At 53.9% G+C, this 57,671-nt stretch carries 53 protein-coding genes (2 of these 53 only partly in view); 32 read left to right on the forward strand and 21 right to left on the reverse strand.

Features of this window, described 5'->3' with window-relative positions; genetic code table 11:
* Positions 1-1,042, forward strand: the 3' portion of a protein-coding gene (locus SNR34_RS05440) for a sugar ABC transporter ATP-binding protein (protein ID WP_486181363.1). 464 nt of this gene lie to the left of the window's left edge; only the last 1,042 of its 1,506 coding nucleotides appear in the window; its start codon lies off the left edge, out of view; it ends in the stop codon at positions 1,040-1,042.
* 15 nt (positions 1,043-1,057) lie between these two features.
* Positions 1,058-2,077: a galactose/methyl galactoside ABC transporter permease MglC gene (gene mglC / locus SNR34_RS05445; RefSeq protein ID WP_486181364.1), complete on the forward strand. Its 1,020-nt coding sequence runs from the start codon at positions 1,058-1,060 to the stop codon at positions 2,075-2,077.
* 177 nt (positions 2,078-2,254) lie between these two features.
* Here the strand turns inward: mglC and SNR34_RS05450 are convergent, their stop codons facing one another.
* On the reverse strand, positions 2,255-2,584 hold the full coding sequence (locus tag SNR34_RS05450) for a hypothetical protein (RefSeq protein ID WP_236420191.1): 330 nt from the start codon (positions 2,582-2,584) through the stop codon (positions 2,255-2,257).
* A gap of 199 nt (positions 2,585-2,783) precedes the next feature.
* Here SNR34_RS05450 and SNR34_RS05455 point away from each other — a divergent pair, with 199 nt between their 5' ends.
* Positions 2,784-4,358 (forward strand): ATP-binding protein, encoded by a 1,575-nt coding sequence (locus tag SNR34_RS05455; protein ID WP_486181365.1) that lies wholly within the window; start codon positions 2,784-2,786, stop codon positions 4,356-4,358.
* 85 nt (positions 4,359-4,443) lie between these two features.
* On the opposite strand, the gene SNR34_RS05460 is transcribed toward SNR34_RS05455, so the two are convergent.
* Genes SNR34_RS05460 through SNR34_RS05470 form a run of 3 tightly spaced genes read right to left on the reverse strand, consistent with a single transcriptional unit; the run spans position 4,444 to position 8,549 of the window.
* Positions 4,444-6,273, reverse strand: coding sequence for an ABC transporter ATP-binding protein (locus SNR34_RS05460; RefSeq protein WP_486181366.1), 1,830 nt, complete (start codon positions 6,271-6,273; stop codon positions 4,444-4,446).
* A complete protein-coding gene (locus tag SNR34_RS05465; protein WP_486181367.1) occupies positions 6,266-8,074 on the reverse strand; it encodes an ABC transporter ATP-binding protein in 1,809 nt (602 codons plus the stop codon). Before SNR34_RS05465 ends, SNR34_RS05460 begins: the two co-directional genes overlap by 8 nt.
* A 40-nt stretch (positions 8,075-8,114) precedes the next feature.
* Positions 8,115-8,549 carry a MarR family winged helix-turn-helix transcriptional regulator gene (locus tag SNR34_RS05470; RefSeq protein WP_486181368.1) on the reverse strand — a complete coding sequence of 145 codons (435 nt, stop codon included), beginning with the start codon at positions 8,547-8,549 and terminating at the stop codon, positions 8,115-8,117.
* Positions 8,550-8,829: 280 nt separating this feature from the next.
* Between SNR34_RS05470 and SNR34_RS05475 the strand changes: the two genes are divergently transcribed.
* From SNR34_RS05475 to SNR34_RS05490, 4 genes are all read left to right on the forward strand, one after another.
* On the forward strand, positions 8,830-9,759 hold the full coding sequence (locus SNR34_RS05475) for an NUDIX hydrolase (protein WP_486181369.1): 930 nt from the start codon (positions 8,830-8,832) through the stop codon (positions 9,757-9,759).
* 96 nt (positions 9,760-9,855) lie between these two features.
* Positions 9,856-10,347, forward strand: a complete 492-nt coding sequence (ybiA, locus tag SNR34_RS05480; RefSeq protein ID WP_236420185.1) for a riboflavin biosynthesis intermediates N-glycosidase — start codon at positions 9,856-9,858, stop codon at positions 10,345-10,347.
* 5 nt (positions 10,348-10,352) lie between these two features.
* Complete coding sequence (locus tag SNR34_RS05485; protein WP_236420184.1) at positions 10,353-11,249, forward strand: TIGR02452 family protein; 897 nt, start codon at positions 10,353-10,355, stop codon at positions 11,247-11,249.
* 36 nt (positions 11,250-11,285) lie between these two features.
* Complete coding sequence (locus SNR34_RS05490; protein WP_236420183.1) at positions 11,286-11,708, forward strand: macro domain-containing protein; 423 nt, start codon at positions 11,286-11,288, stop codon at positions 11,706-11,708.
* Positions 11,709-11,831: 123 nt separating this feature from the next.
* Here SNR34_RS05490 and SNR34_RS05495 read toward each other — a convergent pair whose 3' ends face one another.
* The 6 genes from SNR34_RS05495 to SNR34_RS05520 all read right to left on the reverse strand — a co-directional run bounded on the left by SNR34_RS05495 (position 11,832) and on the right by SNR34_RS05520 (position 18,339).
* On the reverse strand, positions 11,832-12,782 hold the full coding sequence (locus SNR34_RS05495; protein WP_486182404.1) for an iron-hydroxamate ABC transporter substrate-binding protein: 951 nt from the start codon (positions 12,780-12,782) through the stop codon (positions 11,832-11,834).
* Positions 12,783-12,823: 41 nt separating this feature from the next.
* Positions 12,824-13,861: a FecCD family ABC transporter permease gene (locus SNR34_RS05500; RefSeq protein ID WP_486181370.1), complete on the reverse strand. Its 1,038-nt coding sequence runs from the start codon at positions 13,859-13,861 to the stop codon at positions 12,824-12,826.
* On the reverse strand, positions 13,861-14,832 hold the full coding sequence (locus tag SNR34_RS05505; protein ID WP_486182405.1) for a FecCD family ABC transporter permease: 972 nt from the start codon (positions 14,830-14,832) through the stop codon (positions 13,861-13,863). The genes SNR34_RS05500 and SNR34_RS05505 overlap by 1 nt, the downstream gene beginning before the upstream one ends.
* A gap of 207 nt (positions 14,833-15,039) precedes the next feature.
* Positions 15,040-16,791 carry a helix-turn-helix domain-containing protein gene (locus SNR34_RS05510; protein WP_486181371.1) on the reverse strand — a complete coding sequence of 584 codons (1,752 nt, stop codon included), beginning with the start codon at positions 16,789-16,791 and terminating at the stop codon, positions 15,040-15,042.
* 37 nt (positions 16,792-16,828) lie between these two features.
* Complete coding sequence (locus tag SNR34_RS05515; RefSeq protein ID WP_236420180.1) at positions 16,829-17,578, reverse strand: ABC transporter permease; 750 nt, start codon at positions 17,576-17,578, stop codon at positions 16,829-16,831.
* A gap of 14 nt (positions 17,579-17,592) precedes the next feature.
* Positions 17,593-18,339, reverse strand: a complete 747-nt coding sequence (locus tag SNR34_RS05520) for an ABC transporter ATP-binding protein (protein ID WP_486181372.1) — start codon at positions 18,337-18,339, stop codon at positions 17,593-17,595.
* A 213-nt stretch (positions 18,340-18,552) separates the two neighbouring features.
* Here SNR34_RS05520 and SNR34_RS05525 point away from each other — a divergent pair, with 213 nt between their 5' ends.
* Positions 18,553-19,554, forward strand: a complete 1,002-nt coding sequence (locus SNR34_RS05525) for a Gfo/Idh/MocA family protein (protein WP_339276410.1) — start codon at positions 18,553-18,555, stop codon at positions 19,552-19,554.
* 310 nt (positions 19,555-19,864) lie between these two features.
* Here the strand turns inward: SNR34_RS05525 and SNR34_RS05530 are convergent, their stop codons facing one another.
* Both SNR34_RS05530 and SNR34_RS05535 read right to left on the reverse strand, forming a co-directional pair.
* A complete protein-coding gene (locus SNR34_RS05530) occupies positions 19,865-20,698 on the reverse strand; it encodes a 1,4-dihydroxy-6-naphtoate synthase (protein ID WP_236420177.1) in 834 nt (277 codons plus the stop codon).
* Positions 20,695-21,474 carry a futalosine hydrolase gene (locus tag SNR34_RS05535; RefSeq protein WP_486181373.1) on the reverse strand — a complete coding sequence of 260 codons (780 nt, stop codon included), beginning with the start codon at positions 21,472-21,474 and terminating at the stop codon, positions 20,695-20,697. The genes SNR34_RS05530 and SNR34_RS05535 overlap by 4 nt, the downstream gene beginning before the upstream one ends.
* A gap of 380 nt (positions 21,475-21,854) precedes the next feature.
* Between SNR34_RS05535 and SNR34_RS05540 the strand changes: the two genes are divergently transcribed.
* The 6 genes from SNR34_RS05540 (at position 21,855) to SNR34_RS05565 (ending at position 27,488) form a co-directional block, all read left to right on the forward strand.
* Positions 21,855-22,244: a GntR family transcriptional regulator gene (locus SNR34_RS05540; RefSeq protein ID WP_236420175.1), complete on the forward strand. Its 390-nt coding sequence runs from the start codon at positions 21,855-21,857 to the stop codon at positions 22,242-22,244.
* Entirely contained in the window at positions 22,237-23,139 is a 903-nt protein-coding gene (locus SNR34_RS05545) for an ABC transporter ATP-binding protein (RefSeq protein ID WP_486181374.1), read from the forward strand. The genes SNR34_RS05540 and SNR34_RS05545 overlap by 8 nt, the downstream gene beginning before the upstream one ends.
* A complete protein-coding gene (locus SNR34_RS05550) occupies positions 23,114-25,141 on the forward strand; it encodes a hypothetical protein (RefSeq protein WP_486181375.1) in 2,028 nt (675 codons plus the stop codon). The genes SNR34_RS05545 and SNR34_RS05550 overlap by 26 nt, the downstream gene beginning before the upstream one ends.
* A gap of 290 nt (positions 25,142-25,431) precedes the next feature.
* Positions 25,432-26,337 carry a hypothetical protein gene (locus tag SNR34_RS05555; RefSeq protein WP_486181376.1) on the forward strand — a complete coding sequence of 302 codons (906 nt, stop codon included), beginning with the start codon at positions 25,432-25,434 and terminating at the stop codon, positions 26,335-26,337.
* 106 nt (positions 26,338-26,443) lie between these two features.
* On the forward strand, positions 26,444-26,638 hold the full coding sequence (locus SNR34_RS05560; RefSeq protein ID WP_486181377.1) for a hypothetical protein: 195 nt from the start codon (positions 26,444-26,446) through the stop codon (positions 26,636-26,638).
* Positions 26,607-27,488 carry an alpha/beta hydrolase gene (locus tag SNR34_RS05565; RefSeq protein WP_486181378.1) on the forward strand — a complete coding sequence of 294 codons (882 nt, stop codon included), beginning with the start codon at positions 26,607-26,609 and terminating at the stop codon, positions 27,486-27,488. Before SNR34_RS05560 ends, SNR34_RS05565 begins: the two co-directional genes overlap by 32 nt.
* Positions 27,489-27,567: 79 nt before the next feature.
* On the opposite strand, the gene SNR34_RS05570 is transcribed toward SNR34_RS05565, so the two are convergent.
* Both SNR34_RS05570 and SNR34_RS05575 read right to left on the reverse strand, forming a co-directional pair.
* Entirely contained in the window at positions 27,568-28,758 is a 1,191-nt protein-coding gene (locus SNR34_RS05570) for a MalY/PatB family protein (RefSeq protein WP_486181379.1), read from the reverse strand.
* Between the two features lie 232 nt (positions 28,759-28,990).
* Positions 28,991-30,988, reverse strand: a complete 1,998-nt coding sequence (locus tag SNR34_RS05575) for a S9 family peptidase (RefSeq protein WP_486181380.1) — start codon at positions 30,986-30,988, stop codon at positions 28,991-28,993.
* A gap of 260 nt (positions 30,989-31,248) precedes the next feature.
* Here SNR34_RS05575 and SNR34_RS05580 point away from each other — a divergent pair, with 260 nt between their 5' ends.
* From SNR34_RS05580 to SNR34_RS05600, 5 genes are all read left to right on the forward strand, one after another.
* Entirely contained in the window at positions 31,249-32,118 is an 870-nt protein-coding gene (locus SNR34_RS05580) for an aldo/keto reductase (RefSeq protein WP_486181381.1), read from the forward strand.
* A gap of 175 nt (positions 32,119-32,293) precedes the next feature.
* Positions 32,294-32,698, forward strand: coding sequence for a GntR family transcriptional regulator (locus SNR34_RS05585; protein WP_236420166.1), 405 nt, complete (start codon positions 32,294-32,296; stop codon positions 32,696-32,698).
* The gene (locus SNR34_RS05590) at positions 32,682-33,380 is read left to right on the forward strand and encodes an ABC transporter ATP-binding protein (protein WP_236420165.1); all 699 of its coding nucleotides are present in this window, start codon (positions 32,682-32,684) and stop codon (positions 33,378-33,380) included. The genes SNR34_RS05585 and SNR34_RS05590 overlap by 17 nt, the downstream gene beginning before the upstream one ends.
* Positions 33,377-34,114, forward strand: a complete 738-nt coding sequence (locus SNR34_RS05595) for a hypothetical protein (protein WP_339276427.1) — start codon at positions 33,377-33,379, stop codon at positions 34,112-34,114. Before SNR34_RS05590 ends, SNR34_RS05595 begins: the two co-directional genes overlap by 4 nt.
* Before the next feature lie 92 nt (positions 34,115-34,206).
* Positions 34,207-34,707 carry an LURP-one-related/scramblase family protein gene (locus tag SNR34_RS05600; protein WP_486181382.1) on the forward strand — a complete coding sequence of 167 codons (501 nt, stop codon included), beginning with the start codon at positions 34,207-34,209 and terminating at the stop codon, positions 34,705-34,707.
* A 113-nt stretch (positions 34,708-34,820) separates the two neighbouring features.
* On the opposite strand, the gene SNR34_RS05605 is transcribed toward SNR34_RS05600, so the two are convergent.
* Both SNR34_RS05605 and SNR34_RS05610 read right to left on the reverse strand, forming a co-directional pair.
* On the reverse strand, positions 34,821-35,711 hold the full coding sequence (locus SNR34_RS05605; protein ID WP_486181383.1) for a WYL domain-containing protein: 891 nt from the start codon (positions 35,709-35,711) through the stop codon (positions 34,821-34,823).
* A complete protein-coding gene (locus tag SNR34_RS05610; protein WP_339276433.1) occupies positions 35,659-37,014 on the reverse strand; it encodes a helix-turn-helix transcriptional regulator in 1,356 nt (451 codons plus the stop codon). Before SNR34_RS05610 ends, SNR34_RS05605 begins: the two co-directional genes overlap by 53 nt.
* A 487-nt stretch (positions 37,015-37,501) precedes the next feature.
* Here SNR34_RS05610 and SNR34_RS05615 point away from each other — a divergent pair, with 487 nt between their 5' ends.
* The 8 genes from SNR34_RS05615 to SNR34_RS05650 all read left to right on the forward strand — a co-directional run bounded on the left by SNR34_RS05615 (position 37,502) and on the right by SNR34_RS05650 (position 46,955).
* Entirely contained in the window at positions 37,502-38,302 is an 801-nt protein-coding gene (locus SNR34_RS05615; RefSeq protein WP_486182406.1) for a nucleotidyltransferase domain-containing protein, read from the forward strand.
* A gap of 42 nt (positions 38,303-38,344) precedes the next feature.
* Entirely contained in the window at positions 38,345-39,766 is a 1,422-nt protein-coding gene (locus SNR34_RS05620) for a 3' terminal RNA ribose 2'-O-methyltransferase Hen1 (protein WP_486181384.1), read from the forward strand.
* Between the two features lie 83 nt (positions 39,767-39,849).
* Positions 39,850-42,462, forward strand: coding sequence for a polynucleotide kinase-phosphatase (locus SNR34_RS05625; RefSeq protein WP_486182407.1), 2,613 nt, complete (start codon positions 39,850-39,852; stop codon positions 42,460-42,462).
* A gap of 186 nt (positions 42,463-42,648) precedes the next feature.
* Positions 42,649-43,173 carry a GNAT family N-acetyltransferase gene (locus SNR34_RS05630; RefSeq protein WP_486181385.1) on the forward strand — a complete coding sequence of 175 codons (525 nt, stop codon included), beginning with the start codon at positions 42,649-42,651 and terminating at the stop codon, positions 43,171-43,173.
* Positions 43,174-43,411: 238 nt separating this feature from the next.
* Positions 43,412-43,663, forward strand: coding sequence for an RNA-binding protein (locus SNR34_RS05635; RefSeq protein WP_236420157.1), 252 nt, complete (start codon positions 43,412-43,414; stop codon positions 43,661-43,663).
* A 271-nt stretch (positions 43,664-43,934) separates the two neighbouring features.
* Positions 43,935-45,815: an S-layer homology domain-containing protein gene (locus tag SNR34_RS05640; RefSeq protein WP_486181386.1), complete on the forward strand. Its 1,881-nt coding sequence runs from the start codon at positions 43,935-43,937 to the stop codon at positions 45,813-45,815.
* 15 nt (positions 45,816-45,830) lie between these two features.
* Positions 45,831-46,346 carry a hypothetical protein gene (locus SNR34_RS05645; RefSeq protein WP_486181387.1) on the forward strand — a complete coding sequence of 172 codons (516 nt, stop codon included), beginning with the start codon at positions 45,831-45,833 and terminating at the stop codon, positions 46,344-46,346.
* Positions 46,347-46,424: 78 nt separating this feature from the next.
* Entirely contained in the window at positions 46,425-46,955 is a 531-nt protein-coding gene (locus SNR34_RS05650) for a hypothetical protein (protein ID WP_236420154.1), read from the forward strand.
* 140 nt (positions 46,956-47,095) lie between these two features.
* Here the strand turns inward: SNR34_RS05650 and SNR34_RS05655 are convergent, their stop codons facing one another.
* Entirely contained in the window at positions 47,096-48,016 is a 921-nt protein-coding gene (locus tag SNR34_RS05655; protein WP_236420153.1) for an AEC family transporter, read from the reverse strand.
* A 119-nt stretch (positions 48,017-48,135) separates the two neighbouring features.
* Between SNR34_RS05655 and SNR34_RS05660 the strand changes: the two genes are divergently transcribed.
* The 3 genes from SNR34_RS05660 (at position 48,136) to SNR34_RS05670 (ending at position 50,978) form a co-directional block, all read left to right on the forward strand.
* A complete protein-coding gene (locus tag SNR34_RS05660) occupies positions 48,136-48,642 on the forward strand; it encodes a mismatch-specific DNA-glycosylase (protein WP_236420152.1) in 507 nt (168 codons plus the stop codon).
* Between the two features lie 160 nt (positions 48,643-48,802).
* Positions 48,803-49,387, forward strand: a complete 585-nt coding sequence (locus SNR34_RS05665) for an RNA polymerase sigma factor (protein WP_486181388.1) — start codon at positions 48,803-48,805, stop codon at positions 49,385-49,387.
* The gene (locus SNR34_RS05670) at positions 49,368-50,978 is read left to right on the forward strand and encodes a hypothetical protein (RefSeq protein ID WP_486181389.1); all 1,611 of its coding nucleotides are present in this window, start codon (positions 49,368-49,370) and stop codon (positions 50,976-50,978) included. The genes SNR34_RS05665 and SNR34_RS05670 overlap by 20 nt, the downstream gene beginning before the upstream one ends.
* 438 nt (positions 50,979-51,416) lie before the next feature.
* On the opposite strand, the gene SNR34_RS05675 is transcribed toward SNR34_RS05670, so the two are convergent.
* On the reverse strand, positions 51,417-52,487 hold the full coding sequence (locus SNR34_RS05675; RefSeq protein ID WP_486181390.1) for a LacI family DNA-binding transcriptional regulator: 1,071 nt from the start codon (positions 52,485-52,487) through the stop codon (positions 51,417-51,419).
* A gap of 178 nt (positions 52,488-52,665) precedes the next feature.
* Between SNR34_RS05675 and SNR34_RS05680 the strand changes: the two genes are divergently transcribed.
* Positions 52,666-53,985 (forward strand): glycoside hydrolase family 125 protein, encoded by a 1,320-nt coding sequence (locus SNR34_RS05680; RefSeq protein WP_486181391.1) that lies wholly within the window; start codon positions 52,666-52,668, stop codon positions 53,983-53,985.
* 74 nt (positions 53,986-54,059) lie between these two features.
* On the opposite strand, the gene SNR34_RS05685 is transcribed toward SNR34_RS05680, so the two are convergent.
* Both SNR34_RS05685 and SNR34_RS05690 read right to left on the reverse strand, forming a co-directional pair.
* Positions 54,060-55,115: a Gfo/Idh/MocA family protein gene (locus SNR34_RS05685; protein WP_486181392.1), complete on the reverse strand. Its 1,056-nt coding sequence runs from the start codon at positions 55,113-55,115 to the stop codon at positions 54,060-54,062.
* Between the two features lie 39 nt (positions 55,116-55,154).
* Positions 55,155-56,042 (reverse strand): sugar phosphate isomerase/epimerase family protein, encoded by an 888-nt coding sequence (locus SNR34_RS05690; RefSeq protein ID WP_486181393.1) that lies wholly within the window; start codon positions 56,040-56,042, stop codon positions 55,155-55,157.
* A 127-nt stretch (positions 56,043-56,169) separates the two neighbouring features.
* Between SNR34_RS05690 and SNR34_RS05695 the strand changes: the two genes are divergently transcribed.
* Complete coding sequence (locus tag SNR34_RS05695) at positions 56,170-57,072, forward strand: helix-turn-helix transcriptional regulator (protein ID WP_236420145.1); 903 nt, start codon at positions 56,170-56,172, stop codon at positions 57,070-57,072.
* A gap of 286 nt (positions 57,073-57,358) precedes the next feature.
* Here the strand turns inward: SNR34_RS05695 and SNR34_RS05700 are convergent, their stop codons facing one another.
* Positions 57,359-57,671, reverse strand: partial view of a serine/threonine protein kinase gene (locus SNR34_RS05700; protein ID WP_486181394.1) — the end only. Its footprint extends 371 nt past the window's final position; 313 of the gene's 684 nt are visible here — the last part of the coding sequence; its start codon lies off the right edge, out of view; its stop codon occupies positions 57,359-57,361.

The raw sequence follows: 57,671 nt of genomic DNA on the forward strand, positions 1-57,671 counted from the left end.
GGCGGTGTCGTTCCATTCCAAAGTCATCGTCATGGACGAACCGACGTCCTCCCTCACCGGCAAGGAAGTGGAACAGCTGTTTGCGATCATCCGGGAGCTGCGCAGCCGCGGGGTGTCGATTATTTACATTTCGCACAAGATGGAAGAGATTCTGACGATCTCGGACGAAGTCACGATCATGCGGGACGGCTTCGTGGTGGGCACGTGGGAAGCGAAGGACTTGACCACGGATCTCATTATTACGCGCATGGTGGGCCGCGATCTCAGCGAGCGTTTCCCCGAGCGGAACAATATCCCCGGCGACGTCATCCTGAAGGCGGAGGGACTGACTTCCATTCATCCGCATTCATTTAAGGACGTGTCGTTCGAGCTGAGAAAAGGCGAAATTCTCGGGATCGGCGGCCTTGTCGGGGCGCAGCGCACCGAGCTGATGGAATCGCTGTTCGGCTTGCGCGGACTTGCTTCGGGCACGATCTCGATCCATGGGCGGAAGGTGAGGATCGGTTCCCCGGCGGCGGCGAAACGCCACAATATCGCGCTGCTGACGGAGGAACGGAGGGTTACGGGCATTTTCCCGGTGCTGTCGGTGTACGAAAATACGATCATTGCAAGCCTTGGCCGCTACCGGAATCGCTTTGGGCTTTTGGATGAGAAGAAGGGGCGCGAGGAAGCGTACGAGCAGACGCAAAAGTTCAAAACCAAAACGCCTTCGGTTAACACGCTGATTCGAAACCTGTCAGGCGGTAATCAGCAGAAGGTGCTGTTGGCCCGCTGGCTTCTGACCGACCCGGAAATTTTGCTGCTTGACGAGCCGACGCGGGGCATTGACGTCGGGGCGAAATTCGAAATTTACACGATCATTACCGAGCTTGCCAGACAGGGCAAAAGCATCATCATGATCAGCTCGGAGATGCCCGAACTGATCGGCATGTCGGATCGCATCATGGTCATGAGCGAAGGGCGCATGACCGGGATCATCGACGGTGCCGATGCCACGGAGCAGGAAATCATGAGACTGGCCGCGCAGCAGCGCATGGCTTAGTCGGGAGGGAAACCGATGAACACACCAATCGTGAACCAGGTCAAGCAATACGTGACGCAGCGGGCCATCTTTATCGTGCTGATCCTGCTGGTCGTCGGCATCGCCATTGCCGATCCGAATTTCCTTGCATTCTCGACATTGCGAGACATTTTGCAGCAGTCGTCCACTCGGGCCATCATCGCGCTGGGGGCGGCATTCATTCTGATTACGGGCGGCGTCGATCTTTCTGCAGGCCGGGTCGTCGGCCTGACTGCCGTGGTCTCGGCATCCATGCTGCAGGTGGATGAGTACGCCAACCGTTTCTTTCCCGACCTGCCGCATTTGTGGGTAGGAATACCGATCCTCGTGGGCATCGTGGCCGGTTTGGCCGTTGGCTTGGTCAACGGCATTATCGTGGCGAAGTTGAACGTGCCGCCGTTCATTGCTACGCTCGGCACGATGGTGGCGGTATATGGATTAAACTCGATTTACTTCGATACCGAACCGAACCAGTCGCAGCCGATCGGCGGGCTGCGTCCCGATTTTACCGTTATCGGTTCCGGGTATATCGATTTGGGCGGAGGGTACTCGATCCCGTACATCGTGTTGATCGCCATAGCGGTCGCCCTTGTCTGCTGGGTCGTGTTCAACAAAACACGTCTCGGCAAAAACATGTACGCCATCGGCGGCAACATTCAAGCCGCACATGTATCCGGCATTCACGTTGCACGCAACCTGGTGGCGCTGTATGCGATCGCGGGTGCGTTGTACGGACTCGGCGGGGTGCTTGAGGCCGCCCGCACCGGTGGTGCCACGAACAACTACGGCAACATGTATGAGCTGGATGCCATTGCCGCTTGCGTTGTCGGCGGCGTATCGACCGCCGGAGGGATCGGCACCGTGCCCGGCGTCATGGCAGGGGTCCTCATTTTCGGCGTCATCAACTATGGTCTGACCTTTATCGGCGTGAGTCCGTATTGGCAGCTTATTATCAAAGGTTTGATTATCGTCGCCGCCGTTGCGTTCGACATTCGCAAATACGTAGCGAAAAAATAGCTGGATGCACATTCATGCCTTCGTTATACCTAAATATTAGGTCCGGATGATCAAGATAGCCATGGATTGAAACACCTGCATATCAAAAAAGGCGAAATTCCATCCCGGAATTCCGCTTTTTTTGCCTGCTGCTCGGTATGATTTCCGTTTATGCGGCTGGCCTTCCATCCATAACTCTCAAAAGAACCAATCCAGGATGAGGATTAGGGGGCCGATCAGGCAAAAAGCCAGCATTAGCCCGGACAGATAATAGGAGAGACCTGTTCCGTAATGAGAACGGTGCTTGCGCGCAAGCCAGAAAGCCGGAACCCAGAATATCGCAGCTGCCAGGAAGGGATAATGCAGTCCCTGGTTGCCGTTACTGTACACAGGCACGCCCATAAAATGAAACAGGTGATGACTGAAGGAAATGTGATCATGGCCTGTAGGCAGATTGAACAACAGTCCCAGGAAAATGATCAGGAGCGAAAGCGAGCCGATACCCAGTTTTTTGTGTTGAAGCGTCATGAAATCACCTCAATACATATATTACCATAATGTGGTGCAACTTTGCCTGCAGCTTGAGGTTATGCATGATTACGAATTTGCCCATCTTCCAATAATCGACAACATTAGCTAATCATACTCGATATAATACATGTGAATGAGGTGTTAGGTAGAAGCATTTATGGTCAAAGGGGGCGAGGCGGGTTTGCTGAGCTATAAGATGAAAATGATAATTTTTCCGGTGGGATGTTTGCTTGTGATCCTGTCCTCTTCTTACCTGGGATACACCTCCAATCTCCGGCTTACCATTTTGGCCGGATTGATCTTTATGGCAAGCATCTGTGCAGAGCGGAAATATCCGGCATTGCGTTTGGTGCAATGGATTTTTCTGGGGACATTCCATTATTTCAGCGAACTGGACTGGTGCAGCCTGCTTTACTACATGCTTATTTTGTCGATGATCGAGAATAAACAGCGTGTCACTCACACGCTGCCGATTTCCATGCTGCTGATGTTCCAATATACCATAATTCGGCTCAGTTATACGCCGACAGGCTCTTACACGGCATTAGTTTCGTTGTTTGACATATTAACGGTAATCGTCGTTATTGTTTTGTACCATACGTTGACCAGAAGCGAGGCGGAAAAACGCCAATTGCGGGAACGAAACTTTTTTCTGGCCCAGCATGACCCGCTGACAGGTCTTTTGAACTATGAAGGATACATAACCGCATTGAATCGGACCGCTGCGGAACAACGTCCGTTTTTGCTGATTTTGCTCAGTATTCAGAATTTGAACGGCTTTCATCGAGATGGTGAGGATCATTGGAGCACTGTCATCAAAAATATCAGCGTTAGCATTACGCAAGCGTTCCCGGAAGCAGCGGGCATATCCCGATACTCCGGGGACCGGTTCGCGATCATTTTGCCTGAATTGCAGTGTGCCGAACATGTCAAAGAACGGTTAAGCCACCTGCTTGATGCGGATTTCGGTCCATTGCAGGTGGTCTACAGCATTGCCGAATACCCAGGCACCGCAGAGTCATTGCAGCAATTCATTACGATCGCGGAGGACGGGTTGCTTCAGCAGCAGCGCAACAAATGGATACAGAGCGAGGAAGAGCTTTTCCGCTCCGAAAGGCTGCGCGCGGTAGGCGAACTCGCGGCCGGCATGGCTCACGAAATTCGAAACCCGCTGACAGCGATTCGGGGGTTTCTTCAGTTGTCCCGCGGACAGGCCTATAACATTGCTCCGTGGTATGAAGTCATCATGAGCGAGGTTACGAGGGTGACGGATCTCACGGCCGAGTTTTTGCAGTTTTCCAAGCCTCAGGCCAAACATATGAAACCGGAACAGATCGCCCACTGCCTGGAGCGGGTGATGTCGCTGACCGAATCGGACGCTGCTTCGCGGGGGCATCGCATGTATTTGAATATGGTGAACGAGACCATCATCGTCAACATGGATCGGGACAAAATCGTTCAGGTGCTGATCAACCTGATCCGCAACGCATTTGAAGCGATGCATGACCCGGGCGAGGTGCATATCGAACTCTTGCATGCGCCGGAACAGGTGCTGATCTCGATTACGGATACGGGCAGCGGCATCCCGGAGCAGGCCCTGACGCAAATTTTCAATCCGTTCTATACTACCAAGGAAGAAGGGACCGGGTTGGGACTGGCCCTCTGCCAGAAGATCGCGCAGGATCACGCCGGAAAAATTACCGTGCGGAGCGAGGTCGGCATCGGATCTACGTTTACGCTCCATTTGCCGATTGTGGCCGGAGTCTCCTGAAAGGAAACCGAATAACGCCGCATCCGATTCCAAGAGAAATCGGTGCGGCGTTCGTCACGATCTTTTTATGGGCAGATGAAATCAGCTAATTTTGGCTGCGCTGGCTTTGATGAAGCTGATAATAGAATCCGTGCTGGCGCATGAGCTCATCATGCGTTCCACGCTCCGCGATTTGGCCGGCATCGATGACGAGAATCTGGTCCGCCTCGCGTATGGTGCTCAGTCGATGGGCGATCACAAAGCTGGTTCGTCCCTTCATCAGCGTGCGCATCGCCTCTTGAATCTGCAGCTCCGTGCGGGTATCGATGCTGCTGGTCGCCTCATCCAGTATCAGGATGGCCGGATCGGCCAGAATCGCCCTCGCAATCGTCAATAGCTGCCTCTGCCCCTGACTGAGATTTCCCCCGCCGGCCAAAATCGGCGTATCATAACCCTCAGCGAGCTTGCGGATGAATCCATGCGCATTGGCGAGTTTGGCGGCCTGGATAATCTGCTCATCGGTGGCATCAGGTTTGCCATAAGCGATGTTGTCCCGAATCGTGCCTGAGAACAGGTAAGCATCCTGGAGCACTATGCCGAGCTTTTGCCGCAGATGGTCCTTATCAAGCCCGGTGATGTCTTGGCCGTCAATCGTGATTTTTCCGCCTGTAATGTCATAGAATCGGGGCAGCAGATTGATAATGGTCGTTTTGCCTGCCCCCGTAGGCCCCACGAGGGCAATCATCTGGCCGGGTTCGGCCGTGAAGCTGACCTCTTTCAATATTTCCTTCCCGGGATCGTATCCAAACGATACGTGGTCGAATACCACCTTTCCATTAATGCGCTCCAGTTGTTGATCCTGTGCCTCTTCATACTCTCCCGGCGTATCCATGATTTGAAAAACGCGTTCTGCGCCCGCAATGGCCGCTTGAATCAGATTGTACTGGTTCGCGAGATCGTTGATCGGGCGTTCAACCTGTCTGGAATAAGCGAGGAAGCTGACGATCAGGCCGATCGACGTCAGATCGTGATAAGCCATCCAACCGCCTACGGCCGCCAAAATGGCGAAACCGATATTGTTCATGACATTCATGGTCGGACCGACAAGGCCGGATACGGTTTGTGCCTGCGTGCTTGCCGTACGGAGCTTATCATTCAATTCCTTGAAATGTTTGCGAGACTCCTCTTGTCGATTATAGGCCATGACGGCCTTTTGCCCGGCGATCGTTTCCTGGGAAAAACCGTTCAGCTCGCCAAGCAGCTTCTGCTGCGCCGTAAAATGTTTGCGCGTGCGGGAGGCGATCATTTTCGTGGCAAACATGATCAGCGGCACCGTCACCAGGCTAAGCAACGTAAGGCGAATATCCAGCGCCACCATAATGGACAATGATCCGACCAGCAAAATGGCGCTGGACATCAGTTGGGTCACGCTCTGGTTCAGCGTGGTCGAGACATTATCGATGTCATTGGTGGCCCGGCTCATCAGATCCCCGCTCTGGTTCCGGTCAAAAAAGCGAATGGGCAGCTGCTGCAGCCGGGAAAACAAAGCCTGACGCAAATCTTTGACCGTCAGCTGGGAGACCCCGATCATGACATAGGACTGGCCCCATAACATGAGCGATGACAGGACGTATACCGTCAGAAGCAGCAGGCAGTCTTTGAGCAGTCCGTCCGTCAATTTGGGCACGATGTGCTCATTTACGGTACGGCCAAGCAAGTAGGGACCTGCCAGATTCAGCAGGGTGCCCAGCGCCGTGAGCACAAGCGCGGCGATGACGCCTTTTCGCTGGCGGCCCATGTAGGACCAGATGCGAAGCAGGGTGTGCCCGGCATTTTTGGCGCGCACTTTGGGCAGCGGCATACGGCCTGGGGGACCGCCTCTTCCGATCGGCGGCATAACATGCTGCTGGTTCGGTGTATCTGCTGTTTTAGCCATACTGCACATCCTCCTTTCGCTGCTGGGAATCATGGATCGCCTGATAATGCGGCGAACATTCCAGCAATTGTTTATGGGTGCCGCTGGCCACGATCCGTCCTTCGTCCAGCACGTAAATGCAGTCGGCATCCATCACGGAGGAAATGCGCTGTGCGATCAGCAAGGTGGTCCGGTCCTTCATGAGCGATTTCAAGGCCCGCTGGATGCCGGCTTCCGTGCGCAGATCGACCGCGCTTGTGCTGTCATCCAGAATCAGCACGTCCGGCTGCATCAGCAATGCACGGGCGATCGAGATCCGCTGTTTCTGTCCTCCGGACAGGTTGACGCCGCGCTGGCCGAGCTCTGTGCCATAGCCGTCTTTCAGCTTGGCGATGAAATCGTCGGCTGCGGCGGCCTTGGCGGCGGTTCTCATTTCCGTCTCCGTCGCGTCCGGCCTGCCGAAGCAAATGTTGTCCCGGATGCTGCCGCTGAAGAGCACGGCCTCTTGAAGCACGATCGAGACTCGGCGGCGCAGTTCTTCCAGGTTCCAGTCGCGAACATCGGTGCCCCCCACGAGCACCTCGCCTTGCGTTGCATCGTAAAGGCGCGGGATCAGCTGCACCAGCGAAGTTTTGCCCGAGCCGGTGGAACCAAGCAAGGCGACCTTCTGTCCGGGTTCAACCGTAAACGTGATGCCGGACAAGGCATCTGCACCGTCGTAGCGGAAGTGAACGTCTCTGAATTCGATTCGGCCTACGTCCGGGTTATGCGTAGTTAAGGAATCACCCTTACCCTGAGGTGTTCTTGAGGCTGCGGCTTCTGCCGCAAGCGGATGCACCCTGGACGCTGCTGAAGAATCGGAGTTTGCCGATCGGATGTCAGGCTCGGTGTTCAGCACTTCGTTAATCCGCGCGGCAGATACTTTGGCGCGGGAGAAGCTCATCATCATCATGCCGATCGACGTCAGCGAAGAGAGCACAACGGTAACATAGTTGATAAATGCGATCAGATCTCCTGCAGCCAATCCGCCGCTGGTCACCTGGAAGCCCCCGAACCACAGCACGGCCACGACGGTGGCGTTCAGCATCAGGTTTAACACGGGAACGTTCAGGGTGACGATGCGCCATGCTTTGACGGCCGTGTTGGTATAGTCCTGATTGGACTCGTTGAACCGTTCCTTTTCCAGCTTGGCTCGCGCAAACGCCTTGACGACGCGAATGCCTGCCAAATTTTCCTGAAGCACGGCATTCACTTTGTCCAGCCTTTCCTGAACGCCGGCAAACAGCGGATAGGATGCTTTGATAAGAACGTACAGCAGGATGAACAGCACGGGCATGGTCACCAGCAGGATCAGGGCCAGCTTGACGCTGATCGTAAACGCCATGATCACGCTCCCGATAATAAGCATCGGCGAACGAATGAACATGCGCAGCAGCATCTGCACGAACGTCTGCATCTGGGTAATGTCGCTGGTCAGGCGAGTGATCAGCGAGCCTTGCTGGAATCCGTCCAGGTTGCGAAAGGAAAACGTCTGGATGTGGTCGAACAGCTCCTGGCGCAGGTCGCTGCCATATCCGACGGAGGCTCTGCTGGAGAACAGCGTACAGCCTGCACCGCCGACCCAACCGATTAATGCAAAGACAAGCATAAGCAGTCCCGTGCTTACGATGTGGGACAGGTTGCCTGCCAGCACGCCATGGTCCACGATGCTCGACATCAGCTTTGGTTGAAGCAGGTCCATGGCTACCTCGAGCACCATCAGCAGCGGTGCAAGAATGGCCGCCGTTTTATAGGGGGCCAAATATTTTTTGAGCGTCCACAAGTAGATAATCACCTCATAAAATTTGAATTTGATGAATGAATCAAAGCTCCTTGAGATTCTGCACCATGCGCTGCACCAGCGAAGACATCAGCTCCGTTTCCTCCGGCGTAAATCCTTTGCGCGCATGGCGCTCAAGTTCCTGAAAGGCTTCCCGCAAGTCACGAAGGGCCGCATGGCCGAGATCGGTGAGATACACCCGCAGACTGCGCAGATCGTTGGGGTCCGGTTCGCGGCGCACGTATCCGGCGGCTTCCATGCGTTTCAGCATGACGGTAACGGTGGCGGGGGCACGATGAAGCTGTTCGGCCAGGCTTTTCTGGGTTTGGCCGTCTTCCCGTTCCAGCTTGAAGAGCAGGGGCGGTTGGCCGGGGTACAATTCCGGGTGGTTCGTCAGCAGTTCGTGGACCTTGTATCGCTGCAATTTGACGAGTTCGGACATCTGTCCCATTAACCGATCGTTTCCGGCAGGTTTCATAGCAGCTCCCATCCTTTTAATTAGTCGACTAACTAAATAATAAGTTTGGTTTGACATATGGTCAAGTGAAAACGTAATCAAAAGCAAAAAATGCCAGAAACCTTGACCTGCATTCTAGGGAGAACACTGGTGTTTTGTACCATAGTTTTGGAATGTAAAGATATCGAGAATTGGAAAATTTGACAGCCGGAAGAGAGGTGTGTTAATTTGTTAATATCATTTTGTTAATAACAAATTGTATATAACAAAATACGATGTTCGTGGATTGGGGTTTTCGCTTATGGAGCATGAAGAGAAATTCGAAGGAAAAGAGCTGGACCGCGGCGATCATGAACGAATGAGCGAGGAACAGTTTCTGGCGTCGTACGATGCGGCCGATTATGAGCGTCCCTCGGTAACGGTGGATATGCTGGTGTTTACGGTGCGCAGCGAAGTTCAGGAAAATTACCGGAAGCTCGCCGAGCCTGCGCTCGAACTGCTGCTCATCCGCAGGGGAGGGCATCCTTTCCTGGGCCAATGGGCACTGCCGGGCGGATTCGTCTCCATGCAAGAGTCGCTGGAAGATGCCGCAAGACGGGAGCTGCGGACGGAGACCGGACTGGACGATATCTATCTGGAGCAGCTGTATACGTGGGGCGACGTGGATCGCGATCCGCGCACAAGGGTCATCAGTTGTTCGTATATGGCGCTGGTGGACAGCACGGAATTGGAGCTTGAGGCCGGGGACGATGCGAGCGAAGCCGATTGGTTTCGCCTGCAGGAGAGGCTGCTGGAGGAGAAGCGGCATATTCATGAGCGTGGACGCACGTTGGAGCGCAGGGTACAGCTGATGCTGACGAACGGCACGGAGGAGCTGACGGCGATCGTTGAAACGAAGGAAATGACGTCGGGAAGGGTACAGAGCAGCAGCATGAAAGTCGTGCAAACGGACGGCATTGCCTTTGATCACGCACAGATCATTCATTATGCGCTGGCTCGACTGCGCTCCAAGGTGGACTATACGGATATTGCGTTCAATTTGATGCCTGAAACGTTCACGCTGACGGCCTTGCAGAAAGTGTATGAAGTCATTGGCGGCAAAAAGTGGTTACCTGCGGCATTCCGGCGCAAAATCGCCGATTGGGTCGTCGAGACCGGCGACTATGCGGATCATGGCGGACATCGTCCTTCCCGTTTATACCGGTTGAACCCGGAACGGGAAAACATGTAGACCTGTTCTCAGGAACTCTCAGGAACGGTGATGAGCGCAGGACAACCGCACAGAGTATGAGATCAGCAAATCGTTCAAGCAAAGGGGGATAAGAGTATGAGCAAAGAGAGCAAAGAGAAATTTACGTTTTTTTGGCGAACGGCTTCCCCGTTCTCGCAGTGGCATCCCGCCCGTTTCACGGTAAACGGCACGAGCTACTCCAGCGCGGAGCAGTACATGATGCATCAGAAGGCACTGCTGTTCGGGGATCAGGCCATCGCGGACAACATTATGAAGGCAAATTCTCCTTCGGTCCAAAAAAGGCTGGGCAGGCAGGTGGCGGGCTTCGACCAGGCTGTATGGGAAGAACACTGCAGGCGCATCGTTTACGAAGGCAACTACGCCAAATTCACGCAGGACGAACAGCTGCTGAAGGCCCTGCTGGATACGAAGGGAACCACCCTTGTGGAAGCAAGCCCGGATGACCGCATCTGGGGCGTTGGGCTGGCGGAAGAAGATCCGCGAATTCGCAATCGAAGTACATGGCGAGGCAGCAATTGGCTGGGTGAAATTTTGACCCGGCTGCGAGAAGAACTTATAGGGAAGTGATCGAGATGAATACAAACCATAATGGTCTGAAAAGTACGGGACAGCGCGCGGGCCGTGCGCGCATCGCGCAAGAGACGTTAGCGATTCTGGAGGCAGGCGAATACGTGAATGGCTATGATCGCCGGGTGAGCATTGCCGCGGATCTGCAAGAGGCCATTCGAAATTCGGTGTTGTACCGACCGGAGGAATTGCCAAAGGTGAGCGAGCAAGTTCATGCGATGCAGGCGGCCAATTCCACCACTTCGGCAGGATTATCGCATATCGAAGTAACCGGGGAAACGACGCTGGCTGCGGCAGCTCGTCTGATCGTAGGCGAAGGACGACAGGACGCGGCCTGCCTGAACTTTGCTTCGGCCAAAAATCCGGGCGGCGGTTTCCTTGGCGGGAGTCAGGCCCAGGAGGAAAGTTTGGCAAGGGCTACGGGTCTGTATCCATGCATTGCCCAAATGCAGGAAATGTACGAGTTTAATCGTAAACTCCGAACCTGCCTGTACTCGGATCATATGATCTATTCCCCTGGCGTTCCGGTCATTCGGGATGATGAAGACCGTCTGCTCGACCAGTATTATGCTTCCGCGTTTATCACGGCACCTGCGGTCAATGCAGGCGTCGTGAAGGAACGGGGCGAGGCGGATGACGAACGGATTGAAGCCGTGATGAAACAGCGTATTGCCTATATTTTGGACGTCGCTGCAGGGCATGGACATCGCACGATGGTGCTTGGGGCATACGGATGCGGCGTTTTCCGAAACGACCCGTCCAAGGTGGCCGCTTATTTCCATGACGTGTTGATTGGTCAAGGATACGGGAATCTGTTTGACCGGATCGTATTTGCCGTGTATGACCGCAGTCGCGGTCAGCAAACCTTAAAGGCTTTTCAGGAACGTTTGGCCAAAGCCTGACGGATTCGGATTCATGCCCGGAGGAGGGGAACCGCAATGGAATTTCGCGAAATACAACAAGACCTGTTTGCCATGGATGACCGTTACGTTTTGGCCCACTGCATTTCGGCGGACGCACGGATGGGGGCAGGCATTGCCGTACAGTTTCGGCAGCGGTTCGGTCTGGAAAACTTGCAGGAACAGGCCAGGATCGAGCCATTGGAGATCGGGCGATGTTACCGCGTCGGCCGTACTTTGAACCTGGTCACAAAGGCTAAGTTTTCGTACAAGCCGACGTATGCTTCCTTTACCCAAGCCGTAGAGTCCATGAGGGATGTCTGTCTCGAAGAGGGGATCGAGAAATTGGCCATGCCGCAGATCGGCTGTGGGCTTGACCGATTGAAATGGGAGAAGGCCAGCGGCATCATTCGCGATGCTTTCGCCGATACAGATGTCGAGATCGTGGTGTGCAGTCTATGACTCGAGGCTCAAAACAACAAAACCTCTGCTCCGCGAGGGGAGGGAACGTGCTTTTTGCATACGCGTTGCACGTTTCCCGCCGCTTCCGGAGAGAGGTTTTTTGTGTTTTCATTGGCCCTGCTGTTATTTCGAGAACATTTCTTTGGCTTCATCCATCGCCATCTGGTTGCCGATGGCGGAGTAGTCGAGCCATGGCTGGGCGCCGATGGTGTATACATGTCCCGCTTTGACGGCTTTCAGGCCTTGCCAGATCGGATTGCTTTGCAGCTCGGCGAACATGTTTTTCGCTTCGTCATCCGAATTCACCACAACGAAGATGGCATCGGCATCATAGTCCGGCAGCACCTCGCGAGAGATGACCCGATAGGGCTTCGAGGCATCCATATCGGTAATCCCGTTGGCCGGGGTCAGTCCGAGATCGTCAAACAGGATCGGTCCCATTGGACGAGCTGTACTGAATACGCGCAATTCCTTGGCGGTCACGCGAATGGCCATGACTTTGCCGTCGCCGATTTTGTCATGGATGAGCGATTTCACTTCTTCCGTTTCCTTGGCGTAATGGTCGATGAACGCATCGGCTTCTTTTTCACGGTTCACCAGTTTGCCTATGGCTTTCAAATGGTCGCGCCATGTGCCATCATCGAGATTAAAGACGTGAACCGGCGCGATTTTTTCGAATTTGGCTTGATCGTCGCCGGAGAATTCCTCATCCAGGTAGATGACATCCGGTTTCAAAGCGAGCAGGGCTTCCATATCGGGGTCTTTGACCGGGCCCAGGGGCGTCGTGTTCTGCAAACGGTCGGCTACATGGGACAGGAAGGCTTTGGCCTCGCCGCCAATAACTGAACCGACAGGCGTAATGCCCAATGCGAGCAAGTCGTTGGTCAGGTGGATCGACATGGACGCGATGCGTTGTTCGCCGGTGGAATCGGAAGCAGGCTTGTCATCCGCTTGTCCGGATGGGGCGTTGGAAGAACTATTTTCGGCAGCGTTGGATGACGTGCCTGCATTGCCGCATGCCGCCAGCAGAAGCAGCAGGACGGCGCATATGGATAACATCAGGTTTTTCTTGATCATGGATATTCGAAATCTCCTTGGTTTCATTGGAATAGGAATTAACGCGTGCGGACGAGCAAATACAGGAAATAGGGTGCGCCCAGTGCAGCAACGACAATTCCGGCAGGAATCGCATTGGGCTGAAAAAGGGTTCTCCCCACCGTATCGGCTGCGACGAGAATGACCATGCCGATCAATCCGGCAGCCGGAATCAAGTGGCGATGCATCGGGCCGACAAGCCTCCGTGCCAGGTGCGGAGCCGCAAGCCCGATGAAGCCGATGCCTCCCGCCATCGACACGCTGACGGCCGACAAGGCGACCGTGCACAAGAGCAGCCATATGCGCTGGGATTTTACGGCCGTGCCGATTCCCGTGGCGGCGGCATCCCCAAGCCCTAGGGCGTCCAGTGTTTTGGAACGGCTCCAGACGTAAGGGATGCACAGCAAGATCCAGGGGAGCAGGGCGGCGACGTGGATCCAGTCCCGTCCCCAGACGCTTCCCGCCAGCCAGCGAGCCGCGAAGGAGTAGGTGTCCTCATCGAGGCGCAGGGACAAATACAACGTCAGCGCGTGAAATCCAGCCGCAACGGCGATTCCCACCAGAATGAGTTTGATGGGGGATACCCCGTTATGGCGATCATAGGCGAGCAGCATGATGATCAATGCCGAGAGCATGCCTCCCGCAAAGGTAAACAGCGGGATCAGCAATGCGACAGAGCTGTCCATCGAAAAAGAAAGACTGGCGAACGCCATCAGGCCCAGCGCTGCACCCGCGTGAATGCCCAGAATGCCCGGATCGGCCAGCGGATTGCGCGTGATGCCCTGCAATGCAGCACCCGCCACGCCAAGACCTGCTCCGGCGAGCACGGTAATCAGAATGCGGGGCAGGCGATAATCGAACAGTACGATATGGTCCGCCTCTGTGCCGCCGCCAAACAGGGTTTGCAGCACCGCTATGGGCGACAGGCGAATCGTGCCCGTGTTCAGGCTGACGATAATTACGGCAGCGGCGATGGCCAACAGGATCAGGCTGACCGTAATGGATCGCCGCGTCCGCGAAGCGGCGTTCTTTTGGTTTTGATTTTGGTTTCGGTCCACTATAAGGCCCTCCTTTCCTTACGGGCCAGATAGAGGAAAAACGGCACGCCGACAAAGGCGACCATGATGCCCACGGCAAGTTCCTCCGGCGGATTGACGATGCGTGATCCGAGATCGGCCAGCACCAGCAGAATGGCTCCGAGCAGCGAGGACATCGGAATGATGAGCCGGTAATCCACGCCAACCAGTTTGCGGGAAATATGCGGAATGACCAGCCCGACGAAACCGATGGAGCCCACGGCAGAGACGGACACGCCTGCCAGCACGACCACGGCGGCGAGCGCAAGCATCCGCGTCCAGCGCAGGCGGATGCCCAGGCTGACGGCAGCCTCTTCCCCGAGGGACATCAGCGATATGCGGCGGGCCAGCGGCATGGTAAGCAGCAGCGTGATCAGCAATACCGGAACGATGAGCTTGACATGCCGCCATTCCATGCCGCCAAAGCCGCCGGCATACCAAAATGCAAGGTCCTGGCTGAGGTCGAAATAGATGGCGATGCCTGCACTCAGGGAGCTGAGCATGGCCGCGACGATGGCCCCGGCCACCGTGAGCCTGATCGATGACAGCCCGCCCGGCGCAGCCGAGCCAAGGAGGAAAATAAACAGCGTGCTCAGGACCGCGCCGACAAAGGAAATGCCCATCAGCCAGGCATAAGGCAAGCCGGGCCACAGGGCAAAGCTGAGCGCCACCATAAACGATGCGCCGGCATTGATGCCGAGCACGCCCGTATCCGCAAGCGGATTGCGGGTGATGCCTTGCATGAGCGCACCGGCAACGGCGAAGGCAGCGCCGACGACAGCCGCGGCAATGACCCGGGGCAGGCGCAGCTCATGGATGATCTGATGGGGCGTCAGCGCCGGGTTATATTGAAATATGGCTGCCCACACCGTTTCCAGCGTCAGCGATTTGGCTCCAAGCGAGATCGACACGAACAGGATCATCAGAAGGACGGCGAGGGCAGACAAGAACATCAGTCCAACCGTTGCCGCATTTCTGGACGAGTTGGGCTTCCGATTTGACCAAGCAGGATGTTGGATGCGGGTCACTCCTTTGTTGCCAGCACAACGAAGCATTGCTGCTGTTATTGATTATCATTATCAATTAGAGATCATTATAAAATCTTAATTCATGCCCGTACATGACATAAATTAAGATGTTCGGGATGGACATTTTTCAGATTACATAATCGGTGCCTTGCCCGTCAACAGCTGAACGGCCTCATCCAGCTGGAGGTTGATGGAATAAGGAGCATATACCACCCACGAATTCCAGTCAATGACATGCACGCGCCCATGGCGTACGGCCGGGTGACGCTGCCAGCGCGGATCGGCTGCAAGCTGCTGCAGCACCGCTGCGCGGCCCTGCATGGAGGTGATGGCTACGATCAAGATGTCCGCTTCAAGGCCATCCCATTCGCCGGGGGTAAAGGGCAACCAGTTGAAGCCGACGCCCGTCGGTTTGCCTGCCAGTTCAGCCCGGATTCGATCGGGCGGCGTCAAATGCAGGCTGCGGTAGAACACATGGCCGAAATTGCGGTTGCTGTACATTCGCGGTCCTTTGTCCGTCAAGGTGCAGACGGCTACGGCAGCCTGTCCCCACGTCTCCCGGATGCGTTTGCGGGCGCGCTCCGCCTTGCGGTCATGACGTTCGAGCCATTCCTTTGCGGCATGTTCACGGTCCATGATGCCGGCTATCGTTTGCAGATGGCCGAACATGTCTGTTTTGTTCCAGGGAATGGTGATAATCGGTGCGATGTCCCCGATATGTTCCAGCGCTTTGGCCGCAGCATTGTCCTTGGTCAGAATCAGGTCGGGCTTGACGTCAAGGAAGGCCTGGCGTCCTTGTTCCCAAGGTTCGTGAGCATGGAACGGCAGGGTTAGCGATTTGGGCAAATGGGGCAGCTGCCCCTGGATTTGCGCCGCACAGGGAGTGATGCCGAGCGTTATCAAATGATCCGTATATGGATAAGACAGGGAGACGACGTTTCGATGCACTTGTTTGACATAGATGGTCGGTGCGAATCCCGAGTGGCTGCGGAAGCGGCGGCTGAAATAAAATTCGTCCCGGTATCCGACGCTGCGCGCAACGTCCCGAATGCGCAGGTCCGAGGTCAGCATGAGCTCTTTGGCACGATTCATCCGCAGATGGGTCAGGTATTCAATAGGGTTTTTATGCATCCGGCTTTTGAACAGCTGGGAGTAATACGATGGATGCATGCCTGCAATGTCGGCCAGTTTCTCCAATTTGATCTCGTGCATGTAATGATCTCGCATGTACTGCATCGTGGCATGGAGCCAAGCATCCGGTTGTTCCTGATCGTGAGCAGGGGCATCCGATTCTTCCTGGGCCCACAGCATGCATAACAGATCGGTGATCAGCCGTTGGCGTTTGAATTCACCCAGTTCGGCATTTTCCGCCAATTGGGAGGCGATGCGCTGTATGCTGTAAAAAGGACCCCGAATCCAGCCTTTTACCGGAAAATCGGACTCCCGCTCGTAAGTACGCCTTGCATCCGTCTTTTCGATTGCACGGAACAGATCGAAAGCAAGCACGAAAATCTCTAGTTCTTGGTCCGCATCGCCGATCAGCTTCAGAGGGGCTCCCGGGGGACAGAGGTAAGCCGATTTGCGGACGACCGATTTTTCCGCGCCATCCACGATCAGCTTGCCTGCAAATTTATGCAGATAAATGAAAACATGCCGTTCCGGGAAAGGATTGCTCCATTCGATGCCGGAGTCGTTCGCGATGCGTACCGCTTGGCGAAGTTCGATCAGGGCATTGGCCAGGAATGCATCCAGATCAGGTTGAACCAAGGCTTCCGGCGTACTCTTCAATTCGGTGTGCCGTCTGGATGCATGTGACGAATGGGAAACGGAAACGGCCAATCCGGAGGAATCAGCTCCTAAAGAATCAGGTTGGTTAGTAAACATGAGCGAATCCTCCTCTCGAAAAATGGATGAAAGCCGATTATAGGGAACGCAACCGCATATCGGAAGTGAACCATTGCCTGTATGTCAGCAAACTTAGAATAATGCTGGTAATCGCGGCGGAGCTGGTAAAGGCAAACACGATCAAAATCTGATACCGTACTGCTTCAACAGGGTCGGCGCCGGCAATGATCATGCCTGTCATCATGCCGGGAAGCTGAACGAGACCAACGGTTTTCATGCCGTCGATGGTTGGAATCATGCTTGCTTTGACCGCCCGCTTCAGCACGTCCTGGAAAGCACGTCTGGGGGCAGCTCCAAGAGCGAGCAGCGTTTCGATTTCGCCTTTGGACGTCTCGACTTCGCGTTTCATCTGGTTCAAGAACAGTCCTGCAACCACCATCGCATTGCCGATGGTCATGCCGCTGAGCGGAATGATGTATTGCGGCGTCGGCTCCACGATGTGCAGGCCAAGCAGCAGTCCCATCATAAGCATTTCCGTCACGGCGAGCGAAATGGCAATATGCAGGCCGACCCGTCGCAGTCCTTTGCCGCGTTTGGCAGCATTGAACGAGGCGACCATAATCATGAAAGCGACGATGGCCACGATGAGGATCGGATGATCGGTATTGAATATGAATTGCAGCACATAACCGACAAGCAGCAGTTGAACGGCCGAACGAACCGTGCCCACGGCAATGTCGCGTTCGAGCCCGAGCTTTTGCCATACGGAGACGAGCATGGTAATCATGATAAACACAACCGTGAAGCTTAATGCAAAGATGGACATAAGTGCACCACTCCTTAATCTGCCTTCAGGGCGGAATCGGATTGTGAAAGGTATTGCCGGGCAGGCTCCGTTTCCGGCGCGGCAAAGAATCGGGTCGTGGTCTGGCGCTCCAGCAGCGTGTGATTGCCCATGAACCAGACGGTGTCGCTGAAGGAGCGGGCTTGTTCCTGGTCATGGGTGATCCATACCAGCGAAGTTCCTTCCTGCTTGCTCCACCTTGTGAGCTGAGCTTCCACGAGCTTTGCGTTGACCAGGTCCAGAGACGCCGTAACCTCGTCCAGCAAAAGGATTTCGGGACGCAGCAGCAAGGAGCGGATCAGCGCGACGCGCTGCTTTTCCCCGCCCGACAGATCACCGGCCCGCTTGTGCAGATCAAGCCCGGCAAGCCCCATGCCGGCCAGCAGCTCGACGGCGAGTTCTTTTTCATACGGTTTGCGATGCAGCAGATGCACGGTTTTCAAATTATCCTCCACGCTGCCTGCAAGCATTACCGGTTGCTGCGCGACATACGTCATGCGCATGCGCCAGTTTCGGGGATCGGAAGCGCGATAGGAGATGCCATTATACAGCATGTCGCCTTCGCTGGGCACGTCAAGCAGGCCGAGGATGCGAAGCAGCGTGCTTTTCCCTTGACCGGAAGCGCCCAGTACAGCGATCCGTTCGCCTTGATCGATCACGGCCTCTACGCTGCTGAACAGAAGGCGCTGCTCTTCGGTGCCGATCACTTTGGCCAATTGATGGATGGATACTAATGTAGACAAGCCGCATACGTCCTTTCCAACATGATGTTAATCATCTTAGCAAAAATGATGAGCAATGAAAATCGCCGTCCGTGGCGGTCCTCGGAAAGCAACTGCAACAAAAGGTTGTTTTTGGTAAGATAAAGGGGAGTCGTCTTCGACTTGTGCCATAAGGGGTGGAATCATAATGTTGAACATCCGTATTTCGACGATCCATGACAAGGAGGATATATCATGACAGACACGGCCGGACGAAATCAAGTAAATTGGGGCATTATGGGTACAGGCTGGATTGCTTCCCAATTTGCGAAAGATCTTGCCCATGCGGGAAATGCGGCAAAATATGCCGTGGCTTCGCGCTCGGAGGAAAGTGCAGCCCGATTTGCGGGAGAGCATGGATTTGAACGCAGTTATGGTTCGTACAACGAAATGCTGCAGGACCCGGAACTGGATATCGTTTATGTCGCGACGCCGCATCCGTTTCATAAAGAAAACGTGCTCGCCTGCCTGGAAGCCGGAAAAGCGGTGTTGTGCGAGAAGCCGTTCACGATGAATGCCCGCCAACTGGAGCAGCTGGTTGAAACGGCGCGGGAGAACAAGCTTTTTCTTATGGAAGGCATGTGGACCCGTTTCCTGCCGCCCGTTGTACAGGCTAAACAATGGATTGCCGAAGGGAAGATCGGCGAGGTACGCCTCGTAAAGGCTGATTTTGGTTTCCGGATCGGCTGGGAACCGGAGAGCAGGCTGCTTAATCCGGATTTGGGCGGAGGCGCTTTGCTGGACGCCGGCGTGTATCCGGTTTCATTTGCGTCGATGATTTTTGGAGAGCAGCCACAGAATGTGTGGAGCACGGCCCATATCGGCGAAACCGGCGTGGACGAGCAGTTCTCGGTGTTGTTGTCCTACCCGGGCGGGCGCTCGGCTTCGCTGAATGGCGCGGTGCGGCTCAACCTGAGCAATGAAGCGGTCATTTACGGTACCGAGGGTTACATTCGTTTGCCATTCTTCCTTGCAGGCAAAGAGGCCTATTTGCACCAGAACGGTCAGGACGAACCGAAAACGTTTAAAGATGATCGGACTTGCATCGGTTATGCTTTCGAGGCTGAGGAAGCCGGTCGCTGCATCTTGGAAGGGCGCACGGAGAGCACGGTCATCCCGCTGGAAGAATCGCTGGAAATCATGAAGCTGATGGATACCATTCGCGGTCAATGGGGATTACGTTATAAATTTGAGTAAATGTCGGGTGCGAAGTGCACGCAGACGGTAGTCATGAGTTTTGAAATGAGTGCTGGGGTTGCTCCATTTTTGAAGTGGACGCAGTTCCAGCACTTGTTTTATAAATCAGAGCTCTAGCGAACCTCAGACACCTTATTGGAGACAAAATGAGCAATTCGGACCCGAATTCCGGTAAATAGGGTGTCTAAAGTTCGTTAGAAATAATGTTGGCGAAATGCGGTCAAATAAGATGCGTCAGGTTTGTTAGAATATACAACGTTTATAGGAAAGGGCTGGAGTGACCACTTATGTCATTCCAGCCCCATTTTGTTTAATTGCGCAGCAGATTTAGATCAAATTCGGGAACAAGCCCTTCCTTCATGGCCCGCCCAAGCAGGGCAGTGATCGCGCCGTAACCGTCCTCGCCCAGGTTGGCGCTGAACTCGTTCACGTACAGGGCGATATGCTGGGCAGCGACGTCGGGGTCCATCTCCTGGGCGTGCTCCATGACGTATGCCTTGGATGCCTCCGGATTGGCCCAGGCATATTCGACGGAAGCACGAGCCCATCCGGCCAAGGCTTGCACATCCATGCCGCGGCGCGCAATGATGGCGCCGAGCGGAATCGGCAGGCCTGTATCGCTCTCCCACCAGCTGCCGAGGTCTGTCATCAGTTTCAGCCCGTACGTTGGATACGTGAAGCGGGCTTCGTGGATGACGAGGCCGGCATCGATCTGGCCGTCGCGGACTGCAGGCATGATCTGGTCGAACGGCATGACGACGATTTCGCCGACGCCGCCGGGAACATTCTGTGCCGCCCATAGCCGGAACAACAAGTAGGCCGTTGATTTTTCGCTCGGAACGGCAACGCGGCGTCCGGACAAGTAGGCCGGATCGGTTGTTCCGTTTGCGGTCAGCACGAGCGGTCCGCAGCCTCGGCCAAGCGCGCCTCCGGCAGGCAGCAGTGCATACTCGTTCAGCACGTATGGCAGCGCGGCGTAGGAAATTTTCAATACGTCCGGGCCGCCTGGATTGGCAGCCAGACCGTTGGTGATGTCGATGTCGGCATAGCGGACGTCCAGCTCGGGCGCGCCCGGAATCAGGCCATGCACCCAGGCATGGAAAATGAATGTGTCATTGGGACAAGGGGAAAAAGCGATCTTCATGATGTAAGTACCTCCCTGAGAATGGAACTGGCGGTTTGGAGCGCATCCAGGGCATCCTTGATGCGCCATGCGTCGCGGTCGCGCGGGCCGACCGCGTTGGAAATGCCGCGCAGCTCGAGCACGGGGATGCCGAACCGCGCGGCCGCCGTAGCCACGCCGAAGCCCTCCATGCCTTCGGCGGCGGCATCCGGCACGCGGCGCAGCAGCTCCGCGGCCATTTCGGCCGTCCCGGTCGCCGTGGATACGGTGACCGCGGTGCCGCCGCTGGCCGCGTGCCCCGCACGCTCCAGCGCCTGGCGCAGCCGGGCGGCGAGCGCAGCGTCCGCCGCCACCATGGACGAGCCGAATCCGAGCTCGTCCACGCTGAGGAAGCCGTCTGGCGTCTGCGAGCCCAGATCGGCTGCAACGATGGCGTCGGCTACCACGAGGGAGCCGACGGCGGCCCGGCCGGGAAAGCCCCCGCCGATGCCCGCGCTAACCACCAGCGCATAGGGCGCCGGTGGGTTAGCGGTTCCGGTCGGGCTGCCCGGTCCGGGCACTGCTGCCGCGGCCGGCGAAGCATAGGCCAGCGCAGCGGCAGTGCCCGCTGCGGCGGAGGCGGGGCCGACCCCCGCAGCGATCACTTCGAAGCGCGCGGCGGCGGTATCGCCCAGACCGCCCAGCACGGCATCCTTTTCCGCGTCGACGGCGGTGACGATTAATACGCGGGGCACGGAAGCGCCCGGTGCTTGAGCGGTTTGTCCTATATGAGTCGAAGCTTCATTTGACGAATTCATCGATGGTTCTCCCTTTTAGACTGAAATAGTCGTATTTGGACAGTACACGTCATGCCGGAGTGCATGTCCTCTACTCCATATTAACGGAATCCAAAAGCGGAGAACAACCTTGAAGCGTATGAAATTCCATGGAATTCTGCCAATCGCCGCAAATTGCGAACCTGGTCAAAGTAAAATGTTATGTTACTTTATTCATATTCAATCTTAAAAATAACGCGATTCCGATGAGAAGTCAAAAGTTAAGGTTGACATACTGTATGGAGTGTACTAATAATAATAGTACAGTTAATACACTTGAATCGTATCCATCCAATCCGGCCCTGAATTCGGCAGCAGCATTGGGTGTAGGTGTATTACCTATTTCAGAGAGGAGGTGCGGGATGTTCGAATTGGATGTGCGCAGCCGTAAGGCGATCTATGAACAGCTGGTCGATAAATTCAAAGAAATGATCGTATACGGCGTTCTCAAACCCGATGAGCAGCTTCCTTCCGTGCGCAGTCTGTCGACCGAACTGACGGTGAATCCGAATACGGTCCAGAAGGCTTACCGGGAGCTGGAACGCGAAGGTTTCATATACTCATTGCAGGGAAAAGGGAGCTTCGTATCATCGTCCGTGGAACATCCGAATACAGCCATGAGGGATGAAATCAGAGCGTCTTTGGTAAAACTGATCGCCGAAGCCAGCTATGCGGGCTTGACCAAGGCGGATATTGCGCTTCTATTCCAGGAGGCCATGGCCCGGATTGAAAAGGGGGAGCCGAATGATTGAACTGAATCAGGTCATCAAGGCATTCGAGCATGAGAAGGCCGTTGATGGCGTAACGATGCAGGTACATAAAGGATCGATCTACGGATTGCTCGGTTCCAACGGCGCAGGCAAAACATCCCTGCTTAAAATTCTGGCAGGCATTTATCGCCAGGATCACGGTACGGTCCGGATCGACGGCAGGGAGATTTATGAGAATCTGGACCTGAAGGATCGCGTCATCTTTATGGCGGATGCTCCCTATTTCTTTCCCCAGTCTTCGATTATGCAGATGGCTTCCTTCTACCGCAGCGCATATCCGCGTTGGAACGAGGAGCGCTTCGAACAGCTCGGCCATGTATTCAAACTGGACAGGAAACGCAAGCTGCACCGCATGTCCAAAGGCATGCGCCGCCAGGCCGCTGTCTGGCTCGGACTCAGCTGCATGCCTGACGTTCTCCTCATGGACGAACCGATCGACGGACTTGATCCGGTCATGCGGCAGCAGATCAAAAACCTGTTGTTCCAGGAAGCTGCGGAGCGTCAGGTGACCATACTGATTTCATCCCACAATTTGCGCGAAATCGAGGACTTGTGCGACCACGTCGCCATCATGCACAAAGGGCGCATCATCGTGGAACGCGACCTGGACGACCTCAAGGCCGACACGCACAAAATACAGGTGGCTTTCCGTGATCCCGCACATGCCGGTGCGCTTGACGGGCAGCTGGATATTTTGCACGAAGAGAAACGCGGCAGCGTCTCGCTGTTTATCGTCAAGGGGAATCGCGACGAAGTGACGGCCAGCTTTCGGGCGTTCGAGCCGTATCTGCTGGATGTGCTGCCGCTGACGCTGGAGGAAATATTCATTTACGAAATGGAGGATGCGGGGTATGACATTCAACCGATTGTACTTTAACCGGGGCATCCTGATCCAAAATTTCAGGCAGCACGGCTGGATCGGCATTTTATATCTGTTTGCGCTGCTGTTTGCGGTGCCGCTTCATATTGCCACGGAATACAGGGAGGTGCCGCAGGAGATCGCAAGCCTTTTCCTGGTCAATGGCGAGGCGCAGCTGTTATTTGCGATCACTTTTCCGGTTGTTGCCGGACTGTTTATTTTCCGGTATCTGCAATCCGGTGGACCGGCGGATCTGTTCCACAGCCTGCCTTTGCGCCGCGAGCATCTGCTTACGGTCAATCTGTTCAGCGGGTTCATCCTGCTTCTGGTGCCGATCTGGTTGACCGCGGGCATAACAGGGTGGGTGTGGGCCGCGCAGGCGGAACCGGCGTTTATTTTTGGCGCTGCAGAGATATGGATGTGGGGCCTGAGCATGACGATTTATACCCTGTTCATGTTCATGTTGACCGTAGCGATCGGCATGTGCATCGGGCAAACGGTCCTGCAAGGCCTTACGGTATATGCCATTTTGTTGCTGCCCGTCGTCGTTTGGGGCGTTTTCGAACTTCATTTGCAGCATTATCTGCTTGGTTTTCCGAGCGAAGCCATCGGACGTTACGCCGAAAAAATATCGCTTGTGACACGGGTGGCTTCGATCAGCAGCGTTCCCCCGTACACGATTGAACTGACGATATACGGAATTCTGACCGTTATATTCATTTTGCTCAGCTACGTGTTATATGCACGCAGGAAAGTTGAATCGGCTACGCAAGCTGTGACGTTCCGGATCGTGAAGCCGGTATTCCGTTTTGGGTTCATGTTCACGCTGGTGCTGATCGGTGGAGCTTACTTTGAAGTGATCTCTCCTGAGGGCTCATCCGGTTGGGGTATCATGGGATACGTTCTAGGCGGTATTGTCGGTTATATTGGAGCCGAAATGATCATTCGCAAAACCTGGTTGATTTGGGACACAAGGCTTCTGCCCCAATTTGCCGTTTACGGCATCGTGGCAGGACTGATTCTGTACGTGCCGGTCGCCGACTGGAACGGTTATGCTTCCAGAGTGCCTGAGCCTGAAAAGGTTCAGAGTGTCAAGCTTGGCGGGGATTATTACGTTTATGTAGACGGCGTGTATCTGAAAAGCGATGACAGCCACTTATACTCCGATAATCCGGAATATATTGGCGCCGTCCTGGCACTTCATGAAAAAATCGTTACGTCGGATCTTCCGCTGCCGGCCAACTCGTCGAGCATGGATCGTCTCCGTGATGAAACGGTGATGATCAATTACCAATTGGATAACGGCAAAACCATGCAACGCAAATACCAGATTCCCGAAGAGGAATTCAGGCAGGAATTGAAGGCGATCAAAGAGACCGACGAGTATAAACGCGTCGCGTATTCTACCGATTTGCTGGATGGGGACGTGCTAAGCATCGGTTTGAGTTCCAACGTCAGCGGAAACCGCAAGGCCTATATCAGTAATCCCGGACAGATCCGCGAATTCAAGGCCTTGTTGAAGCAGGATGTCCTGAATCAGACTTATGACGATCAGTTAACGCCATGGAGTCCGAAATTCAACGTCGAGATTTATGCACTGTCTGACGCTGCATCCATAAACCAGCAGGTACCCATGACGTATTATGAAATTAAGCCGAGTTACAAACAAACCATCGAATGGCTGAAGCAGCATGGGCAGTACGAACAACTTGAGGTATCCCCTGATGAAATTTCGTCCGCGCAATTTGTGAAAGAGGAGATCAACAGTCCGGGCAAGTTCAAATGGGTGTATGCAGAGGAAAACTTTATGAATGGAAGTCCCGATGGCAGCAAGCAGGTCGCGACCAATAACAAAAAGATCATCGGCGACTTGCTGGAGCGCCAGCGTTCGGCATTTTATACCGATCAGGACGTCGTCTACCACATCAAGCTGAACGTCGATCGGGGCGAGAGCATCTACATGATGCTCAAACAGGAAGATTTGACCAAGGAAATGAAAGAAATCTTGGCTGAGCAGTAACCCATGAAGGCTCCGGGAAGGGTTCTCCCGGTCATGGGCTGCTCCAACCAGGCTTGACTGCAAGAGTGGTATGGAATATATTAGAAAAAGATGATCGTGATTCGCCGCCAAACAAATATGAAGGCGAATCACGGCAATGAACGGCTTATGGGGAAGCACCCGTATGACACAGGTACTGATCACACACCTGTCATGCGGGTGTTTTTTTGTTGTTTAATACTGCCGATTCATTGCAGCTGGAGCAATTCATGCTCCCATTTCAATACTTCTATCGGGGAGGACGAGAGCTAATGGAAACGTTGAACGGAAATGCACGTACGGCTGTATCGAATCATCGCTCAATCAAGGGCAAGGAGGCGGGTAAACCGCGTGTTCGCCGCATGATTACCGTCTGCGCGGCATGGTTTGTGCTGTTTGGCCTGACGATGTTCGTTTGGCCGCCCACCGGTGCCGAGGCTTCGGGGCTTGAGCTGAGCCCGACCTATCAGAAAGCGTGGGACAAAGTGCTTGGGCAAGCGGATGCAAAGACGAGCTCCGCCTTGAAAGAAGCATACGGGCATGCGGGAATGTGGGTAGCCCGGAAACAGGCATGGGAGCAGAAAATCAAGGTGCTCCATGCCGCCAATGCAGCCGAGGCGGATCGGTTGCGTTTGGCAATCCGACAGACGGATGCAGCCAAACTGGAAGCACTTATCAGCGAGGTGAAGCAAGCAGAAGCGCGTTACGCCCCGATGTTCAAGCTGTATGAAACGCTTAACAAACAGCTTAAGGCAGCCCGTGCGGCAAAGAACAAGGAGTGGACCGCTGCCATCCGGACACAGGTGGAGAGCATGAAACCGGTCGTGCAGCTGGCAAGACAGGACATTCGTGGGAAGAAACAAAAACTGGCTGATGCACGCAAACAAAAAAATGCAAAAATGAAACAGCTGCGAAGCGGGCTTGCGAGCGCCGACACCGTCAAAAAACAGATTCAAACGGCCAAACGGCAGGCAAGCTCTTCCAAGGAACGGTACTCCAGCACCCTGCAGAGGTTGAAGCAGACGATGAAGACAGGACAGGCTGCCCGAACATTAACCGATGCCAAATCATTGGCCACCGCCGCTGAGAATTGGTCGGGCTCGCAACAGCGGATTCATGAACTGGAGCTGAAGGTGACGGCCGTTTACCAGAAGGTAAAACAGCAGTTAAGTTCTTGAACGATACGCTGCAGAAGGCGAAGCGAAGAAGAACAGATGTGACCGCGGAAACCTAAGGGGCTGCCTGCGCGTAAACAACTTTGAATGTTAAGGAACGCTTCAAGGAATGAATTGGGGTGAAGCTTTTGCAGTCAAAGTTGAAATCGAGTCCACGGGATCGGCCTATGTTTGCAAGGAAAATGCTTTGGCTTCCGGCATTGGTTTTGGCATTGTTCGCCTTGGGACTCTGGGCTATGGGACACATCACACCGAAGGTAAATGTTTTGTTGATGAAGTCTGTTATGCGCCTTGCCTCGCCTGACCATGGATTGGATGAACGCTTCATGAAAGGAGCGGGTGTTTCACGCTTGCAAGATGTCGTTTATGGGCAAGAGCATGACAATAGCACGCTCGACGTGTATTATCCAACCGAGGCGAAGAAGCGGCTGCCCATCGTTGTATGGATCCATGGCGGCGGCTGGGTTATGGGGGATAAAGGACAGATTGCCCATTATGCAGCGGAACTGGCGAAGCGGGGTCACGTCGTCGTCAGCATGAATTACGCACTGGCGCCCCAAAAAAAATATCCCTCGCCTGTCATGCAGGCCAATCAGGCGCTTGCTTACGTGAAGGAGCATGCAGCCGAGTTTCGCGGCGATGCATCCAAACTGTTCTTGGCCGGCAATTCTGCGGGTGCGCAGATCGCCAGCCAGATGGCAGCCGTGATCACGAACCCGTCCTTGGCCAGGTTGATGGATATTCATCCCGCCGTTGATGCGGAACAATTAAGAGGGGTGCTTCTGTACTGCGGTCCGTACAATCTGAGCACGGTCGGCAAAACCGGATTCCCGTTCATGCGCACGTTCCTGTGGTCGTATACGGGTATGAAGGATTACGAGGAATATCCGCGCTTGAACGAGATGTCTGCGGTATTGCAGGTTACGAAGGATTTTCCGCCTGCATTTATTACATCGGGGAATAAGGACCCTTTGACGGTTCAGTCGGTCGAGCTTGCCCAAGTGTTGAAACGGCTGGAAGTGGAGACCGAAACGCTCTTTTTTTCGGCTTCAACGGCCAAGCTGGGCCATGACTATCAATTTGCGCTGGACACGGCCAGCGGCAAACAGGCATTGCACGCCGCAGCGCGGTTTATCGAGAAACATAGCCAATGAATGCGCGATGCCTTCGTATAACGTGGGAAACCCGCCATTTTCCGGTATGGAGATGGCGGGTTTCCCATTCTGAGTCCACTTACTTCGAGGATTCCAGTCGACGTATAAGTGCATGAAGCCTGCGCATCGCTTCTTCCACCGTGGAACGCGGACAGGCCACGTTCATCCGCATGAATCCGTCCCCCTCGGAACCGAAGGCAGTCCCGCTATTAAAGGCAAGTCCTGCCTCATTCAACAACAGGTCAACAAGCTGCTCCTGGGGAATGCCCAAGGCACGAAAATCGAGCCACAGCAGGTAGGTTGCTTCCGGGAGATGAACCCCCACCTGCGGCAAATGCTCGGAGACATATTGCTGCACAAACTCCATGTTTCCTTGGACATACATGAGGCAGTCGTCCAGCCAGTCTTCGGCACCGTTATATGCCGCTTCCGTGGCGACGGCGCCAAAGGTGCTGATGCTTGATAGCCCCATCGTTTGCACGCCTTGGCTGAATATCTCGCGAAGCTTGGCATTCGGAATAATGATGTTGGAGGTGCTAAGCCCCGGAATGTTGAACGTTTTGCTTGGGGCTGTGCAAATGATGCTTCGCTCGGCGATCTCGGCCGAAACCAGCGAAAGCGGAGTATGCGTTCCGCGTTGGTGCACAAGGTCGGCATGGATTTCGTCCGAAACGATGAGCACGTTGTATTGCAGGCATAGCTCGGACAGTTTTTCCAATTCCTCCCGTGTCCAAACCCGTCCAACCGGGTTATGCGGGCTGCACAGAATTAGCATTTTGACACGTCCGGTTTGCAGGCAGGATTCCAGTTGCTCCAGATCCATGGAATAATGGCCGTTTTCCAGTTTTAACGGGTTGGTCATCAGTTCCCGGTCCTGGCCGCGCACTACCTGGTAAAATGGCGCGTATACCGGGGTTTGGATAACGACGGCATCTCCCGGTTTGGTGAAACGCTGCACCGCAATGCTCAAGGCCGGCACAATTCCCGGCGTAAACACGATCCACTCGTCCTGAATGTGCCAGCCGTGACGTCGCTGCATCCAGCCCCGAACAGCCTCGTGATATTCACGGGTCCGCACAGTGTAACCATAGACACCGTGCTGCACGCGGCGTTGGAGTGCCTGTACGACAGATGGCGGCGCAGCGAAATCCATGTCTGCGACCCACATCGGCAGCGCGTCCGCGACGCCGAATATTTCCTCCAGCGCATCCCATTTTTCCGAACCGGAGGCAAGCCGATTAATCGGTTCGTCAAATGTATTCTTTTTCAATGGAAAATCCCCCTTCAGATCCGTTCTTGCGACACTAATCGACAGACTATTATCTGATAAATTCATCGATTGCGCAACCGTCTCCCATAGGTTTAGGTCATTCCTGTATCTGCAAAATCGAGGGGATTTATTCGCTTGTGCGGCATTACAGGGCGCCAAAAAAACAACCACCGCAAGGCATCCTCCGAAATATAGGAGATCAGCCGTGGTGGTTGTTCATCTTGCCGATATTTTATAAATGCTCGTTAAACCAGCCGACGATGTGTTCCAGCCGCCGCACTCTCAGGTACGGATTGCCGCCGCGGGACAGTTCGTGATTCGCGCCGGGAAAGCGGACCAAACGCGTCTTTTGCCCGCGTCGCTTCAAGGCGATGAATAACTGCTCTGCCTGTTCGATCGGGCAGCGGAGGTCTTGCTCTCCGTGCAAAATCAGCAGCGGCGTTTGGATCTGTCCCACATAAGCAAGAGGGGAGTGCTTCCACAGCTTTTCCGTATCTTCCCAAGCGTTGCCGCCAATCTGGTCTTCCGTGAAATAGTATCCGATATCGCTGACTCCGTAGAAGGAGAGCCAATTGGAGATGGAGCGCTGCGTAACTGCGGCCTTGAAGCGGTTCGTATGCCCAACGATCCAGTTGGTCATGAAGCCGCCGTAACTGCCTCCCGTTACGCCCAATCGGGATTCGTCGATGTACGGGTATGCGGATAAAGCGTAGTCCAAAGCTTCCATCAAGTCGCGATAATCCCCGCCTCCGTAATCCCCGCGGCATGCGTTAACGGACTGCTGCCCATAGCCCAAACCGCCACGAGGGTTAAGGTAGACGACGGCATAACCTTGCGCGGCGAGCATTTGGAATTCATGCATAAACGTGAAGCCGTACATCATGTGCGGACCCCCGTGGATCTCCAAAATGGTTGGCACTTTGACGTCCTTGGTCGTATGTGCGGGTTTCATGATCCATCCCTGCAAACGCAGTCCGTCCGAAGCATCGAACCAAAACGTTTCAGGAGTGCAGACACCGATTTCTTTCCCCAATTGCGGGTTGCTGCAAGTCAGTTGCACAGGCTCCTGTTCCGATGCTTTGCTGTGTTCGTACAGATAAATATCACCCGGATTCAGGACATCGGCTTGAGCGGCAATGATCGATCCGTCAGGCAATTCCGCGAACTGATAAATTTCCTTTTCCGCAGGCAGCAGGTATTCCCCCTGACGTCCATCCAGCGGGAATCGGGCAACGCGTACGCTGCCATGAACGGTGGCCAGGCACAAAATCGTTGAGCCATCCCGTGTATATACCGGTCCGGTCGTGGTAAGTGTTGATCGCATGTCGCCAACGATGGCATGACCGAGCTGAACATCCCAATCCTTGCTCACACAGCGAAGTTCCCCACCTGAAGCAGGAAGGACATATAACTTGGTGAGCGTGGCATTGCCATAAGAACGGTCGCTGGCAAACAGCGCGATGGACCCTGAATCCGGCGCAAAGGCCAAACGGCTGAATTGATAGCCCTCCGGCGTCAGTTGCTGGACATCCGAACCGTCCGGACGGGCAAGGTAAACATGGTTAGTCATTGAAAAGTCGTTGTTGTCCTCGCCCGCCTTTGGCATTTGGGTGATCCAGGCGATGCTGGACCCGTCGGGTGACCATGCATAGTCAGCCACATCGAAATGGCCGGAAGTGACCTGCCGGGATTCGCCTCCGTCTACAGGTATAACAAAGAGGTGAGCTCGCTGCCCATTCCACAACCCGCTGGCATCGGATTTCATCCGGATTCGATCCACTACGAGTTCCCGCAGCGGTTTGTCCGGTTCATCCGCATCCTCTCCGGCTCCCGTATCCGGTTTTACGGATGATTTCACGAGCAAGGAGGAACCGTCGGGCGACCAGCACAGGGAGCTGACACCCTGTTCAAGGTGCGTGACCCGAATCGCCTCTCCGCCATCGGCAGCAATCAGCCACGCTTGGGTTTTGCCTTCATGTTCCCGCAGAAAGGCCAGCCGTGTTCCATCCGGCGACCAGGCAGGCGAGTGATCACGCGTACCTGAGGTGAATGGCCTCTCCTTGAGCCCATCCAGTTCCAAAAGCATCAAGCGGGATACATAGCCATCCTGCTGCTCATTGACCCTGCGGCTAACGTAGACAAGTCGAGTGCCATCGGGAGAGGGGATTGGGTCATGGACCCATGTAATCTGATATAGATCCTCCGGCGTAATGCCACGCTGTTCGCTCAATGTGTCTCCTCCTGCCATTGTTTTATTTTCCTGACCTTTCCATTTATCATAAATCAATGCGCCGACCTGGACAACACTTTAAAATCAAGTAAAGTTTGCGGAAAAGGAATTGCTCACGGGGTGCCGAATCCTAGAAGATATGGCTTGAATGCGGTTGATTTCGATGAAATCCCGCCATGGCGCTGGAAAAGCGTAAAGGGTCATCATTCAATCCAATCGTCCAATATCGCTCTGAACAGGCGGGAAAAGGAGGAAGACACATGACCAGAAACAAAGCAGAAGCACGAACGGTGCGGCTTCCCGATGGAACGGAATTGCCAGCCATCGGGCAAGGCACTTGGTATATGGGCGAAAGCAGCCATCAACGTGATGATGAGGTGAGAGCGCTGCAGAGCGGACTGGCGCTGGGCATGACGCTGATCGATACGGCGGAGATGTATGCCGACGGTAGAGCGGAAGAAGTGACGGGCGAGGCTATAAAGGGCCGTCGGGACGAAGCATTTATCGTTTCGAAAGTGTATCCCCATCATGCCGGTCGCAAGCACATGCAGACCGCCTGCGAGAACAGCCTGAAACGGTTGAACACGGATCGGATCGACTTGTATTTGCTGCATTGGCGCGGTCATATACCGCTGGAAGAGACGGTGCAGGAATTGGAGCGGCTGAAGAAGTCCGGCAAAATTTTGCGTTGGGGCGTCTCCAATCTGGATACGGAAGACATGGAAGAATTATGGGGCATACACGGCGGAGAACAGTGCGCTGCCAATCAGGTGCTGTACCATGCCGCTTCGCGCGGGATCGAGCATGATTTGCTGCCGTGGCAGCGGGAGCGCCTCATCCCCGTAATGGCTTACTGTCCTCTTGCCCAAGGGGGACGATTGCGCCGGGATCTGTTGGAGCACCCGGTCATTCGGGATATCGCCTCGGCCCGATCGGTGCGACCGGCCCAGATTGCGCTATCCTGGGTTATACGAGACGGTGACGTGCTAGCTATTCCGAAAGCGGTGCAGCCGGACCATGTGGCAGACAATGCCGCCGCGATGGACATCGTCCTGACGGCTGAAGAATTGGAACGGATCAACGAGGCTTTCCCCGCACCGGGGCGCAAAGTCCCGCTGGATATGGTCTAGTTCTTTTTTTGAACATCAATGGAACAGGAAATGATTGAAGGGCAGATGTATGCATCTGCTCTTTTTTCATGGGTGCGAACTGCTTTTTATTGAAAATTAGAAAATGGGCTTTACAGTAATAGAATACCAGTGTACTATGTAACTAACACACCGTTACAGAAAGGAGAGACACGATATGGCTATGGAATTTGACAATAACTTGCCGATTTATTTGCAGATTATGCAGCATATCAAAAAACAAATCGTGACCGGAAAACTCAAGGCCGGCGACAAGATTCCTTCGGTTCGCGAGCTTGCGGCGGAATTGCAGATTAATCCCAATACCGTGCAGCGCACGTTCCAGGAGCTTGAGCGGGAAGAAGTGGTGGAAACCAGGCGCGGACTGGGCAGATACGTGACTAGCGAGGAGGCGAAAATCATGACGATCAAAAAAGAGATGGCCGGCGAACTGTTGGAGCGGTTCCTGACCGGCATGCAGGAGCTTGGCATCGAAGATCGGGATATTGTGGCCATTGTGGCGGACGCCGTTGCCGAAGGGCAGCAGGGAAAGGGAGGAACTGGACATGAGCAGCATTCTTGAACTAAGCAATGTCAGCAAAAACTATGGCAGCAAAAGGGCGCTTCGCGATGTTTCGCTGCGCATTGAACCCGGCAAGATCGTCGGTTTGTTGGGCAGCAATGGCAGCGGCAAAAGTACGCTGATGAAGCTGGCTGCAGGTCTGCTGCATCCGAGCAGCGGAACGATTGAGATCAACGGCAGGCCCGTTGGACTGGAAACGAAAACCTTGGTGTCGTTTATGCCGGATCGGCCCTTGACCGAAAGCTGGATGAAGGTGCGTGATGCCGTGGCTTATTTCCGGGATTTCTTTCCGGATTTTGATGAAGCAAAGGCCCGTGAAATGCTTGCTTTCATGAAGCTTGATGCCGGGGAACGGGTACGCAATCTGTCCAAAGGCATGAATGAACGCCTGCAGCTGACCTTGGCGCTTTCCCGAAAAGCACATCTTTACTTGCTCGATGAGCCGATCGCAGGCGTGGACCCGGTGGCCCGTGGCAAAATACTGGATGCCATCGTCAAGTTCTACGACGAAGATAGCAGTCTGATCATATCAACGCACCTTGTCAGTGATATCGAACGGATCTTCGATGAGGTTGTATTTATACGTGAAGGCGAAATGTTAATGAAGGAAGAGGTGGAGACACTTCGTCTCCAGCACGGGAAAAGCGTGGATGACATGTTCAAGGAGGTATATGCGGAATGATGACATTGCTGAAATACGATTTTAGAAAAAACCTCAACAGGTTGCTTGCCTCGCTCGTGGTATTAGCCGCGATTCAGGTTGCCATGGCGCTTTTCTTCCCTGCGCAGCAGGAGATTTTGGCGGTATTCAGTTATGTTGGCGTGGGCGTAGCCATCTTCATCAAAGTCATCCGCACCTATCTGTCCAACCTGAGATCGTACAGTCGAAGGCTTGTACCGGTACATGGATTGTCCCACGTCCTGTCACCGTTGTTGTTCGGCACGATATGCGGACTGGTTTTGCTTGGTTTGGCCGCTATTCATTTCTATATTTATAAAGCAGCGCACGGTACGCCAGGCCTCGGCTACTTTATTGAAATGATGGGATTTGGGCCTTCGAAGGTGGCCGCGATTATCCTTTTTGCTTGGTGGGTCGCGATGTTCATGGCCATTACGATTTTCCTGTCGATTTCCATTGCAGGGGCGTTCCGCTGGAAAACCGGCCCTTGGATCGGCATTCTTGCGTTTTTCGTGTTAACCAACGTGGTTTCGTGGCTGGATAACATCATTTTCTCGGGACGGATCAATCCGATGGATGTTTTCGTTGTAACGGAAAGCAGCAGCGAAATTTCCATTGTCTCCACGAATTTTGGCTGGGATTCGATGGTGTGGGGCCATATCGTCTTTGAAGTGGCGTTGGCTGCCATCTTTGTGGGTGTGACGGTTTATCTTAACCATCGGAGGGTGGAAGCCTGAGTGAATGAAACCATTCCCCCTCTTATACGTAAAAAATGATATATTGTCTTTTTTGGCAGAAATGTTAATTTTGTCACATAAGGAGGGGGATCATGGAACTTTACTTCAGGGATAACTTCTTCAATGCCGGTTATACGGAGATCATGAATCATGCACAGGAACAGGCCGGTTATCTGGATCTGAAAAGCGCATGGGGTTCATCGCTGGATGTTTACGACCGATCCGGCCTGGCGTGCAGCGGGAAATTCCGCATGCTCAGCAACCGATGGGAGATTGACGGAGCGGATGGGTACCCGCTCGGCGTGTTGAGGGCCAGATTCAGTTTCTTCAGCAAAAAGTACGAATACGATGCCGGGCAGCGCGGCATATATGACGTGAATGCGCCTGCGTTTTCCCAGGATTACGAGATCGCGGGCACGGATGGAAGCGTGGTTGCGCGCTTTCAGCGAACGAGTGGATGGTTCAGTTCGGGCGCTTTTATGCTAAGCAATACATCCGATCAGCTCGATAGCTATGAATTGGTCGCCGTGGTCATGGGCGTACATGCTATCAACAAAAGACGTAACTCGGCCGCATCCAGCAGTAGTACGTAGCATCATAGCGTATTTACGGAGCGGCCATGAAGAAAAGCCCTGGCAACGAGCAGGGCTTTTTGGCATGTTTTCCGTTCGGTATGGAGAGCGGGCTGAGCCTTCCCAAGGATATGCTAAACGCTGCCGCTGATTTCCTTTTTTTCAATGGAGCTGTTGTTCATGCCCCTGGATTTCCTATCCTTTTCATTGCCGATCTCCTCCATGTCACTTTCGGCATACCGAGCCAATACTTTGGCTGCCGTTTCGGACATGCGTCCACGTAAGACCTCATCCTCGATGATGCGTACGCGTTTGCCCAGAAAGCGCATTTTGGATAGGACATAATCGATTTCGCCGCGAGGCACGCTAAGCTCAATCCGATAAGTTTGTGTAGGCTCATCGTACGTGACTTGTTTCTCGAAGCAGGAGAAGGCGTACAGAATACGCGACAATTCGGGGTTGTATTCAGGCAGCACTTCAATGGTGATGCTTGTTTTTCGGCGGTCAGTCAACAGGGCAATCTGCCTGTTGTAGCGGCCGATATCTTCAGGCTTCAACTCCACGGGCTCTATGGCCACGATGCTGTGCAGTTTGGTAGCCATCAGTTTGCGATAACGCGGAGCGTACCACAGGACATACCATTCCTTTTTGACCATGGAATATTCGAGGCGATACGGGTATCCCAGCTGATCATGGCTGACGCGCCCGTGACGCACCCGGCCTGTCAGCCGGAAGCCCTGCCGCTTCAGCAGCATCTCGCGCAGCGGTTTCAACAGCGGATGATGGACGCTGGCTTCCTCGCTTTTTGCTTTTTCGGTCAAATACTCGCCAAGCTGCATGTCTTGCTCCCCGTCCAGCATGTGCACCAGCTTCTCGCGTGTCTGCGGGGTCAGAGCGCCTTGCGCCGACGGGTGATCCAGCATCATGCGAAGCCAGGCGCGTTCCTGCGCCGTCCAGGTAAACAGTCCGGTTTCATTCAGCTTCGTCATCATCTGGTAATTGAACATTTTCTCGAACAGGTTCATAATACGCCGCAATCTCCTTCCATTCCTGGATCATTTCCTGCCGCAGCCTGCGCGGTTCCAACACTTCGCAGCTGGAACCGAAGCTGCGCAGCCATGGCTTGATTTCCGTTGTGCCGTTGACCTGGATTTCGTAGAGGAAAGATTCGTCCGTTTCCGGCGTGATCGTTCCCCATTGTCCTTGCAGCCGAACGCGATCCAGTATGAAATTGCGTTCATTGTGCAAAGGATGGAAGAAACGTACCTTTACCGTCACCGGTTGGCCCGTGTCCACAAGCCAGCTATAGCGGCTAAGTTCTGCCCATTCCTGCTTCAGCCGACTCATGTATTTTTCCTCGATGTCATCCTGTTCCTCCAGTTGGGTAATGCCTTCCATCCGGAATTTGACGAATCTGCGTCTTCCCTGATAGCCGATGACATACCATCGTCCGTACTGGTGGTCGTATACAATCTCCAGCGGGATGATGCGATTGAGCCGCCCGCCCGATTCGCGCTCGAACAACGGATTTGTATTCTGCGAGCTGTAACTGGACGGTTTTTTGGGCGAGTAGTATATGAACTGTACCCTTTTGCGCTCCCGGATGGCAGCAAGGAGAGGATACAAATGGGCTTCGTCGAGAATGCGCGAGTAATAATGATACTTGTAAATGAACGGGTCCATCGCTTCTTCTTGCGGATAACTCGCGGCAATGGCCTTTTTGAGACTGTCGCGCAGCAGGTAGCCCTGTACCGACGGAACCTGAGTATTCGCCATAATATCCACAAAATCGTACAGCTCCAGTTGTTCCTCTGCCGTCAGTTCCGTCAGCGCGTCCTGTTCCAGCTTGTAGCGATATGGCCTGCCGCCGGGCTGCTTGCGAATGACCCCGACTTCTTCCAGGTATTTCAGGTCGGAACGGATCGTTTTTTCGTCGGGCAGCGCCATGTCTTCAGGCATTCCCTCGCAGCAAGCATCCAGCAGCTCCATGGCAGTAAGCGGTTCATCCTGAAGGGCATGCAAAATAACGGATAAGCGCTGTACCTCGGTTTCTTTCATCGATTTGGCCCGGTACAGAAACAGCAACAGAGGCTCTGCGGAATCCCCGTATTGGAACCGGATGAGGTCTGCTATTTCGACTCCTTGTTCAGGCGCGCTTTGCTGCTCTGCGACGGTTTGCACGATTTCCTTTAAACGGCGGGTCGTTTTGTCGAACGTATGTATAGATATGCCAAGTCTCTCTGCGTATTGCTTGCGGCTGTAAGCCCCGCTTGTCAGCGAGAGCATGCGAAGAAACTGGATTTCCTTGTCAAAGCTTTCTTTGGCCATGCGTTTCACTCCCCAATGGCTGATGTCGGGTGGGGCCGACCCGAATGCCCGACGTTGCCTGTTTGCTGCTGTTGTCAGATGTGTATCCTCTATTGTAACAGGGTTCCCGGCATGTTTCATGAAGGAGTGCCCATATTGGAAATATTGAAACTGCATTAATCAATCACACTAGGCCACTACGAGTGCAGTACCATCTTCCGATCGCTGTTATCCCCAGATTTTTTTGAATCCCCCTTTTCTAAGGGAAAAATCCGGTGATAAAGGCGAACGCTTCGCTTCTTCAGATTGGTTCTGCCTCTTCGTTAACGTGTGTATGTTTTTACAGTTTATATAGATGCATTTAACGGACATCTCGCCATACTTTCGCCATGTTCCCTCACGCGCACGCGAGGCATAATGAAGAGGAAGAGCCAGTGAACGATGAACCATTGAAGCACGAACCATTGAAGCACGAACCATGGTGCGGAAGGAGTTGAACAAGATGAACATGAACATTCAAGAAGAGATGAAACACACGATACGGCAGGAACTGGAGCGAATCGAACGGGACGAGCAGGTGAAAATCATCTATGCTTGCGAATCAGGCAGTCGTGCATGGGGTTTTCCCTCGCAGGACAGCGACTACGATGTGCGTTTCTTATACGTCAGGCCTTTGGAATGGTATCTCTCTATCGAAGAACAGAGGGATGTGATCGAAGTTCCGATCAGCGATCAGCTCGACATCAATGGCTGGGATTTGCGCAAAGCGTTGAAACTGTTCCGCAAGTCAAACCCGCCGCTGCTGGAATGGCTGCAATCCCCGATCCAATACGATGAACGGTATAGCGTAGCCGAACGTATTCGTGGGTTGTCGCCGCTTACCTTTTCGCCAAAGTCATGCATGTACCATTACCTGAACATGGCCAAAGGGAATTTTCGCGATTACTTGCAGGGCGAACGCGTCAAGATCAAAAAGTATTTTTACGTGCTGCGGCCATTGCTGGCCTGCGGTTGGATCGAACGCCACAATACGATGCCGCCGATGGAATTTGGGCAGCTCGTAGATGAGTTAATTCCGGCAGACACGCTTTTATACTCCGAAATTACAGAGTTGTTGCGGCGAAAGAAATCCGGCGACGAGCTTGATCTGGAACCCCAGCTGCCGGCCATTCACGCTTTTCTGAAGGAACGGATCGTGTGGTATGAACAGCGTGCAGCCGCCATGGCCCATGAAACGGTCGTCGATGTTGCCAAGCTGGATCGTATTTTCCGTGCCGCGCTGGATGAGGTATGGGCAGCATCGGAGTAAATTCGAGCGGTACATCAATGAATTGCAAGGAGGCGAATTTGAATGCATCTCATGATCAGGGCTAGCGGAGACGGCGCGGGTGCCGTTTCGCATTTGCTCGCCAAACATCCGCAGAACGTCTATGATCGGACGGACAAAGGCGTTCGCGTCAGAATGGTGTATACCAGGGACGAAGAGAACGATACAGAAGTGTTGATTCATGCCGAGCCGGACCCGGTGGATTTGGTTAAAGGCACGCCGGAAGGCTACGATATCACGCAATATATCAATGACCGGGAGTTTGTGACGAGCAGCTTGTTTTGCTCCTACATTCGCTCTGCACTCGGAACTGCATTAAACGGCAAACCGAAGGAGCCTTATCTGCAGTGGGTGGAGCATCCGTTTGACCTGGAGCTGACCTTTGGCCCGGTTGCCTCGGATCTGCCGGATAACGTGGTGGAAGGCTTATTTTCTCATGTCGGGTATGAGGTGTCCGTGGAGCGCGGCGAGTTATCCTATGCGTTCGAGTTGAAAAAAAGAAGCACGGTGCGCCGCATTTCCCTGCGCGGGAAAGCGACGGTACAGAATGCCCTGCGCCAGTTGTTCGTACTGATTCCGGTGTTGGACGATTACAAGCACTATTTCATCGGAGAGGACGAAATCGATAAGCTGAGACGATACGGCAGCGGGTGGTTGGACGAACATCCGTTGAAGGAACTGATCGTGCGCCGCACGTTGAGGTTCTCCGATCTGATCCGGCAGTATGAACGAGTTGCCGGGCCAATTTCGGCAGTGCGTGCAGTAGAGCAGAAGGAGGAAGGCCCAGACATGGAAAGCCCGGACATGGAATCGCCCCAAGAGCGGCCCGTTCGCTTGAATGAGCTGCGCTACCGGACGATTGTCGATATGGTGGCCGAGCTTCCGGCACGCAAGCGCATCGTGGACATGGGTGCCGGGGAAGGCAAGCTGTCTGCGCGGCTGGCCTATATGGCCGGCGTGGAATCCATTCTGGCCGTAGAACCTTCCGGACAGTCCCGCCTGCGAGCCATGGAACGCTTTGCGAAACTGGAGGAGCGCAGGGATGTCGTCGCTTTGCCGGAGGCCGTGATTGGATCCCTGTTTTATTTTGACGAACAACTGCAAGACCAGGACGTCATGATATTGTGTGAAGTCATCGAGCATGTCGAGGAGTATCGCCTTAGCGGCATCATGGAGATGCTCTTGCATGATTACCGGCCTAAAGCGCTTATCGTAACAACGCCGAATCGAGAGTATAACGCTGTCTACGAAATGGAGCAGGAGAGCATGCGTCATCACGATCACCGATTCGAGTGGAGCCGAGCTGAGCTGGCCGAACGCTGCAAGGCATGGACACGAAATAGCGGCTACACCTACGACATCCGGGGAATCGGGGAAGAAGCAGCCGGTTTCGGGCAACCGACACAGTTGGTGATCTTCACGCAAGGAAAGGAGCGGAACGCATGAAAGAGGATCGGAACACACATGTCCTGAAGAAGGAAAGAGGGACAGGCAAAGATACAAACAAGGATCAAGCTGACGCAAAATCAGTGGATAGGGCACATCACCGCGTGGTTCGCATGCCGCATGCGGGCATCGTCGTGCTGGTCGGGCCATCGGGCAGCGGCAAGACGACGCTGCTGCGGCGGCTCGTTGCCGAAGGTGCCCTTCTGTCTACCGAGGCGGTATCTTCCGACCAGTTCCGCATGCTGATCGGAGACGACGAATACGTGGATTGGCGGAACCGTCCGCGCAGTGAAGCCGACGTCATTTACGCGGAATATCAGCAGGTATCGGCGAAGGCGTTTGAAGCACTGGAGTCGCTTGTCGGCATGCGGTGCCGTTTGAACAAGCTGACGTGGATCGATGCCACGCATCTGTATCCGGAGGACCGTCAACGCTTGGTGGATATTGCCCGCAAGGCGCATGTGCCGGTTATTGCCGTTGTGCTGGACATTCCGGAACAGGAATTGCTGGCGCGTGATGCCGGAAGGGAACATCCGCGCGGACGCCAACGGGTCAAGCAGCAGGTGCAGCAATTCAAACGCACGCAGCGCGGAGTTCGCGAAGACGGATTTGATGCGGTGTATGTCTTGAAGCAGCCGGACGATATTGCGTTTGTCCGGGGAGAGAACCCGTTGATGATCGACATCGGCACAGGAATCGATATCATTGGCGACATCCACGGCTGTTACGACGAAATGATGGAGCTGATCGAAAAGCTCGGTTATGTAAATCGCGACGGGGATGGGCTGTTTCGTCATCCGGAAGGCCGCAAGCTGGTCTCGGTAGGCGATGTTACGAGTCGTGGACCGAAGTCTCTCCCAAGCCTAATGTTTTGGCACCAACATTGTGCCGCAGGACTTGCTTACATGGTGGACAGCAACCATGGCTGGAAGATCGCGCGTTATCTGGATGGGCGCAACGTCACGCTTGGCCATGGCGACGAATTGGTCGAGCAGGAATTGCGCCGGTTTGAAGAAGAGCGCGGCGAAGAAGCGGCTCGCCAATTCAAAGACGCATTGAAGCATTTTTTGCAGGAGGCTCCCTCGCATCTCGTATTCACTCGAAACGGCATCAGGCAAGTGGTTGTTGCCCACGCAGGCATTCGGGATCACTTTATCGGCAAACAGTCGGCGCGCATCCAGGATTACTGCCGGTACGGCGACGTGGAGGGTACGGACGCTGCGGGTCGGCCGATGCGCAAGGATTGGTACGTGGACCACAAATCCGGCGAGTGCATCGTGTGGGGTCATGATCCGAGGCCTTACCCCACCATCGTGAACGATACGGTGAACATCGATCAGGGCGTGGTATTCGGCGGCATGCTGACCGCATGGAGGATGCCTGAGCGGCAAGCCGTTAGCGTTCCCGCGCGGCAGGATTACGCGGGGGACCCGGACAGCCCGCTGCGGCGCTGGGAACGGCGGCGGTTCGCCGCGCCGAATCTGCGCAAGTTCACGGAAGGCTTCGCGGTTCAGACGGGCTCGCGGATGAATGTCTCCATTAACGGGGAGCAGGCGAGAGCCGCGATCGATACGTTCTCGCATTTTACCGTACCGCTCGAAGAATTGGTGTATGTGCCGCCTACGATGAGCCCGCCGCCCGGAACCTGCTCCGTCGATGGGTATCTGGAGCATCCACGCGACGCATTTCAGTATTACCGGGCACAGGGAGTGACCCGCATGGTAGCCGAGAAAAAACATATGGGCAGCCGGGCAGTGCTCCTTCTATTCCGCGATGAAGCGGCAGGGCTGCAATGGGTAGGAAGGCCGATGCTGGGCAATATCGTGACGCGGTCAGGCAGATCCTTCTTCGACCCGGAGACGGAACGCCAGGTGCTGTCCCGATTGCACGCGGATCTTCGGGCGAACGGTTACTTTGAACGGCACTCCACCGAGTTTGTGCTGCTGGACGCCGAAATCGTGCCATGGAACCTGAAAGCGCGTGAGTTAATTTCGTCCCAATATGCCCATGTGGCCGAGGCGGCGATGATGGATCGGGACGTATTGCTGGATCAGTTGGGCAAAGCGCTGGCTGCCGGCCGGCATGTGGAAGACTGGCTCCGGGTAACGGAGAGAAAACGCGAAAATGCGGGGCTGTTCCGTGACGTGTTCCAGAAATACTGTTGGGACGTGAATGATCTAAACGATATTGCAATAGCTCCATTTCATGTGTTAGCGCATAGCACCGGGACGTTCTGGGACAAGTCGCACGAGTGGCATATGGAGCAGGGACGCGAACTGGCCGGAATGTCTTCGCTGATCGGAGAGACGGAGTATCGCGTCATTACGAACGAAGCGGAGGAAGAGGAAGCTGTCCGCTGGTGGGAGGAAATGACGGCAGAGGGGCATGAGGGAATCGTGGTCAAGCCGGACAGGTTCCGTGCGTGGAACGGCGACAACATGATCCAGCCTGCGATCAAAGTAAGAGGGCGTTCCTACCTGCACATCATCTATGGCATGGATTACCTGGCCCCCGAGAATCTGGAACGTCTTCGCAAACGAAGAACGTCCAGAAAGGAGCGTCATGCGCTGATGGAAAGCGCGCTGGGCATGGAAGCGATCGACCGCTTTGTTCGCCGTGAGCCTGTAGAACGCATTCACGAGTGTATATTGGCAGCGCTGGCGCTCGAATCCGAGCGGATCGATCCGCGATTGTAGCGGATGCAGGCAAGTTTATGGGAAAGGGGCCTTGCAAGCTTGCCTTTTTCTTCATGTGATGATTTTCCGGAATGCTGTTTGATAATCACTGTTTTTTTGAGATTGATTCCCGTTGTTCAAAGGTCTTCATCGTCGGATAAACCTGGTTATATTCGTTGATTTGGCGCGAGAGAGGAAGGGAAAACGATGTTCAAAGTGGTGGAAAACGAGTTGGAACTGGTCATGTTTAATGGGATCTGGACTACGGTTTGGGCCGAGAAAGGGTATGAACTGGAATACTCGAAACAATTTCTGGAAAGATATGTCGTCATCACGGAGGAGGGACGCTACGTCGGGACGGCGGAAATCAAGCCCTTTTCCCGAGAAAGTAATATCAATGAAGTATGTGATTTCCAAGATCATCCGCTGGTCGCCAATGGTTCCGGGGCGGTTGCCGAAATTGACAAGCTGGCCGTGTTATCCTCGCACCGCGGGCCTTATGTTGCCGAACTGTTGTCGGCCGCCGTACAGTTTGCGGAATTTCACCGGTTGAATTGCTTTGTTGCGCTATTGGAACCGATGCTGATCCGAGCGCTGCGAATTTCGTACCATGTTCCCGTAGAGAGGCTTGCGGACCGGATTTTGTACAAAGGGGGAGATGTCATTCCCGCGATTGTTCATGCCGAGGAGGTGTACACCCATCGCAGCCGTTATTCGTGGTTGATTTCTTAAGGCGGACGGCAGGATGAATGGATTCATGTTGAGCGATTGTTTATAAGGAAACCGTTTCAGGGAACGGATCGCCATCCAATCATAGGGACGTTGGTCCGGTTGTGGAAAGGCGAGACCGGGATATTCCGGATACCCAAACGAACCAAAGCCCTATATGATTACCCCCTGATCTGGGAGATAATGATAATAAGCATGTTTTTATTGAAATCTCAGTTAGTAACGATAGGGGGTAACCTGCATGGCATCCATGATTCTGCTGGTCAAACAGGCGGAGGACGATGAGAAGGTTATTTATCGATTCGGGCCGGATGAGCGCAAGATGGGACTTATCGAAATGAATAAGATCAAAGAAAGCGTCAAGGAATTGGAGCCGGTCCGGGTCGAGGGCGTCAATTCAAGCTTTTATTTCAATCGGGCAGCGCAGCGGCTGGTTCGGTATTTGTTCAGGGAAGGCGGGAATTTTCCCGATCGAACGACGTTTGAGTCCTGATTCTTTGCGACAGGGCGATCGCTTCCTTGCAGCTGCCATGTTTTTTGTACACGATCATGAGAAGTTCACATGGATCCTTCGAGGGTTACATGTGAACTTTTTTGCGTTTTTACGCATGTTTGGAATTTGTTTAGAACGGGTTTGTTAAAGTGGGGTTATTGAACTAATAAAATTCAGGACTAAGGTAGTGTTTTCATGATCTGTCATCCTGCTGAATAGTAGGAATGACCTCCATGAACCTCCGATCTGTTGTCGAAGGGAGACAATATTTGTGAACAAGTGGCTTCTGCGTACGACGCTCAGCGTCACCCTGCTCAGTCAGCTTCAGGCGCCTTTTGCTTCCGCGCAAGCGTCGGATCTGCTCTTTTCCGACATCCATCAGGCATCCAATTGGTCATTGGATTCGATTGCCTATTTGAATGAAAAAGGCATTACCCACGGATACGATGACGGAACGTACAAACCGCGCAAACCGATCACCCGCCAGGAAGTGGCCGAACTGCTTGTGCGCGCGCTGCAGCTTCCAGCGAGTGCATCGTCGGTAACATTGCCTTCGGACGTTCATCCGTCCAGTTGGTCTGCCGACAGCATTCAGCGTGTGCTGAACCAGGGATTGATGGGGCGTCCCGATGAGCCTTTTCGTCCTACGGACGTCGTTACCCGGGAAGAGCTGCTGTCGATTTTTGTCCAAGCAACCGGAGCGAGGGGAGAAGGAAAGACTGCGCTGCCTGAAGGTGAAGTAAGCTCTCCCGAGCGTAAACAAAGCATTGAAACGTCTCTGGAGCTTGGTTTGCTGCAAGGGGACGGTCGCAAGCTGGATTTGAACAAACCGACGGAACGGCAAGAAATCGCGGTCTTTTTGACTCGTTTGATGGATGCCCTTCAGGAACCGCAAAACCGTGAATTGGAGCTGACGTTCGTAAACGAAAGCATCGTTCGCATCGGTGCCTTCCAATATCCGGTGACGGATGACATGAAGGCACTCTTTACCGCAGGCAACAAAGAGCTGCTTTCCGGTTCGACATTAAAGGTAAAGCTGACCTCCGGTTTCAAGATTCAGGAGATCGTGGATTTGACCGTGCCTGCCTCCAAAAGCAATTTGACCCTCGATGGCGGCGGTCTCCGCGTTTCCGGCAATATCACGATTTTGGGAGACCACATCAAGCTCCAGCATTTGACCGTTGCAGGCAAAATCGTCGCCGGAGGAGCACCTAAAACGTCATTGGAGCTGCACGACGTGACGTCGAATCAACTGGAGCTTGCCACGGCTTCCCAGCTGAGCTTGACAGGAAATTCTTCAATTCAATCTTTGACGGTGAGCCAGACTGCCGTTGACGGATCTTCGATCGTGTTGAAAGAAACCGGCGAGATTAACGACATTATCGTTCCGGACAAACGGCTTGTGCCGAACCTGGTCAAGGATTATGGCATTAACCAGGGCAAAATTCAGCTCATTAATGGACAACCCCGGGAAACGCAAACCGCTGCTTCCGGCGGATCGGGCACCAGTAGCAGTTCTGGAAGCAGCAGTTCCGGGAGCGATAGCAATTCCTCGGCCCCGGTAATCCCAACGATTAACAAAATACAAGAGGTCGACAAAGCGTACGTGCTTCCTGCTCAAGTGTCCGTGCGTTTGGACGGCAACACGACGGTAAACCGGACAGTGGCCTGGACCGCGCCTGAAGGCGTGCAAATTAAAGATGGTGCGGTTCACATCAAAGTGCCGGGAGTATACGTATTTTCGGGCAAGGTGGAAGGGGTAGCGGAGAAGGCTCAGCTGAAGCTGGATGTCAGGCTGCCGTTGAAGCTGACGATCGGGAACGAGAACTCCAACATCGTTGTGACAACGCCAGGCGAAGCCAAGACCATCACTTTCACATCGGAGCCTCTCCTTGAAGTGGCCAACAACGTTGAGCATATAAGCTACCTGTTCCAATGGACGGATGAGAACGGCGAACCTTCCAGTCAAGCGAAGTTTATTCGTGCGGAAGGGTATGAGTACGAGAAGCTGGGGAACGGCTGGCTGCTTACCAAAACAGACGATTCTCCGACGACTTCCAAGGAAACGTTGTCCCTTCAAGTGGAATTTGGCGAACCGGGCACCTACAGCGTGAAGATTACTGCCGTTAAGCATGAACATCATGAATACTAAAGGAGTGTTAATTCAATGAAAACGACCAGATTTGTAAAGGTTTTGTTGCTTTCCTCGGCATTATTAATGATGGCTGCCCCTACGTATGCTGCTTCATCCCAAAAGGTATCTAATACGGTTTCGGCCACATTCACGGTCAAACCCGTGACACCTAGCTTTGTGCTGAAATGGGTCGGCGATGATGAATTGTTGGACATACTTTCGCCTCAAACTGTTAATAGCGGGGACAGCAGGAATGTAACCGTTCGCGCGATCACCTCTCAAGTTTATACAAACGTTGAATTGAAGTTCACCATAACTCGTACCGACGGTACAACCATGCAGAATGGTGACGTGGAACTGGCCGAGTACGTTGAAGGTTCCCTTGGAAATGCTGAAACAGGAAGTGTGAATGGAATCGGAGATCTGGTGATTTTCTCTGATTTTTACCCTTCGATTTCTACGCCAAGCCAAGACTTCAAGTATAATCTGAAATTCAACACTGCTGGCGAGTATGTGATCAAAGTTGTAGCCATAAAAGTTCCTTCTTAAAGGTGAGTACCGATTCAAATCATATACCGTGTGAACATCGAATTCACCGTCAAATCATGAAAAAGGAGATCAAATCCAATGAAAACCCCTGCATTCATAAAAGCGTTGTTGTTGTCTTCCGCCCTGTTTACCATGGTTGCCCCCGCCTATGCGGGAGCAGCGCCATACATCACTCTTTCCAACGAGATCACCGCTACGTTCAAGGTAAATGCTCCGGAAGAACCTACATACATGCTGAGCTGGATCAACTCGAGCGGCGCCGAAGTCAATGTACTCCCGACTCAAGAGGTAAACGCAGGAGAAGAGAAAGAACTGACGCTGCGTGCCACCGTGAGCCAAAATTATGACAATATTCGTTACGAGTTCAACATCACCAGAACAGAAGATAATACCTATGTGGAAACGAATGACGATGTGACTGTGTATCAAATGATCAATAATGAGGCAGTAAAATTGAATGGTTTTACACAAAACGGAGTGTTCTACGCCAGCTCCAACAAATTAGCCACAGTGACCAGCCCGTCCATGGATACTACATTCAAAGTGGTGTTTAATAAGGCCGGCAACTATAAAATAGAAGCGGCAGCCTATCAAGAAGAAGCTCGCTAATCGAAGATCCAGCGATCTGGATGCATACTTGCAATACTCAACCCAAAAACCTGTCCGGCTCTTAAATACCGGACAGGTTTTTGGGTTGAACGTTTTTGGTTTAGATCTATGAAAGGAGGATCGTAGTCGAATCCATATGCTCAGAACGTTCTTGCAAACGAGATCAGCGCAGTAATCGTGATGATGTTCAGCAAGGTGGAGATCAGCACGGTCTGAGCCGCGAAATCCGGTTCGTTGTCATATTCCTCCGCCAAAATGGAGGCGTTGACGCCGGTCGGCATGCCGGAAGCGATGATCAGCGCCTGAGCGGCGACGCCTTGCATGCCCAGGAGCAGCACGATGGAGATGCCGATGGCTGGACCGATCAAGAGGCGCAAAAATGTGCTAATATACACATCAAGGCGATACAGCCTGATCGGATATTTGACGATCTGGGCTCCCAGCGTCAGCAGCGCGACGGCGACCATGCTTTGCTGCGCGTACGTGAGCGGCATGGACAGGAAGGTCGGCAGCGGAACATGCCACATCTGGAATAGAAGGCCGAGCAGCAGCGCATAAGGCACGGGCATTTTCAGAAAGCCGATGATGACCGCGCGGTAATTGCCTTTGAGCTTGGCCCCTTGGATCGACAGAACGCCGAACGTAAAGGTGAGCAGCGATTGCAGCGACATGACGAGGGCCTGTATGGAAGAGGCCAGCGGATCGCCGCGGAACACGAGCGCATTGATCGGCAGCCCGTAATTGCCTGCATTGTCCAGCATGATGCTGTTGTTGAAGGCGGCTTTCATGCCTTTATTCAGTTTGAGCGCCCGGGAGACTGCTGACCCAAGAACATATAGAACGATGACGTAAATGGCGTAAAACAGCGTAACCGTCCCGAGCAGCTCGCCCGACATGTCGGAATGGTACATGCTCATGAATACGGCGGCGGGAGTGATGCAGTAAAAGTTGATTTTGGCGAGGGTGTATAAATCGAGCTTAAAAATCTTTTGCATCCAGGACCCGACTCCGATCAGGAGAAAGACGGGCAGGACGACTTCCAGTATGATGTCAAAAATCATCGAGTTCAGCTTCCTTTTTCATGGGGATTCAATCCGGTTTCGAAAAACACTTTACTCATTATATCACTTCATGCATATATCCGAGGACGCAATTTAAAAAATGAAACGGAGGGTAATTTATGGCTATTCCGGACCATCTCGATTATGGCTTGTCCATTCTGTTCATCGGTTTTAATCCAAGCCTGACGTCTGGCGAAACGGGCCATCATTACGCTTATAAAGGAAATCGTTTTTGGCGCATTCTCGAACGTTCGGGCTTGACTCCACGTCTGTATGCACCGGAAGAGGACGGAGATTTGCTCAAGCTGGGGTATGGATTCACAAATATCGTGGCCCGCCCCACGAGAGGCGTAGAGGATATTACGCGCGAGGAGTATGCGGAGGGACGCCTCATTTTGAAACAAAAGCTGGAGGAATACCGGCCGCAAGTGGCCTGCTTCGTCGGCAAAGGTGTATACGCCCAGTACAGCAAACGCGGAAAAACGGATTGGGGATTTCAGGACGACCCGGTCGTCCCGGAAATCCATGAATTTGTTGCTCCTTCCTCCAGCGGGCTGGTACGCATGTCCATGGATGAAATCGTGGCCATTTATGCACAGCTTAGCGAGTTTGTGGCCGGGAAATAGGAAGCGAATAGCAAGCGGCATCAGTCTTTCGAATTCACCCCAAACGCACTTTTGCGGGAAAGGGTGAATTCTTTTTTTTGCCAAAGTGAGAAGTTTCAGGGGGAGAGGACGTCTATAGAGTACAGAACCATGCATGGACGCTGTAGAGAAGGGGGATACAATGACACAGCATATGCCTGAAATCCCGGAGGATGAGCTGGTTCGGCGCATTGTGGCGGGGGAGAAGCAGCTGTTTGCCATAATTGTGGACCGGTACAAAAATAAAGTGTTTGGCCTTTTGCGCGGAATGGGCGCGAGCCATCAAGATGCGCAGGATTTGGCGCAGGATACGTTTATCCGTGTTTACCGGAATTTGGCGACCCGGCGGGAAGGCTCGAGCTTTTCGGCCTGGATCTACACGATTGCGGTGAATCGGATGCGCGATTTCATACGCCAGCAGAAACCCGTTATGGTCGCAGATACCCTGGAACTGGTGGAGGCTGCCGAGGAGGGAACGCCGGAAAAAACGGTGCTGCAGCAGGAGATGAAACGCGAGATCGTGCAGCAGCTCGATCGATTGCCGGAAGCGTATCGCCTCGTATTATTGCTGAAGTACACGAATGAGCTGAGTTATGAGGAAATCGCACGCATTACGGGCATGAACCAGCTCCAGGTGCGCAATGCGCTGTATCGTGGCAAAAAAGCTCTTAGAAAACAAATGGACCGCAAGGGAGGTTTATCGATATATGAAGCCTATTCCAAGTGAAGAGGACCGGCAATGGGAGCGCGTTTTGTTTCATGAACAGCCCGAGTCGGAGTTTACGCTGCGCGTCATGGAGAAGCTGGATGGGATATCCATCGATAAAAAGGAGCAAGGGAATCCGATTGGAGCGCAGATCAAGCTTCCCGGAAAAAGGATGAAACGTGCAGCCGTTTCTGCTGCGGCGCTGCTGCTGCTGGTTGGTGGAGCGTGGTTTGCTTGGGAGTGGGTGCAGCAGCAGCCAGCTGCGAGAAGTACGATCAATGCGGTAAATCCGCCACTCCCGGATATACCGGTACCGGATGAATTCAGGATCAACAATCTGGTCAATGATTATAAGCGCCTGCAACCGCTCGGACTGGTCGTTAATCCGAATATCCGGATTGAGGATCAGGGTTATACGCTGCAAATCGAAGAAGTGCTGGTGGATCGTTCACGGATTGTGCTGACACTTCAAGGGTTTGCACCGGATGGAAGAGGACCCATTTATATTACACCAGACCCTAGCAGGATCCATATCACGGATGAGAAGGGAGAATCCGTGGTCTCCGAAGTAGAGGTAAATATACAAAGCTTGAAGTACAGCCAGTTTGTTTTTCAGCTGCATGATGACGTTCCGGATCGGATTGTGGTGCGAGGGGAACTGAATCACCTTAATGTAGGCAATGTATATGATGCGAAGAGCCGAACGTATACCGATGAAACGGCCTATGTCGATTGGAGCTTTCAATTTGGAATCGATCTGGCCAAAGCCAAAACATATGCCGTGCAGAAGGCAATGAACGAAAGCTATGTGACGCCGGAAGGGCTTCGTTTGCAAATGAAGCAGTTGCTGCAAACGCCAACCGGGACACGTCTTGATCTGGATATAAGCCTGAACGATAAGCTTCTTGCCAAGGTGGGAGAGGGTTGGGAAAACCAAGTGGAGATTCTGTACCATCTGGAGATCCCGGCTACCCAGGAATATCGAATATTCAACGGCAGCCGTAGCGGTGCTCGTAAGGCAAAATACAGCCTTCGCGATACGACCGGACTGAGCGGGAATGGCAGCGTGCTGAAGCTGTCGGAAATGTGGGACCCCGAATTCGTCACATTAGGCGCGGGACCGATTCGCTTCGTACTGGACGGGTACACCTTGCCTGTCAAAGATGAGAAATCAATAGAGATTGATTTGGACCGGATCCGCGAGCAGCCGGTGAAATTTGAACAGTCTGGGGATGAGCTGGTACTGAGCGACTATGGGTATGGTCACGTCCGGGTATCTGGTAACCAGCCGATAAGTGTATTAGATGATAGGGGGGATCTAATTCTTGAAGGTTCAGGCTCGTTCTGGCAGAAAGAAGCACAAGCCGATCACTGGGTCGCAGTAGACGAGCATGGCGAGCAATACACAGTGGAAATCGCCGGAACCTCTACTGCTTCTGAATATGGTGGAAAATTTGTTTCGGCGAATCTGAAGTACATTATTCGGGGATTTTCTCAAAACAAAGGCACCAAACTGACCTTGAAGCGCACCTTGGAGACTCATGATTATCAAGACGTCGATTGGGAGGTGGAGCTTCCTTCATCGGAGCATCTGCCTTGGTTGAATCAATGAGATCGGATCATGACGATGTCTGCCGGGGATTGAATTGTGTAGATTGGTAGATAACGAGGCTCCGAATGCGTTAGGGCAGTGTCTGAGAAGCTTTGCGCGTGAAACGGATCAGGCTTTAAAGAACCTGACGCACGTTATTAAACGAATTTTCAGGGAAAGAAATTTCTTGCGAATCACAGACACGCTATTGGCGTGAAAATAAAAGTTCCTGGCGCTCAAATGGCCACAATAAGGTGTCTGACGTTCGTAAGAAATTCAATTTTCCAAAATGGCCCGAATAAGATGTGTGAGGTTCGTAAGAGTCAAAATGGAGATGTAGAGACAAAGGAGCGAAAGCTTCCGGCACTGTTGTCCGGGAGAATTTCGCTCTTTTTTGTTGTTGAAGGTTCAGCATACGGCAAGTACCCATACCCCCGAGCCGAGCCCGCATGCTAGAAGCTACGCGGAGTCCCTTGGGATCAGGTTGGTGGACAGCATAATCGTTTCTCTCGGCGAACCGGGCCGCTCCATGCGGCGCTGCAGCGATTCGATTGCACGCTGCCCCAGCTCTTCCTTGCACAGGTGAACCGTTGTCAGGGGGGGAATCGCAGAGGCGGCCGCGTGTACGTTGTCGATGCCGAGCACACGGCAATCGCCCGGCACGGAGAAGCCCATGTCCTGCAGCTTGCGCATCCATCGCATCGCAATGTCGTCATTGACGCCAACCCAGGCGTCCGGACGCTCTGCTTCAGGCAGCCGGCGAAACTCGCGGGCCAACTGTTCAAGCCAATCGCCGTGCTCATAAGGAATGCTCCATTCGCGCAGCGCTGCGGTCACGCCATCTTGTGCTTGCGCCTGCTTGACCATCAGCTCCATGCCCATTCTGCGCTGGGCAAAGCTGGTGGCCCGGCCGTCGTCGGTGATCAGCCCGATTCGTCGGCAGCGGACGGACAGCAGGTATTGTGCGGCGGTCATGCCCGCCTCCAGGTTGTCATGGCTGACGGTGTCGCAGTTCAGGAGCGGATCATGGTGATCCACCAGAATGAGGGGGCGTCCCGTTTTCGACAGCCGCTTCATCACGGTATGCGGGAATGCACCCATGACAACGATCCCTGCGCAATGCGCCCAGTCGAGATGCGGAGCGAGGGCTTGCTCCGGCGGTAGGCGGTCATCCTCGGCAGACAGTGAAGGCGAAACGATAGCATGATGCCATCCCCGTTCATCGCAGGCAGATATCATGCCGGACAGCACGCGCTGCCAATAATGCGGCTCGCTGAGATTGGATTGGTTCATGCAGATCAGGGCAAACAGCGGGCTCGGTGGCCTGTGAGGGTCTGCTCCTGCATTGGCTATCGGCGTGGACGTAATGCCTGGCGTGTGTTGGCGATATCCGAGCGTTCGGGCTAATTCGAGCACGCGTGCGCGCGTTTCTTCGCTGACTCCCGATTTGCCGCCGAGGGCACGGGATACCGCATATTTGGACAGTCCGAGCTGGTCGGCCAGCGTTTGGATGGAAATTTTTCGTGACATGGCAAGGCTCCTTCATCGAAGAAAGTGATGTGAACGGCATGAACAATTGACGGACGTGTACATACATAGTACATTACAAATATAATAACGTTATTATAATTTAGCAAAACAAAAATAACAACACGCATTCGCTCCACCTAAAAATCCAACCTAATTCATCCCAAGGGAGACGATATCGATGGAACAGTTCAGATTACCGCAGATTGCCATGCCGCGGCTGGAGCTGCCGCAGGCCGTACAAGATGTTTTGACTCAAGCGGAAGAGCGGTTGCGGGACAGGCCGCGATTGCTCCAGCAATTTCGCAACTGTTTTCCGAACACGCTGGAAACGACGACGAAGCTGCTGGACGACGGCACAACGTTTGTCATTACGGGGGACATTCCCGCGATGTGGCTGCGCGACTCGGTGGAGCAGGTGATGCACTACGTCCCGTTTGCCAAAAAGGATGCCCAGCTGCAGCGCATCATTGGCGGCTTGGTCAAACGGCATATGTTTTATGCCGAGATCGATCCGTATGCCAACGCGTTCAACGAAACGGCAAACGGCTGGCACTGGGATGCCAACGATGAAACTGAAATGTCCCCATGGGTATGGGAGCGGAAGTTTGAGCTGGATTCCCTCTGTTTTTCGATGCGGCTCGCATATGCGTATTGGCGGGAAACGGAATTGACGGACATCTTCGACGAACGCTTCAAACGGGTGATGGAAATGACGGTAAAGCTGTGGCAAACCGAGCAGCGGCATGCGGAACGGTCGCCCTATCGTTTCATGCGGCGCAATTGTCCTGCGCATGATACACTGCGCAATGAAGGGCTCGGCATGCCGGTCAATTATACCGGAATGATCTGGTCGGGCTTTCGCGCAAGCGACGATGCGTGCGATTTTCACTACAATATTCCGGCCAACATGTTTGCCGCCGTAACGTTGAAACAGATGGGAGAAATCGCAAGATGGGTATTCCGGGATGAACGGCTTGTGGGGAGGATGGCATCCTTGGAGGAGGAGATCCGGCATGGCATCGCGCTGTACGGCACCTACAACCATCCGGTATATGGCAAAATCTATGCTTATGAGACCGACGGCTACGGCAACTATTGCCTGATGGATGATGCGGGCACGCCCGGATTGATGTCCATTCCGTATTTCGGATACGTGCCGGCGGACGATCCCGTTTATCGGAATACGCGGCGGTTCATCCTCAGCAAGGACAATCCGTTTTATTTCGAAGGGAAAGCAGCCAAAGGCATCGGCAGCCCGCATACCCCCGAGGGTTATATCTGGCACATGGCACTGTCCATGCAGGGGCTTACGGCAGAGACTGACGAAGAAATGCTGGAGATGATCGGAGTGCTTGAAAGCACCGACGCAGGAACCGGGTACATGCATGAAGGTTTTGCTGCGGATGATCCGTCCACGTTTACGAGACCGTGGTTTGCCTGGTCGAACAGCCTGTTTGCCCAGCTTGTGCGCAAGGCAATGGATAAGGGGTTATTATAGCTGCGATAAAACAGGCCCACATCGCGGTGAATCCGCTGAAAGGGCCTGTTCTTTATTGTATTGAAAATCTATGCCTATACGCTGCCGAGCAGGTCAGCAATCCATACCTTTTGCCCGATGCGTGCGCTTTCCAGAGAGCCGAGCACCATGGCCATGCTGTACTGGTTGTCGCTGCAATGCGTTTCCGGCAAACGTCCGGTTTCGAGCGCGTCGAACATATCCTCCAGACAGCCGTGGTGTCCGGTTTTGTCCATGGCAGGAATCACGCCTTCAATTCGTTCGGCAGGCTGGAAAAAGGTCAGTTTCCCGTTCTCGTCCAAACGTTCCGTTACAACAGATTCTGCGTAAATCTCGTCGTGTCCGTTCCAGATGGCCGACCCTTTTTCCCCGATAACCCGCCAGGATGCTTCCCACGATGTGGGCGCGCCTTCGGCACACCATGAACCGCGGTAATTGAACACCGAGCCGTCGGACATTTCAAAAATGCATAAGGCCATGGCATGGCCCTTATACCACGAACCGGGAGGGTTGAATTCATGGCAGTAGACCGACACCGGATCGGCGCCGAGAATGAACCGGGCCTGATCGAAGGTGTGAATGGCCATGTCCAGCAGCAGCGGGCTGTCCATGATTTCACGGAAGCCGCCAAAATGCGGCCCGAGAAAGAAGTCTGCCCCGGCATAACCAACCTTGCCGATCGTGCCGTCCGCGATCAGGCTGCGATACGCCCGTATGCGCGGATCGAAGCGCCGATTTTGCATGACGGCTTGCAGCTGTCCCGTTTCGCCGGAGAGGCGCACGATATCCCGGCACTCGGGGATGGTTTCGGCCAACGGTTTCTCGCCGAACACGTGGCAGCCTTGCCGCAAGGCAGTCATGGCAATGTTATAGTGGCTCGACGGTATCGTCACGTCGAAGACGATATTGGCTCCCGTAGCTGCAATGGCTTCGTTGATATCGGTGAACGTGGGGCAGTCCAGCCCGTGTCGGCCTGCAAGCGCAGCCGCCTGCTGCGGCTGAAGGTCCACCAATCCGACGATGGCCGTATCCGGCCTTTGCATGGCATAGTCGACCCAGGTACCTGACATGGCCCCGCATCCCGCCACGATGACCCGGTAACGTTCGTTCATGCGATCATCTCCTTTATACACGATGGTTTCGAGTCGACGTCACACGGGGTTTGGCACAAAGCTTCCCCCGCGACAGTGCTTCAAGTAGTTCAGCGCGTGCACCTGCCCGGTCATCTCCAGCTCGCCCTTGTAAACCGGATCATGCCAGCCTTCGATATCGATGGTTCCCTCGTACCCGTGCTGGCGCAAAATCGTGATGATATCCGACCAGTTGGTATCCCCGAAACCAGGTGTGCGGTGCCAGACGAATTCATGCGGTCCATGAACGCCATGTTCCTTCACGACATCCCAAGCAATGGTTGCATCCTTGCCGTGCACATGAAACACTTTATGGGCCCAGTTGCGCAGTTGCGGAATCGGGTCGATCAGGCTGACCATTTGGTGGCAAGGCTCCCATTCCAGCCCGACATGCTCGTCGGGAACGGCATCGAACATCATTTCCCAAGCGGTTGGATTATGGGCGATATTCCAGTCCCCGCTCTGCCAGGTTCCGCCCATGTCGCAGTTTTCGAAGGCGATCCGCACGCCCCGGTCGGCAGCGCGTTTGGCCAATTCGCCGAAGACTTGCTTGAATTTGGGAATGGATTCGTCGATCGGACGTCCGGTCAGGCGGCCGGTGAAGCCGGAGACGATGGCTGCCCCGAACAGATGGGCATGGTCGATGGCCCGCTCCCAGCTCGCCAAGGTGTCGGCATTGTCTCCTTCTCCCGTAAGCGGATTGCCGAACACGCTGAGCGCCGAAATGACGACGTCATGTTCGTCGACCAGTTCGCGAACGCGTTTGGCCGTCTCGGTCAGGTCCACGGTTCCTGTCGTCTGCCAGAAGGTCAGGTTGAACGATTCGAAGCCGTGCGGCAAAATTTGCGGAATGACTCTTACGGCGTCCGCGCCGCCGACAAGCGTGCCTATGCGCAATGCTTTATTCATGGTTGAATTCACTCCAATATTGGCTTATAGTCTTCGTGACACACTCATTATAGCGGTGCATTTGCCGAATGGCTCTAAACGATCTTGTGCATTATTAGTCCGATTTTGTGGGGGAAGGGGAACATCGGTGACTGAGTTGAAAGCGCTTCACGAAAAAACGCGGATGGATCACAAATCCCACCCGTTTCAGCTTTTCCAGAATCGATGCGCTGACAAGAAGGCAGGGGAATGCATATTGTATTTGCATTGGCACGAGCATTTTGAATTCATCGTGATGCGCAGGGGGGAAGCGCAATTCCATATCGACAGCAGGCCGTACACGGCGCGGGCCGGAGAAGTTCTCGCTATTCCTGCAGGAACGCTGCATGTCGGCTACGCGATGAATGACGGCGACGTGGACTACGATTCGGTGGTCGTCAACGCCGCCTTGTTTCAGGACTTCATCCATGACCCGGTGCATATCGGATATGTCGCGCCATATCTGGAGGGAAGGCTGCGTTTTCCGGTCAAACCCGCCGAACAGGATGAAGAATGCGCGCGCATCTACAGTCTGATTCACGAAGCGATCGAAGAGATGACAGAACAGCCGCCCGCTTACCAGCTGATGGTCAAATCCAAGCTGTACGCGCTGTTCACGATGCTGGCTCGCATGTTTTTGCCGCAGCAGCTCCCGAGCAAAGGGGGCGGTTCTTATTTTCCGAACAGGGAACGTTTCAAGCAGCTGATCGAGAAGATCGAGGCCGATCCCGCAGAGAGAGTATCCGTGGCCGAAGCCGCCGGCCAGGTCGGCCTGAATACGTATCATTTTTGCAAAATGTTCAAAAAGCTGACCGGGCGAACGTTCGTTGAATACGTTAACGGCTGCCGCATGATGCTCGCGGAGCGGCTTCTGAAAGAGAGCAGTCTGACGGTCACGGAGATCGCCGCACAGGTCGGCTGCGACAATGCCAATTATTTTACGAAGCTATATAAGAAATACAAAGGTGTGCCGCCATCGCGGGGACGTCAGGCAGCGGAGAATGGAAGCTGAATCTGGCCGTCCGTTTGCCATCTGCCAGCTCCTCTAACGAACCGTAGACACCTTATTCTGCCCGAATCGCCACGCTTCAAAATGTAACGAACTTCAGCCACGCTATTTGGAGCAAAATGCCACAAACCGCGCTTTCCAACCACAGATAACGTGCCTCAGGTTCGTTACCATTTCAAATGCTCCAATACATGCCCTATAACGTGTCTCATGTTTGTTAGGGCTAGTGCCGAACCGAAACATCCCCCGACATGGAGGTGGGGGGGATGTTTTGGCTGCGGATGCTACTTCATTTCAGAAATCGCGAAAACAGGCGATTGGCCTTCTTTGACAAGTCCTCCAATTTGATATTGGCCTGATCCAGTTGGTTGTAGGCCCATTTAATCGTCTGCAGCATGCGCGGGGAGATCGGGGTGCCCTCAATGCGTGGATACACGTTGTAATAGGCCCAGACGAGATGCTCCCAGCGGTGGTCATTGCCGTCCTGGATATATTCCGATACATCGAGTACCTTGGCTCGCCCGTTTTGGAGCAGTACGTTTTTCAAATGGATGTCGCGGGGGTTCAGCCCCCGTTCTCGGACCGCTGCACGTGCGGCGTCC

The sequence above is a fragment of the Paenibacillus sp. XP01 genome (assembly GCF_057364885.1).

What these genes read in the sequence shown, in the direction of transcription:
- mglC (WP_486181364.1), top strand. Translation starts at nt 1,058, where the DNA reads ATGAACACACCAATCGTGAACCAGGTCAAGCAATACGTGACGCAGCGG.
- SNR34_RS05450 (WP_236420191.1), bottom strand. Translation starts at nt 2,584, where the DNA reads ATGACGCTTCAACACAAAAAACTGGGTATCGGCTCGCTTTCGCTCCTG.
- SNR34_RS05455 (WP_486181365.1), top strand. Translation starts at nt 2,784, where the DNA reads ATGAAAATGATAATTTTTCCGGTGGGATGTTTGCTTGTGATCCTGTCC.
- SNR34_RS05460 (WP_486181366.1), bottom strand. Translation starts at nt 6,273, where the DNA reads ATGGCTAAAACAGCAGATACACCGAACCAGCAGCATGTTATGCCGCCG.
- SNR34_RS05470 (WP_486181368.1), bottom strand. Translation starts at nt 8,549, where the DNA reads ATGAAACCTGCCGGAAACGATCGGTTAATGGGACAGATGTCCGAACTC.
- SNR34_RS05475 (WP_486181369.1), top strand. Translation starts at nt 8,830, where the DNA reads ATGGAGCATGAAGAGAAATTCGAAGGAAAAGAGCTGGACCGCGGCGAT.
- ybiA (WP_236420185.1), top strand. Translation starts at nt 9,856, where the DNA reads ATGAGCAAAGAGAGCAAAGAGAAATTTACGTTTTTTTGGCGAACGGCT.
- SNR34_RS05485 (WP_236420184.1), top strand. Translation starts at nt 10,353, where the DNA reads ATGAATACAAACCATAATGGTCTGAAAAGTACGGGACAGCGCGCGGGC.
- SNR34_RS05490 (WP_236420183.1), top strand. Translation starts at nt 11,286, where the DNA reads ATGGAATTTCGCGAAATACAACAAGACCTGTTTGCCATGGATGACCGT.
- SNR34_RS05505 (WP_486182405.1), bottom strand. Translation starts at nt 14,832, where the DNA reads ATGTTCTTGTCTGCCCTCGCCGTCCTTCTGATGATCCTGTTCGTGTCG.
- SNR34_RS05510 (WP_486181371.1), bottom strand. Translation starts at nt 16,791, where the DNA reads ATGTTTACTAACCAACCTGATTCTTTAGGAGCTGATTCCTCCGGATTG.
- SNR34_RS05515 (WP_236420180.1), bottom strand. Translation starts at nt 17,578, where the DNA reads ATGTCCATCTTTGCATTAAGCTTCACGGTTGTGTTTATCATGATTACC.
- SNR34_RS05525 (WP_339276410.1), top strand. Translation starts at nt 18,553, where the DNA reads ATGACAGACACGGCCGGACGAAATCAAGTAAATTGGGGCATTATGGGT.
- SNR34_RS05530 (WP_236420177.1), bottom strand. Translation starts at nt 20,698, where the DNA reads ATGAAGATCGCTTTTTCCCCTTGTCCCAATGACACATTCATTTTCCAT.
- SNR34_RS05535 (WP_486181373.1), bottom strand. Translation starts at nt 21,474, where the DNA reads ATGAATTCGTCAAATGAAGCTTCGACTCATATAGGACAAACCGCTCAA.
- SNR34_RS05540 (WP_236420175.1), top strand. Translation starts at nt 21,855, where the DNA reads ATGTTCGAATTGGATGTGCGCAGCCGTAAGGCGATCTATGAACAGCTG.
- SNR34_RS05545 (WP_486181374.1), top strand. Translation starts at nt 22,237, where the DNA reads ATGATTGAACTGAATCAGGTCATCAAGGCATTCGAGCATGAGAAGGCC.
- SNR34_RS05550 (WP_486181375.1), top strand. Translation starts at nt 23,114, where the DNA reads ATGACATTCAACCGATTGTACTTTAACCGGGGCATCCTGATCCAAAAT.
- SNR34_RS05555 (WP_486181376.1), top strand. Translation starts at nt 25,432, where the DNA reads ATGGAAACGTTGAACGGAAATGCACGTACGGCTGTATCGAATCATCGC.
- SNR34_RS05560 (WP_486181377.1), top strand. Translation starts at nt 26,444, where the DNA reads ATGAATTGGGGTGAAGCTTTTGCAGTCAAAGTTGAAATCGAGTCCACG.
- SNR34_RS05565 (WP_486181378.1), top strand. Translation starts at nt 26,607, where the DNA reads ATGAAGTCTGTTATGCGCCTTGCCTCGCCTGACCATGGATTGGATGAA.
- SNR34_RS05580 (WP_486181381.1), top strand. Translation starts at nt 31,249, where the DNA reads ATGACCAGAAACAAAGCAGAAGCACGAACGGTGCGGCTTCCCGATGGA.
- SNR34_RS05585 (WP_236420166.1), top strand. Translation starts at nt 32,294, where the DNA reads ATGGCTATGGAATTTGACAATAACTTGCCGATTTATTTGCAGATTATG.
- SNR34_RS05590 (WP_236420165.1), top strand. Translation starts at nt 32,682, where the DNA reads ATGAGCAGCATTCTTGAACTAAGCAATGTCAGCAAAAACTATGGCAGC.
- SNR34_RS05595 (WP_339276427.1), top strand. Translation starts at nt 33,377, where the DNA reads ATGATGACATTGCTGAAATACGATTTTAGAAAAAACCTCAACAGGTTG.
- SNR34_RS05600 (WP_486181382.1), top strand. Translation starts at nt 34,207, where the DNA reads ATGGAACTTTACTTCAGGGATAACTTCTTCAATGCCGGTTATACGGAG.
- SNR34_RS05605 (WP_486181383.1), bottom strand. Translation starts at nt 35,711, where the DNA reads ATGAACCTGTTCGAGAAAATGTTCAATTACCAGATGATGACGAAGCTG.
- SNR34_RS05610 (WP_339276433.1), bottom strand. Translation starts at nt 37,014, where the DNA reads ATGGCCAAAGAAAGCTTTGACAAGGAAATCCAGTTTCTTCGCATGCTC.
- SNR34_RS05615 (WP_486182406.1), top strand. Translation starts at nt 37,502, where the DNA reads ATGAACATTCAAGAAGAGATGAAACACACGATACGGCAGGAACTGGAG.
- SNR34_RS05620 (WP_486181384.1), top strand. Translation starts at nt 38,345, where the DNA reads ATGCATCTCATGATCAGGGCTAGCGGAGACGGCGCGGGTGCCGTTTCG.
- SNR34_RS05630 (WP_486181385.1), top strand. Translation starts at nt 42,649, where the DNA reads ATGTTCAAAGTGGTGGAAAACGAGTTGGAACTGGTCATGTTTAATGGG.
- SNR34_RS05635 (WP_236420157.1), top strand. Translation starts at nt 43,412, where the DNA reads ATGGCATCCATGATTCTGCTGGTCAAACAGGCGGAGGACGATGAGAAG.
- SNR34_RS05645 (WP_486181387.1), top strand. Translation starts at nt 45,831, where the DNA reads ATGAAAACGACCAGATTTGTAAAGGTTTTGTTGCTTTCCTCGGCATTA.
- SNR34_RS05650 (WP_236420154.1), top strand. Translation starts at nt 46,425, where the DNA reads ATGAAAACCCCTGCATTCATAAAAGCGTTGTTGTTGTCTTCCGCCCTG.
- SNR34_RS05655 (WP_236420153.1), bottom strand. Translation starts at nt 48,016, where the DNA reads ATGATTTTTGACATCATACTGGAAGTCGTCCTGCCCGTCTTTCTCCTG.
- SNR34_RS05660 (WP_236420152.1), top strand. Translation starts at nt 48,136, where the DNA reads ATGGCTATTCCGGACCATCTCGATTATGGCTTGTCCATTCTGTTCATC.
- SNR34_RS05665 (WP_486181388.1), top strand. Translation starts at nt 48,803, where the DNA reads ATGACACAGCATATGCCTGAAATCCCGGAGGATGAGCTGGTTCGGCGC.
- SNR34_RS05670 (WP_486181389.1), top strand. Translation starts at nt 49,368, where the DNA reads ATGAAGCCTATTCCAAGTGAAGAGGACCGGCAATGGGAGCGCGTTTTG.
- SNR34_RS05675 (WP_486181390.1), bottom strand. Translation starts at nt 52,487, where the DNA reads ATGTCACGAAAAATTTCCATCCAAACGCTGGCCGACCAGCTCGGACTG.
- SNR34_RS05680 (WP_486181391.1), top strand. Translation starts at nt 52,666, where the DNA reads ATGGAACAGTTCAGATTACCGCAGATTGCCATGCCGCGGCTGGAGCTG.
- SNR34_RS05685 (WP_486181392.1), bottom strand. Translation starts at nt 55,115, where the DNA reads ATGAACGAACGTTACCGGGTCATCGTGGCGGGATGCGGGGCCATGTCA.
- SNR34_RS05690 (WP_486181393.1), bottom strand. Translation starts at nt 56,042, where the DNA reads ATGAATAAAGCATTGCGCATAGGCACGCTTGTCGGCGGCGCGGACGCC.